Genomic DNA, 57,267 nt, shown 5'->3' on the forward strand with positions numbered 1-57,267 from the left:
CGCCCTCCGGGGGTACGCCACTGGGGTGCCAACAGTGGTGCAAAGGAGCAAGCCTTCGGGGGAAAAGTGGGGGGGTGCGGGGGGGGCCAACGGGTTGGGAGTGCCCCCTTTTCCGGGAGGGGGCCCGCTCCTCCGCCGAGGGGTGTGTTCAGCTCGCGGCGTTCATCAGGTCCACCGCGCTGTGCTGCCGAGCCCCGTCGCTGAACTGGAACGGACCCGCCCACGGCTGGTCGTACGAGTCCGCACTGGACCGGTCCCGCGAGTAGGCCGTGTCAGCCTGCCGCCGCAGGTAAGCGGTGTACGGCCGATCCGACAAGGCCCGGTTCAACGCGGCCAGCCCCCGCACGTAGATCCCCTTGAACGAAGGCACGTCACCGCCACCCCCGTTGTCGAACAGGGTGCCGCCGGGGTTGAGGAACGAGCTGCCGGTCGACGCGGTGGCGAGCGTGCGGGCCTGGGAGAGGTAGCCGGAGTCGCCGGTCGCGCGGGCCAGCTCGGTGAGGGCGGCCAGGGGGACGCCCTGGTTGTAGCTCCACGGGGTCTGGCCGTTGTTGGCGCAGGTGGACGTGGTCAGGCCGTCGTTCACCAGGCCGGAGCTGTTGATCATCTTGCTGTTCGTGAACCAGGTCCAGCCCGTCCTGGCCCGTTGCAGGTAGGTGGTGTCGCCGGGGATCCTGTTGTGCAGGGCGGCGTTGAGCTGGACGTAGAGCGAGTTGGCGATGGCGTTCTTGTAGCCCTTGGCCGAGCTCCACCAGATGCCGCCGCCGCACACCGAGTCCCAGAACCGGTGGATGTGGTCGGCGCCGGCCCTGGCGGTGTTCAGGTACCTGGTCTCGCCGGTCAGGTCGTAGGCGGCGAGCCAGGCGAGGCCCCACCAGGCGACGTCGTCGTTGTAGTCGTTGATGAAGTTGCCCTGCCAGGCGGTGAGGTTGAGGTCGTAGGTGCGGGCGATGGCGTAGCGGTAGCTGTTCATGCCGGTGACGCGGATGTTGTCGATGATCGCGGTGAGCGCGTTGGCGGAGTTCCACCAGCCCGTCGTGTCGAACAGGCCGGTGCTCAGGTTGTAGCGCTCCATCAACGCCGTAGCCGCCGCCGTGCGGCGTTCGCCGGCGTTCCACGTCGTGCGGTACCAGCTGGTGCACGCGATCGAGGACGAGCCGGCCGGGCGGCCGCAGGCCCTCAGCAGGCCCACGCCCAGGGTGGCCCAGTCGTCCACGTTGTACATCATCGTGCGCCACTCGCCGAAGCCCGCCGGGGCCGCCGTGTTGCCGAGCCGGGAGCCGGAGCCCCAGCTGACGCCCGCGTCGAACGAGCGGTCCAGCCACACCTCGTCGCCCTGCTGCGCGGCGGAGATCACCGCCCAGCCCATCGCGTCGGTGTCGTCGAAGCGCAGGGAGACCTGCCTTCCGCCGACGGTGACGGTCTGGGTGAGGCGCTGGGCCGGTGCCAGGGCGGGATCGCGGGCGTCGCAGTACTTGTTGCAGATGACCGCCGCCGCGGCGGGCGGGGCGGTGCCCGTCGACGGCGGGCTGCTGGTCGTGCGCGGCGCGCCGGGGCGGTGGCTGGAACGCCGCGCGCTCAGCGGCAGGGTGGGGTCGCGGTCGTCGCAGTAGTAGTCGCAGTCCGCGGCGGGCCGGACCTCGGCCGCCGAGGTCGCCGGCGCGGCCGACGCGACCGGCAGGGCCACGACGGGGGTGGACATCATCAGGGACGCGAGAAAGACGGCTCTCAGCACGAGACCTCCCGATGCAGGGTGGGTGGCCGAACGAGTGAGAGCGCTCCCACATTCAGGCTAGGGTTCGGGAGTTTTCGACGTCAACGTTCCCGACCGGTCAGGTTTTTGTCAGCGGGTGCTCAGGCGACGGTGAGCACGATCTTGCCGCGGAGATGTCCTCGTGCGGCCCGCTCGTGCGCGGCCTGGGCGTCCTTGAGCGCGAAGGTGCTGTCGATCGCGACGCGGAGCGTGCCGTCCTGGAGCAGGCGGCCGATCTCGGCGAGCTGTGCCCCGCTCGACCGGACCTGCGTGGCCGTCACCGTGACGCCCAGCCGCGCGTTCTCCTCGTCGTCGAACTCGCCGAAGTAGACCGGGTAGAGCGAGCCGCCGCGCTTGACCGCCCGCAGGAACCGGCTGCTGTGCGGGCCGCCGACGCAGTCCAGCACCAGGTCGACGTCGTGGGCGACCTCCTCGGGACGTTCCTTCGTGTAGTCGATGATCTCGTCGGCGCCGAGACCGCGCAGGAACTCCTCGTGGCCACCGGAGGCGACGGCGATGACGCGGGCGCCCTTCCACCTGGCGAGCTGCAGGGCGAGGTGCCCGACGCCGCCGGCCGCGCCGTTGACCAGGACCGTGCTCCCGGGACCGAGCGCCATCGGGCGGTGCCGGACCGCCTGGAACGGCGACGGGAAGTCGTGCCCGACCTCGACCAGGAACTGCCACGCCGTGAGTCCGGACATGGCCACGGCGGCGGCGTGGGCGTGGTCGACGCCCGCCGGCTTGTGCGCGAAGTCCGTCGCCGACGCGGCCACGAACTCGGCGTAGGCCTTGCCCTGCAACGAGAGCGGGAAGTTCACCATGCCGAACACCTCGTCGCCGACCGCGAAGCCCTCGGCTCCGGTGCCGACCTCCGCGACAACGCCCGACACGTCGGTGCCGGGGATCAGCGGCAGCGTCGTCGGCGGCTTGAGCTCCTCCGGCACGTCCGGCATGCCTCCGCGCGCGTACCAGTCGGGCGGGTTGACGCCGACCGCGTGCACCCGGACGAGCAACTGGCCCGGCCCCGGCTCGGGTTTGGGAGCCGTCTCGTAGCGCAGCACCTCCGGGCCGCCGTACTCGTGCACCCGGATCGCGTTCATGGTCTCAGTCGGCACGGTTCTCTCCGTCCACAGCGGGGTAAGCTTCGAAACGAGTCACGGACCCGTTTTTCCGGGTCACTGACCCGAATATATGGGTCAGTGACCCGGTTATGCAAGGAGCGCAGATGAGGGCGGACGCCAAGGCCAACCACGACCGCCTGCTCGCGGTCGCCGGCACCGTCATCGCCGAGCACGGTTCGGAGGCGTCGATGCGCGACATCGCGCGCCGTGCCGGGGTTGGGCTGGCGACGGTGCAGCGGCACTTCCCGACCAGGGAGTCGCTGCTGGAAGCCTTGCTGCGCACCAGCTTCGACGAGCTGACCGGCCGGGCGGCCGAGGTCGAGGGCGCGCACGGGCCCGACGAGGCGCTGGTGCTGTGGCTGCGCGACTTCATCGCGGTCTGCACGAACTACCGCGGCGTCGTGACGGCCATGGTGAAGGCGATCGAGGACCCGGAGTCGGCGCTGCACGGCTCCTGCGCCGCGATGCGCGGGTCCGGCGCACGGCTGCTCACCCGCGCCCAGGAGGCCGGCTCGGCGCGCACCGACCTCGACGGCGCGGATCTGTTCGCCCTGGTGTCGTCGCTCGTGTGGCTGCGTGACCAGCCGGGGCTCCAGGCGCGCGCCGAGCACCTCATCGAGGTCGTGATGAGCGCGATCGTGCCCAAGGCGCGGCTGGCCTAGTCTCAGGGCAGCAGCACCTCGAAGACCTGACGCAACGTCGTTTCGAGGGCCTCCTCGTCAGTCCCGGTCAACGCGCTGCTGCCGATCACCTTGCGCAGCAACCAGAACCCGGCGATCACCGACAGCACCACCGCCGCGCGGTCGGTGCCGCGCGTGTCCGGTGCCACCTCGTGCAGGTGTGCCTCGACGTGCCGTTCGATGTTGTCCCGCAGGATCTCGGCGGCCCGCGGGTTGGCCGCAGACCTCAGCATCAGCAGGAACGGCGACAGCTCGTCCGCGGCGGGGGAGGTGCGGCGGACCAGGGCCGCCGCGATGTCGCGCGCCAGGGTCGCCGGGTCGCCGCCGAGCACCGTGCGGTCGGTCATCGACACTTCCGCGACCTCGGCGAACAGGCCCTCCTTCGAACCGAAGTAGCGGTTCACCAGCATGGCGCTGACCCCGGCCGCCTGGGCGATCTCGCGGACCCCGACCCCGTCGAAGCCGTGGCGGGTGAACGCCTCGACGCCGGCGCGGAGGATCGCGGCACGGGTGGCGGCGGCGTCTCTGCGGTGCGCTGAACTCATGTATACGAGTGTAGACTTCGAGTGAAGTATACGACTGTAGACTTGTGGAGAACGTCGTGGAACTGCACTTGACGGGCAAGCGGGCCCTGGTCACGGGTTCGAGCTCGGGACTGGGCGAGGCGATCGCGCGGCTGCTGGCGGCGGAAGGGGCGGACGTCGTCGTGCACGGCCGCGACGAGACCCGCGCCCGCGCCGTGGCGGCGGACATCGGTGCCGCGGTGGCCATCGGCGACCTCGCCACCGACGAGGGTGCGGACGCGGTCGCCGCCGTCGCCGGTGAGGTCGACGTGCTGGTCAACAACGCCGGCGGCTACGCCCACACCGGCTGGGTCGACGCGACGCCGGGGGAGTGGCGCGACATCCACGAGGCCAACGTGATCTCCGCGGTCAGGATGGTCCAGCGCCTCGTGCCCGGCATGCGCGCCCGCGGCTGGGGCCGGGTGATCCAGATCGGCGGTGGCCTCGGCACGCAGCCGATCGCCGTCCAGCCGCACTACAGCGCGACCCTGGCCGCCCGGCACACCCTCGCCGTCTCCCTGGCGCGCGAGCTGAAGGACACCGGCGTGACCTCGAACGTCGTGTCGCCGGGCGCGATCATGGTCGACTCGGTCCGGGCGTGGCTCACGAAGCAGGCGCCGGCCAACGGGTGGGGCGAGAGCTGGGAGGAGATCGAACGCAACGCCGTCGCGGAGCTCGTGCCCAACGACGTCGGCCGGTTCGGCCGTCCCGAGGAGATCGCTGGTGCGGTCGCCTACCTGGCGAGCCCGTACGCGGACTACGTCAGCCGCGCGACGATCAGGGTCGACGGCGGCACGGTCCGGTCCGTCGCCTGAGCTGCGCACGTCGTCTCGATCAAACACAGACCGACAAGATTTCTGTTTGCTGTTTCGATTCAGCGCGCATGTTTCTGGTGTGTTTTGGCGCACACTTTTGAGTTACGATGGCGCGGACGGTCCGCCTGCCCGGCTCCGTCACACCCCTTCTTCCTGCGGACTTCGCCGGTGAGAGCGCTCTACCGGGCGCCTCGCCGGCGATGCTCCGCACGAGGAAACCAACGCGAAACATGTGCGTTCCTGTCGGGGCGCCGTGCCGAGCTTCCCCGCCCACTGGAGCTGCCGACGATGACCGCTCTCCCGCTCGAGCTCGCCACCACGCCCCTCCCGGCCCCGCTGCCGCTCCCGCCGGCCGTTCCGGCGCGCTGACCGCCGGTTTCACCACCTCGTTCCGGACGTCCGAGCGGACGGTCCGGTCCCGAGCCGTACCCACCCTGCCCCCTGAAGGAGTTCGATGCGTCCCCTCGTCGCCTGGGCGGCGGCCGTTCTGGTGCTCGCCGGTGGCCTCGTCGCCACCGTGGTCAGCACAGCGTCCGCGGCCGTCGTGCCCAAGACACCGCCGTTGACCACCCCGTGGACCAACCAGGTGTCGACCACCAACCCGTTGCCGGAGTACCCGCGCCCGCAGATGCTCCGGCCGGACTGGCAGTCCCTCAACGGCGAGTGGGAGTTCCTCAACCCCGCCACCGACTCGTCCGGGAACGTCAACCGCAACGCCTCGCCGCCGGTCGGGCAGACGCTGCCGGAGCGCGTGCTGGTGCCGTACCCGATCGAGTCGGCGTTGTCCGGCATCATGCGCAACGACAACCGCGACCTGATGTTCTACCGGCGCACGTTCACCGTGCCGTCCGGGTGGAACGGGCGGCGGGTGCAGCTGCACTTCGGCGCGGTCGACTACGAGGCGACGGTGTGGGTCAACGGCACCCAGGTCACCACGCACAAGGGCGGCTACGACCGGTTCGAGGTCGACATCACCCCGCAGCTCAACGGCGGCACCAACGAGATCATCGTGCGCGTGTACGACCCGACCGACGGCCGCGGTGAGAAGCAGCCGATAGGCAAGCAGGTCAACGACACCAGCCAGATCTTCTACACGCCGACGTCGGGCATCTGGCAGACGGTGTGGCTCGAACCCACGGCGGCGACGTCGATCTACTCCGTGGACATCTACCCGAACCTCTCGAACAACACCGCGAGAGTCCGGGTGTTCACGCGCGGCACCAACTCCGGGCACACCGTGCTGGCCGAGTCGATGACGGGCACGACCGTCGTGGGCAGCGCCACCGGCGGCTTCACCGAGTTCTCCGTCCCCGTGCCGAACGCGCGCCGCTGGTCGCCCGACGACCCGTTCCTGTACAACCTGCGGGTCTCGCTGCGGAACTCCTCCGGCCAGACCGTCGACCAGGTGACGAACTACTTCGGCATGCGCGAGATCGGCACGAAGCTCGTGGACGGCGTGCTGCGGCCGACCCTCAACGGCGAGTTCGTGTTCCAGATCGGCACGCTGGACCAGGGTTTCTGGCCCGACGGCCTCTACACGGCGCCGACCGACGCCGCGCTCGCGTCGGACCTGCAGAAGCACAAGGACCTCGGCTTCAACATGGTGCGCAAGCACATCAAGGTCGAACCGGCCCGCTGGTACTACCACGCGGACCGGCTCGGGCTGCTGGTGTGGCAGGACGTCCCGTCCACGCAGGCGTTCGACGCCAACCGCACCTCGGCGCAGATCGCCCAGTTCGAGACCGAGGCGCGCGAGATCATCGACGAGCACCGGTTCTCGCCCGCGGTGATCACCTACGTGCCGTTCAACGAGGGCTGGGGCGAGTGGAACCTCGCGGAGACCCAGCGGGTCACCACGTCGTTGAAGAACTACGACCCGACCCGGCTCGTCAACGCGCACAGCGGCTACAACTGCTGCGCCTCCAAGGGTGATCCCGGCACCGGCGACATCGTCGACTGGCACGTCTACACCGGACCGGACGCGCCACGCCCGTCCTCCACGCGGGTGTCCGTGCTCGGGGAGTTCGGCGGCATCGGGCTGCGCACGCCCGGCCACGAGTACAGCCCGAAGAACGCCTTCTTCGCCTACGAGCAGGTGTTCAGCGCGGCCCAGCTCAACGACCGCTACACCGGCATGGTCCGCGACGTGAAGCAGCTGATGACCACCAAGGGCGTCTCCGCCTACGTCTACACGGAGATCACCGACGTCGAGGGCGAGTACAACGGCCTGTTCAGCTACGACCGGCAGGTGCAGAAGGTCGACACGAACACGCTCAGGGCCGCGCACGGCGACCTGATCGCCGCCTCGCGCAACCTGAACTCGCCGGTCGACTTCACGCTCGGGCACGTCCGGTCGTTGCGGGTCACCACGCCGGGCTTCACGGACCGCTACCTGCGGCACGCGAACTCGGTGGGACGCACGGACGTCCTCAGCTCCGCGAGCTCCGACGGCGACCGCCAGGACGCGTCGTTCCGCACGGTGGCGGGCCTGGCCGACGCGCGGTGCTACTCGTTCGAGTCGGTGAACTTCCCCGGCCGCTTCCTGCGGCACGCCAACAGCGTCGCGCGCGTCGAGGCGTCCACCGGCGGGTCGTTCAACGCCGACGCCACCTGGTGCGCCCGCACCGGACTCGCTTCGGGCGGCACGTCGTTCGAGTCGCTGAACTTCCCGGGCTCCTACCTGCGCCACTACGCGGACAACGTGTACCTGGCCCGCAGCGGCGGCACCAACGCCTGGGACACCGCGACCGGGTTCGCCGCCGACGCCACGTGGGGCACCTCGGACCCGGCGCTGTGGCGCAGCTCGGTGCGGCTCACCACGGACGTGCGGCAGTCGTTGCGCGTCACCACGTGGGGTCTCACCGACCGCTACGTCCGGCACTCCGACAGCCTCGGGTACACGGAGATCGTGAACAGCGGCAGCAGCGCCACGCTGAAGGCCGATGCCACGTTCACCGTCCGCCGAGGGCTCGCCGACTCGTCCTGCTACTCGCTGGAGTCGGTGAACTTCCCCGGCCAGTTTCTGCGCCACGCCAACAGCAGGGTGCGGATCTCGCCGAACGACGGCACGGCGTTGTTCCGCGAGGACGCCACGTTCTGCGCCCGGCCGGGTGTGGGCGGCACGGGCGTGACGCTCGAGTCGCTCAACAAGCCGGGCTCGTACGTGCGGCACTTCGAGTCGCAGGTGTACGTCGCCGGCGGCAACGCGGAGACCGGCTTCGACCGGCCGCAGACGCTGACCGCCGACAGCAGCTGGACCATCGCGGCACCCTGGGCGCCGTAGGCACGACCCCGTTCCACGGGCCGGGGTGGTTCCACCGCCACCCCGGCCCCTTCCCTGCACTGTCTACTTCAGACGATCGGGAGATCGGCATGGTGCGACGACGCACGGCGATCCTCATGACAGTCCTCCTCACCGGCCTGGGAGTCCTCGCGCCCTCGACCGCGGCCACCGCCGCGGAGAGCAACGGCGGCACGCGGATCCTGGTGCTCGGCGACTCGATCACCGACGGGTTCAACGTTCCCGGCGGCTATCGAATCAACCTGTGGCGCTCGCTGGCATCCGCGGGCCACCTCGTCGACTTCGTCGGCACCGGGTCGAACGGGCCCGCGGACCTGCCGGACCACGACCACGAGGGCCACAACGGCTGGCGCGTCGACCAGATCGACGCCATCGCCGCCGGCGTGCTCCGCGACACCTCGCCGAGGAGCATCCTGCTGCACATCGGCACCAACGACGTGGTGCAGAACTACGACATGGCGAACGCACCGGCGCGGCTGAGCGCCCTCGTGGACCACATCCGCGCCGCGGCACCGAACGCGGACCTGTTCGTCTCGTCGATCATCCCGTTGTCCGACCCGGCCAGGGAGTCCAGGGCAGCCGCGTACAACGCCACGATCCCGGCCATGGTGGCGAGCAAGGGTTCCCAGGTCCACTACGTCGACATGCACTCCGCGCTCACCACCGCGGACCTGGCCGACGGCGTGCACCCGACCCGTGGCGGCTACGACAAGATGGCCGCCCGCTGGGCTTCCGCGCTCGCCTCCGTGCCCGGATCGGCGGGCACCGACGGCGCGGGCGTCACCATCCCGACGGGCCTGCGTTCGGTGCGCGTCACGACCCCCGGTTACACCGACCGGTACGCGCGGCACCAGAACTCGGTGGGGTTCACCGAACACGTCGACTCGGGCAGCTCCGCGCTGCTCAAGGCCGACGCCACCTGGCGGGTCGTCCCGGGTCTCGCGGGCGGCTGCTACAGCCTGGAGTCGCGCAACTTCCCCGGCTACTACCTGCGGCACCAGAACGGCCGCGTCCGGATCAGCACCGACGACGGGTCGGCACTCACGCGCAGCGACGCCACGTGGTGCGCCCGGTCCGCGCCGGCCGGGGTGCGGCTGAGCGCGTGGAGCTACCCCGGCTCGTACCTGCGGCACGTCAACAGTGAGCTGTGGCTCGCCACACCGGGTGGCTCCGGGCCGCAGGACACCGCCGCGAGCCTCGTGGCCGACCTCGGCTGGTCGGTCGACGCGCCGTGGGCGCCCTGACGGGGGCCTGAGGACGAAAGCCGGTGGTCAGCCCTGGTGCGGGCGGCCACCGGCCTCGTCGAGACCGCTGAAGCGACTCTGAAGATCCGTCCACAGCCTGGTCACAGGAAACTCGGGGCGCCAACACTGTCCGCCATGGTGCAACTGGACGAACGCGCCGCCGTGCGGAGGCTGCACGACCGGCTCGGTGTCGGGCCGCGACCGGGCGATCTCGACCGCCCGTACGACGTCGCGCTCGACGCCCTGCTGGCCGACGGTTCCGCCGGTGCCCCCGCGCCGCGGCCCGCCAGCCCGCCCCGCCCGGCCAAGGGCGACAACCAGGCGAAGAAGGACGCGACCCGGCAGCGCAACGACGACGAGAACGCCCTCGCGGTGTGGTGGCTCGACCGGATGGCCACGACGGACGGGCCGGCCCTCGAACGCATGACGTGGTTCTGGCACGGGCACTTCGCGACGAGCGAGCAGAAGGTGCGCTCGCCCGCGTTGATGCTGACCCAGAACGAGACGTTCCGGCGGCTCGGGCTCGGGCCGTTCGCGGACCTCGCGCAGGCGCTGGTCGTCGACCCGGCGATGCTGATCTGGCTCGACGGCAACGACAACCGCGTCGGGGCGGCCAACGAGAACCTGGCCCGCGAGCTGATGGAGCTGTTCACCCTGGGGATCGGCCACTACGACGAGATCGACGTCCGGGAGGCCGCCCGGTCGCTGACGGGGTGGACCGTGCGGGCCGACTCGGGCAAGGCGGAGCTGGTGGCGAAACGCCACGACGACGGCGCGAAGCGGGTCTTCGGCAAGCCCGACAAGTACACCGCCCGGTCGTTGCTGAAGCTCATCCTCGACAAGCCGGAGAGCCCGGAGTTCGTCGTGGGCAGGGTGTGGTTCCGGCTCGTGTCCGCGCAGCCGCCCGCCGCCGACGTGCTCGCCCGCCTGGTCACGGCGTTCCGGCGCGACACCCGGTCGTTCCTGCGCGCCCTCGCCGGTGAGCCCGCGTTCCGCGACTCGGCGAACGTCCTGGTCAAACAACCCGTCGAGTGGGCGGTCGGCCTGATGCGCGCGCTCGGCGTCAAGCCGCGCGACCTGAACGAGAAGCAGGCCGCCACGCTGCTGCGCTCGTTGCGGGGACTCGGGCAGGTGCCGTTCCGGCCGCCGAGCGTCGGAGGCTGGCCGGCGGGCGGGGCGTGGCTGACGACGGCCGCGTGGCCGTCCCGGCTCGACCTGGCCAAGCTCGTCGCCGACCGCGCCGACCTCAAGACCGCGCTCGGCGGCGCGGACAAGATCGAGGGAGTGCGGCGCCTGCTCGGCGTCGACTCGTGGTCGGACCGCACGAAGTCCGCGCTGGAGAAGGTGGCCGGCACCCCGGTGCAGCTCGTCGTCGTGGCGGCGAGCGCCCCCGAGTACGTGGTGAGCAGGTGATCTCGTGAACACGCTGACCCGACGCCGTTTCCTCACGTTGTCCGGTGTCACGGCGGCCGGTGCCCTCGCGTTCGGCGCCACGCAGGTGAACTGGGACGACCTCATGAGCGCTGCCGCCGAGAACCCGCTCGACCCGAGCCAGGGCGTGCTCGTCGTCGTGACGCTCTACGGGGGCAACGACGGCCTCAACACCGTCGTGCCCGCCGAGGACCGCGCCTACCAGGACGCCCGGCCCGACCTGGCCTACGAACCGGGCGAGGTGCTCGGCCTCGGCGAGGGACTGGGCCTGAACCCCGGCATGAAGGGCCTCAAGCAGCTCTGGGACGAGAAGGGCCTCGCCATCGTCCGCGGGGTCGGCTACGCCCAGCCCGACCACAGCCACTTCCGCTCGATGGCCATCTGGCAGACCGCCTCACCGCGCACCTCGGTGCCGTCCGGCTGGCTGGGCCGCTGGCTCGACGAGACGGCGGCCGACGACCCGCTGCGGGCGTTGTCGGTGGAACCGCTGCTGCCGCCGTTGCTCGCCGGTGAACGCACCGCGGCGGCGTCGTTCCCGCTCAACGGCCTGAAGCTGCCGTCGGGGCCGCTCGGCGACGCGTTCTCGTTGCTGGGACAGGCCTCCGCCGGCGAGGAGCACTGGCAGGCACGCGTCGCGCGGTCGATCTCGGACGTGCGCCGCACCGCCACGACCCTCACCGGATCGCCCAACGGCGGCCAGATCCCGGCCGACGACCCGGACGAGCAGAGGGACAAGGGGTCCTCGGCCGGTGGCGGCGGCGCACTGGGCGCCCAGCTCGACGTGGTCGCCCGGCTGATCGAGGCAGGGGCGCCCTGCCGGGTCTACTCGGCGTCGCTGGGCGGGTTCGACACGCACTCCGACGAGCGCGCGACCCAGCAGCGCCTGCTGACCGAGCTGGACGCCGCGCTGACCCCGTTCGTCCGCAGGGTCGGGAAGCGTGCCACCGTGCTGGTCTACTCCGAGTTCGGCCGGCGGGTGCGGGCCAACGCGAGCGACGGCACCGACCACGGCACGGCCGGTCCGGTGTTCCTGCTCGGGGCGAACGTGCGGGGCGGCTTCCACGGCGCGCAGCCGAGCCTGACCGACCTCGACGACGGCGACCTGAGGCAGACCACGGACTTCCGCGACGTGTACGCGAGCCTGCTCGACCGCGTGCTCGGCACGGAGCCCGGCCGGGTGATCAAGGACCACGACGGCCGGGTGGAGGGCCTGTTCGCCTGACGGTCCTCAGGCCCTGGGCAGCGTGAACGTCACGGTGGTGCCGCCTCCCGGGGTGGCGTGCAGCCGCACCTCGCCGCCGTGCCGTTCGACGATGCGGTGCACGATCGCGAGCCCGGCGCCGTGACCGCCGCCGTGCTCGTCGCGCTTGTGCAGCCGGCGGAACAGCCGCAGGACCTCGGTGCGGTGCTCGGGCGGGACACCGATGCCGTTGTCCCGCACGTGCACCGCGTCGCCGTCGAGCGCCACCTCCACCGTGCGCGGGTGGTCTTCGCGGGCGTACTTCGCGGCGTTGACCAGCAGGTTCACCAGCACCTCGGCCAGCCGCTCGGGGTCGGCCAGCACGGTCGGGCCCGGTGCGGGCAGCACGACGTCGACCTCCCGTTCCGCCAGCCGGGGACCCGCCACCTCCAACGCGGCCAGCACCGCGTCGCGCAGGCCGACCTCCTGCCGCCGCAGCGAGCCGTTGCCCAGCTGGGCGAAGTGCAGCAGCGAGTTGATCAGCTCGTCCATCCGCTGGGCGAGGCGCTGCACGGTGTCGAGCCTGCGGACCGTCGTGTCGTCGAGGTCCTCGGCGTCCTCGCGGATGAAAGCCGTCGAGTTGAAGATGCCGCGCAACGGTTCCTTCAGCTCGTGCGCGGCCACGTGCGCGTACGTGTCGAGGTCGCGGTTCGCCCGCTGGAGCTCGTCGTTCAACGTCGTCAGGCGGGCGTTGTGCCGCAGCACCATCGTGGTGATCGCCCGCCCGAACTCGCTGGCGACGGCCTCGTCCGACGGCGTCCACGGCACGCAGTGGCCCCGCGTCACGGCCTGGTAGACGGCCGACGACCCGCGCGGCGTCAGGCGTTCGCCACGCTCACCGAGCTGCACCGGCGTGTCCGGGTTCGTCGCCCACGTCCTGCTGGCGCGGCGTTCCGGGCGCACCCACGCGATCAGGTCGCCGGTCCCGCCGGACAGGGCGAGCACCAGCGCCCCGCTGACCCGCTCGGCGTGCGCGACCATGGTGGAGTCGTGCGCGGTGAGGTTGTCGGAGCTCCACACCTCACCGGCGTTCAGCTCCGGCACGACCGCCCACAACGCGTCGAGACCGCCGCGCAGCGCGTCCTGGTCGCCGCCGCTCACGACCGTCGTCACGCCGTCGAGCCGCAACACCACGGCCTCGGCGTCGATCAGCTCGTGCAGCAGGTCGACGCTGGTCGAGACGGACTGGGTGATGTCCGTGTTCAGCTCGGTGACCAGGCGGGACAGCGCGGTGCGGGTGTGGTGGCGGGCCTGGGAGGTCTGCGCCTCCTCCAGCGCGGCGAGCTGCAGCGACAGCGTGACGCCGAAGAACTCGCAGGCCGAGCGCACCTCGGGGTCGAGCCGCCGGGGCGTGACGCCGTGGCACGCGATCAGGCCCCACAGCGAGCCGGAGTGCAGCAACGACACCGACATCGAGGACGCGACGCCGATGTTGCGCAGGTACTCCAGGTGGAACGACGACACCGTCCGCAGCGCCGAGTCGGACAGGTCGAGCGGCGCGGACGTCCCCGGCAGCACCGCGGGCAGCAGCGAGGCCGTCGCGTCGTCCACGTCGTTGATCACGCGGATCCAGTTGCGCTCGTAGAGCCGGCGCGCCTGCGGCGGGATGTCGGTGGCCGGGAACCACAGGCCCAGCCACGGTTCCAGCCCGTCCGCGACGGACTCGGCGATCACCTCACCGGGACCGGCCTGGCCCTCGAACCGGTAGGCCACCACCCGGTCGTACCCGGTCAGCGTCCGGATCTCGGCCACCGCGGAGGCGCACACGTCGACGACGTTCCGTTCGTGCTGCAGCTTGGTCAGCGAGGTGCGCAGGCGCGGGTAGAACTGCGAGAAGCGGAACGAGTCCTGCGCCGGCCGTGGCTCGAACTCCAGCACCGTCCTGCCGTCCGCGCGGTACACGGTGACGTCGAAGCTCTCCCCGGACGCGGGCAGCACCAGCCCGCACAGCCCGCGGTCGCCGGTCGGGGCTTCGAGCGTGGCGCGCACGGTCGCGACGCCGTCCGCGCCGATCAGGGCCTCCACCGGTGACCCGATCAGGGTGTCCGGGGAGCTGCCCAGCAGGGCCGTGGTGTTCTCGCTCGCGACCTCGACCACACCGGCGTCGTCCACGGCCAGCAGCGCGCCGTAGGACTGGATCCCGCCCAGCAGGTGGATCGGCTCGGTCAGGCACACCGTCAGGTCGAACGACGTCGTCCCGGCCTCCGCCTCGGCCCGCGCGGCGCGCGCCCACGCCTCGCCGAGCCCGCCCTCTTCGGTACCGGCAAGTTCCTGATCGTCGTGCATACTCTTTCCTGCTTCCGGTGGGCGTGCGGTTCGTCGAGGAGACTTCCACACGGGCAGCGTGAACACGGGGAGGTGCCGGGCCTGATGACGACGACGGGGAACGGACCCGCCTGGCCGGAGCTGTTGCACGCGCTGTGGCGCACCGCGTTCTCGGCGGGCAGCACCAAGGTCTTCGCGAAGGAGCTCTACCTCGGGCTGCTGGAGCTGCCGGACGTCCGCAGCGTGCTCGGCGCGCGGATCGGCCCCGACGGCAGCGTGCTGGTCGTGCGCTGGGCCGACCGCGACCACGGCGTGCTGAGCGGACCGGCGGGACTCGCCGCGGACGTCGCGCCGTGGGTCGCGCACTCCGCCGAACTGCCCGTGAGGGCCGCCGGCCAGGCGAGGATCGCCGACCTCGGCGTGGCCGAGCTGTCCGCGTTCGCCCCGGCCCTGGCCGAGCGGCTGCGCGAAGCCGGAGGAACCTCGGTGGTGGCGTCCTCGTTCCGCGCCGCCGCGGGCGACAACGCGGTGCTGCTCGTCGGCCTGGCGCGCAAGCCCGCGGACGAGACGGTCGCCCGCGCGCTGGAGCAGATCGCCGACGTGGTGATCGCGGCCGACGACCGGATCGCGGACCAGGCGCTGCTCGACAACAGGCTCGCGGCGGACGCCGTGCTGGCGGAGGTGTCGCTGCGGCTCGCCCGGTCGCTGGACGTCGAGGAGACCCTGCGGGCTGTCGTGCGGATGGCGGTGCCCGGCCTCGCCGACGGCGCCGCCGTGCACATCCGGCGCGACCACGCCCTGGAGCAGATCGCCGCGGCCCACGTCGACGTGCGGCGCGAGCGCCTGCTCAACGACCACCTGCGCGACGGCCGCTGGGCCGGGGTGCCCACGAGCGACGACGACGAGATCGACCCGACGCCGTCGCTGCTGCCCGCGGACGTCGGCCTGGAGCTGATGACCAGCGCGGTCCTGCAGGCGCGGGGCCGGGTGCTGGGCGTGCTGACGTTCTTCCACCGGGCCGGCGCGCACCGGGTGCCGACGCGCGAGTTCGTGCGGGACATCGCCGCGCGGGCGGCGCTCGCCATCGACAACGCGACCCTGTACAGCACGCGCCGCGCCGAGGTCGAGGAGCTGCAGCGGCACCTGCTGCCCTCGGTGCTGCCCGAGCTGCCCGGCGTCGAGGTGGCGACCGGGTACAACGTGGCCGGCCACCTGCTGGACGTCGGCGGTGACTTCTACGGCGTCGTGCGGCAGCCGGGGGACCGGTTCACCGCGCTCATCGGCGACGTGTGCGGCCGTGGTGCCGCGGCCGCCGCGCTCACGGGCCTCGCCCGGCACACGGTCGAGACCATCCTGGAGGAGGGCGGGCAGCCCGCGGACGCCGTGCGGCTGCTCAACGCCAAGATGCTGCGCGACCGGGTCGGCAAGTTCCTCACGCTGGCCACCGTCACGTTCGGCACGGCGGGTCCGGACGGCCTGCCGATGCGGTCGCTCACCGCGGGGCACCCGCCGCCGGTGATCATCCGGCGGGACGGCCGCGTCGAGGAGACCCGCTGCACCGGCCAGCTCGTCGGCGTGCTCGACGACCCGGTGTTCAGCCCGGTCGACGACGTGCTCCTGGCCGGTGACTCCGTGGTGCTGTTCACCGACGGGCTCGTCGAGGCGCGTGACGCGTCCGGGGCGTTCTTCGGCGACACGGACCTGGAGACGACGCTCGCGGCGCTGCACGACCTGCCGTTGCCCGAGATGGCCGCGACGCTGGTCGCGGGGGACGGGCGCTACGCCGTGGACGACGACGCGGCGGTGCTGGTGATCCGCTACCGCGGCCGTCGCGCGCTCGACGCGGTGCTGCCGGCCGGTCAGGTGGCGGAGGCCGCGCTCGCCGCGGTCCGGTCGCTGGGCAGGCCGGACCCGCCGGGCGGGCTCGCCGTCCCGTTCGAGGCAGGAGAGCTCACCGTGACGGTGGACGGCGACGCCGAATGGGCGCGCATCGAGGTCAGCGGGGGCGCGCGGACGTGGTGGGAGGTCCTGTGACCGCGGGCGGGGAACAGGTCGTGCTGGTCGTCGAGGACAGCGAGGAGGACCGCGAGGCGATCCTGCGCGCGTTGTCCCGCTCGCACCCGGAGCTGGTGCTGGAGTTCCTGCCGGACGGCCGCCACGTCGCGGAACGGCTGCGGGACGCGAGCCTGCCGCACCCCGTGCTGGTGCTGCTCGACCTGAACATGCCGGGTGCCGACGGCTACCGGGTGCTCGCGGACCTGCGCGCCGACACCGACCCGCGGCTCAACGACGCGATCGTCGTCGTGTTCACCTCCTCGACGACGTCGTCGGACATCGACCGCTGCTACGAGGCGGGGGCGGACAGCTACGTCTACAAGCCGGTGAACTTCACGTTGTTCCGCACGGTTCTGCAGGGCGCGGTCGCGTACTGGCACGCCAACGGCTTCACCCGCTCGGCACCGGGTGCCGCCACGCCGTGAGCGTCCTGGCACGCCTGCGCACCGGAACCCGCGCTGCCCACCGCGCACTGGAGGACGCCGTCGGCTTCGCGCCAGGGCACATCCCGCTCGCCCGCTACGAGGAGGTGCTCGCGGCGTTCCTCGGCGTCCACGAGCCCTTGGAGAAGGCGTTGGAGGCGTCGATCACGGCGCACGGGCTGCCGTGGGAGCTGTCGCCGGGTGCCGACCGGCTGGCCGCCGACCTGCGCGGACTCGGCTGGAGTCCGGCGCGGATCGCGTCACTGCCGAGGTCCGCGCCGCCGGACGTCGAGGCGGTGCCCGCGCTCGTCGGGTGCCTCTACGTCGTCGAGGGCGCGAAGCTCGGCGGCCGGCTGATCGCGCGCTGGGCGGGGGACGCGCCGGTGTCGTTCTTCGCCGCGGACGGCGACGCCCGGCGGCGGTTCGGCGAGTTCGGCGCGCTGGCGGAGGCCGTGGTGCCCGCCGGGGAGGAGGCCGCCGCGGTCGACGCGGCGACCCTGCTGTTCGAGTCGTTCCTCGGGACGGTCAGTGCACTGCCCGGTCGCCGCCCGCCCAGTGCCGGGCGCGCAGCTCGCGCTTGAGCACCTTGCCGGTGCCCGAGATCGGCAGCGCGTCCACGAACTCCGCGCTGCGCGGCGCCTTGTACCCGGCGATGAGCGTCTTCGCGTGCTCGCGCAGCTCGTCCACCGTGACCGCGTCGCCGTCCCGCAGCACGACGACGGCATGCACCCGCTCGCCCCACTCGTCGTCGGGCACGCCGATCACCGCGCACTGGGCGACCGCGGGGTGCCGGCTCAGCACGCTCTCGACCTCGGCCGAGTACACGTTCTCGCCACCGGTGACGATCATGTCCTTGATCCGGTCCACCACGAACAGGTAGCCCTCGTCGTCGAGGTAGCCGCCGTCGCCGGTGTGCATCCAGCCGTCCCGGACCGCGGCCGCGGTCTCCTCCGGCTTCTCCCAGTAGCCCAGCATCACGTGGCCGCCGCGGACCACGATCTCGCCGACGCTGCCGCGCGGCAGCTCCTCGTCGTCCGGGCCGACCACGCGCACCTCGGAGTGCGGCGCCGCGCGGCCGGCGGAACGCAGCAGGCCGCGGTCGTGGTCGTCGGGGGTGAGCAGGGTGGCGATGGGGGAGAGCTCGGTCATCCCGTAGGCCTGGGTGAACCGCGCGGTGGGCAGGGCCTTCATGGCGCGTTCCAGGACGGCCTGCGGGATGGGGGAGGCGCCGTAGAGCACCGACTTCAGGCTGGTCAGGTCGTGGTCGGGGGCGCTCGGGTGGTCGACCAGCAGCTGGATCATGGTCGGGACGAGCAGGACGTCGGTGGGGCGTTCGGACTGCACGGCGGCCAGGGTCGCCACCGGGTCGAACGACGGCAGGATGACGTGGCCGCCGCCGATCAGCAGCGTCGCGCCCCACATGGCGAGGTCGGCGAGGTGGAACATCGGCGCCACGTGCAGCGTGCGGCCACCGGGGGCGATGAGGTGCCCGGACGCCGCCGCGCCCAGCCACGACGTGCCGAGGTTGTCGTGGGAGAGCATCACGCCCTTCGGAAACCCCGTCGTGCCACCGGTGTAGAACAACCCGGCGAGCTCCCTGCCACCGCGGCGGACGTCCGGAACGGGCCGGGCAGCGGCGATCAGGTCCTCGTAGGACAGCGCGCCGTCGGGCGTGGCGCCGTCGCCGGCGTGGATGACCGTGGCCAGGTCCGGCGCCAGCTCCCGCAGCGCCGGGAGCATGGCGGCGAACGCGTCGTCGACCAGCAGCACCCGTGAGTCGGAGTCGCGCAACGAGTACGCGATCTCCGCGGGGCTCCAGCGGATGTTGACGGGGTTGAGGACGGCGTCCGCCCACGGCACGGCCAGCAGGTACTCGTTGTAGCGATCGGAGTTGAGCGCCAGCATCGCCACCCGGTCGCCCTCGGCCACGCCCAGGTCCCGCAACGCGCCGGCGAACCGCGCCACCCGGTCCGCGACCTCGGCGAACGTCCGCCGCCGGTCGCCGCAGATGGTCATGACCTCGTCCGGTTGCTGCTGGACGGCGCGGTGCAGGCCTTGGGTCAGGTACATCGAGCCCTCCACTTGTGAACGCCGGGAAGCGTGGTGCGCACCACAGTTAATCCTGAAACTTCCCTTGTCAAGCCTTGTGGGTGTAGTAAGTGAATGGCCGATAGCTTCGAAGGAGGCGCCATGACGAACCGGGTGGCGGTCGCGGGGGTCGGGATGGTCCCGTTCGCGACACCCAGCAGGAGCGCGACGTACGACGTGCTCGCAGGAGGTGCCGTCCGCGCGGCGCTCGACGACGCCGGAATCGGGCTGGCCGATGTCGAGCAGGCGTACGCCGGTTATGTGTACGGCGACTCGACGAGCGGGCAGCGCGCGTTGTACGACGTCGGGCAGACCGGGTTGCCGGTGGTCAACGTCAACAACAACTGCTCGACGGGGTCGTCGGCGCTGTACCTGGCCCGCCAGGCGGTGGCCTCCGGTGCGGCGGACTGCGTGCTGGCGTTCGGGTTCGAGCAGATGCGCCGGGGCGCGCTCGAGATGCAGTGGGCCGACCGGCCGAGCCCGTTCGACCGGTTCCTGGAGGTCTCCGACCGGGTCCGCGGCGCCGCACCGGACGTGCCGCTCGCACCGCGGCTGTTCGGTGACGCGGGGACGGCGTACTGCGAGGAGTACGGCATGGACCCGGCCGTGTTCGCACGGATCTCCGTGAAGTCGCGCCGGCACGCGGCGAACAACCCGTACGCGGTGTTCACCGCACCGGTGACGGAGGAGGAAGTCCTTGCCTCGCCCCGAGTTCACGGCCCGCTGACGCGGTTGCAGTGCTGCCCGCCCACGTGTGGAGCCGCCGCGGCCGTGGTGGTGAGTGAGGACTTCGCCCGCGCTCGAGGACTGCGCTCCGACGTCGTGATCGCGGCGCAGGCGATGACGACCGACACGCCGTCGTCGTTCGACGGGGATCCGCGCAAGCTCATCGGCTACGACATGACGGCGGCCGCCGCGTGCAAGGTGTACGAAGCCGCCGGTGTCGACCCCCGTGATGTGCGCGTGGCGGAACTGCACGACTGCTTCACCACCAACGAGCTGCTCAGCTACGAGGCGCTCGGGCTGACCGAACCGGGCACGGCCGAGAAGTTCGTCGTCGAGGGCGACAACACCTACGGCGGACGTGTCGTCACGAACCCGTCCGGCGGCCTGCTGTCCAAGGGCCATCCGCTCGGTGCCAGCGGCCTCGCCCAGTGCGCGGAGCTGGTCTGGCAGCTGCGCGGGGAGGCAGGCACCCGTCAGGTGGACGACGTGACCGTCGCGCTGCAGCACAACATCGGCCTCGGCGGTGCCGCCGTCGTCACCCTGTACGAGAAGGTGAGCTGACCATGCCCGTCGACGCCGACGCCGCGAAGGCGTACGCGTTCGCCCCGATCGAGGTGACGGTGGAGCGCGGCAAGCTCGTGTTCTTCGCCGCCGCCACCGGCCAGGACGACCCGGTGTACCGCGACCCCGCCGCCGCCCGTGCCGCCGGGCACCCGGACGTGCCCGTGCCGCCCAGCTACTACTTCAGCCTGGAGCTCAGCGGCCCCCAGCCGTTCGACTACCTGGTCGAGCTCGGCGTCGACCTGCGGCACGTGCTGCACGGCGAGCAGTCGTTCACCTACCACCGGCTCGCGCACGCGGGCGACACGCTCGTGCTGCGGCCGCGCATCACCGAGGTGGCGAGCAAGAAGGGCGGTGCGCTGGAGCTGCTCACGAAGACCACCGAGATCACCAGGGACGGCTCGCTGGTCGCGGAGGCCACCGCGGTGATCGTCGTGCGTCATCCCGTTGGGGCGCGGTCATGATCGGCGTCGGCACCGAGCTGCCGCCGCTCGTGCTCGAACCGATCTCGCGCACCACCCTGGCGCTGTTCGCGGGAGCGTCGGAAGACCACAACCCGATCCACATCGACCTCGACGTCGCGCGGTCGGCCGGCATGGACGACGTGTTCGCGCACGGCATGCTCTCCATGGCGTACCTGGGCCGGTTGCTCACCTCCTGGCTGCCGCAGTCGCGGCTGCGTTCGTGGCGGGTGCGGTTCGCCGCCATCACCCCCGTGCACGGCAAGCCCACCTGCACCGGCCGTGTCGTGTCCATTGCGGACGGACAGGCGACCGTCGAGCTGGCCGTGACGCTCGCGGACGGCACCACCACCCTCACCGGCGACGCCGTCGTCGACCTGGATGAAAGGGCCTAGCGCCATGGGAAAGCTGGACGGCAGGGTCGCGCTGGTGACCGGGTCCGGGCGCGGCATCGGCGCGGAGATCGCGCTGCAGCTCGCCGCCGAGGGCGCCGCGGTCGTCGTCAACGACCTCGACGAGGGACCGGCCAAGGAGACCGTCGCGGCCGTCGAGGCGCGCGGTGGCCGGGCGGTCGTGTGCGCGGGCAGCGTCACCGAGGACGGGTTCGCCGACCGGTTCGTCGGCACCGCCGTGGACGCGTTCGGCGGCCTGGACATCATCGTCAACAACGCCGGGTACACGTGGGACTCGGTGGTGCAGAAGATGACCGACGAGCAGTGGGACGCCATCCTCGACGTGCACCTGAAGGCGCCGTTCCGCATCCTGCGCGCGGCCCAGCCGGTGATCTCCGGCCTGGTGAAGGACGCGAAGCAGGCGGGACGACCCGTGCACTGCCGCAAGGTCGTCAACATCTCGTCGATCGCGGGACTCGGCGGCAACGCGGGCCAGGCGAACTACGCCGCGGCCAAGGCGGGCGTGACCGGGCTGACCAAGGCGCTGGCGAAGGAGTGGGGCCGCTACAACGTCACCGTGAACACCGTCGCGTTCGGACTGATCAAGACCCGGCTCACCGAGCCGGTGGACGGCGACGCGACGATCGACGTGCAGGGCCAGGAGATCAAGGTCGGCGTGAACCCGGACCTGCTCGCCGCGATGGAGCGGATGGTCCCGCTGGGGCGCGCGGGCACGCCCGCCGAGGCCGCGGGTGCCGTGGTGCTGTTCTGCCTGCCGGAGTCGGACTACGTCAGCGCGCAGACCGTCGTCTGCGGCGGCGGGTTCATGATCTGATGCTGCGCACCTCGGAAGCCGACGGAGTGGTGACGCTGGTCCTGGACCGGCCGGCTCGGCTCAACGCGTTGACCAGGGAGCTGGTGGACGCGCTGACCGCGGCGGTCGGCGAGGCCGGGCGCGACGCCCGCGCGGTCGTGATCACCGGCGCGGGCCGGGCGTTCTCCGCCGGGGCGGACCTGGAGCTGCTGGCCTCGCTCGCGCGGGCAGGGCAGGTCGGGGAGTTCATGGCGGAGAGCGTGACGCCGCTGGTCGCCGCCATCACGTCGTGCCCGGTGCCGGTGGTGTCGGCCGTCAACGGGCCGTGCGTGGGCGGCGCGGTGGGTCTCGCGCTGCTCGCGGACGTGACGCTCGCCGACCGGTCGGCGTACTTCCTGCTGCCGCAGGTGCCCGAGCTCGGGCTCGTGCCGGACGTGGGAGCGACCTGGGCGCTGGCGCGGTCGGCCGGCAGGGCCCGTGCGCTGGGGATGGCGTTGACGGGGGAGCGGGTGAGCGCGGAGCAGGCCGAGCGCTGGGGCCTGATCTGGGCGTGCGTGGACGACGTGGTCCCGCGCGCCCACGCTCTCGCGTTGCGTCTCGCCACGAACCCCGCAGCCGCCCTCGCCACCAGGAAGCTGGTCGACGCGGCGTTGCTGGACGCCGTCGCGGGCCAGGTCGAGCGCGAGAACGCGGACCAGGCCCGCCTGGCCGCGCGCTGAGACCCGTCGGGGAAGATCGCCGTGCACGCGTTCCCGAGCGGGAGGTCCGAGCACATGACCGAGGCCCCACCGGCGCGCCGCACGCGACCGCGCAACCGGCGGGACCTGATCCTCGCTGCGGCGGGCGAGCTGTTCGCCGACCGCGGCTACGACCAGGTGGCCATGAGCGACGTCGCGGAGGCCGTGGGCATCGGCGCGTCCGCGCTCTACCGGCACGTGTCGAGCAAGCAGGACCTCCTGGCCGCGGTGGTCGACGCGAGCCTCACCCCGGTCGAGGACCTGGTGACGAGCCAGGGCGTCGTGCTCACCGCCCTGGCCGGCGGCTCGCTCGACGACCGGCGCTTCGGCCTGCTCTGGCACCGCGAGGTGCGCCACCTCGCTCCGGAGGACCACGCCCGGCTGCGAGCCCGCATGCGTGCCATCGGCGAGTGCGTCACCGCGGACGTCCGTGCCGCGCGCCCCGATCTCGGCGAACCGGCCGCCGACCTGCTGGCGTGGTCGATGCTCGCGGTCGTGGCGAGCCCGTCCTACCACCGCGCCGACCTGCCCAGGCCGGCGTTCGACCAGCTGATCGCCGACCTGGCCGCCACCGTGCGCTCCTCGGAGGTGCCCGACGTCCGGCGCTCCCGGCCGGCCGGGCAGGAGCCCCGCGTCCCGGCGACCCGCCGTGAGCAGCTCCTGACCGCCGCCGTGCGCCTGTTCACCGAACACGGCTACGCCCGGGTCGGCATCGAGGACGTGGGCAAGGCCGTGGGCATCGCCGGGCCGAGCGTCTACAACCACTGGCCCACGAAGCTCGACCTGCTGCTGACCCCGGTGCGCCGGGCGGCGGCGGTGCTGGCCGTGGACGCCACCACCGCCTACGCCGAAGCCTCAGACCCGGCCGACGCCCTGCGCCGCCTGGTGCGTTCCTACGTGGGCCTGACCCACGCCCACCACGAGGTGTTCGGCCTGCTGGTGACCGACCTGGACCACCTCCCGGCCGACACCAGGCACGAGCTGCGGCAGACCCAGCGCCACTACGTCGACGAGTGGATCCACCTGCTGCGCCTGCACCACCCCGACCTCGACCAGGCCACCGCCCGGATCCGGGTGCACGCGGCGTTGTCGGTGGTCAACGACACGGCCCGCACCCCGCACCTGCGCAACGCCACCGGTGTCCGCGGCGCGGTGGAGGTCCTCTGCGCGAGGCTGCTCGGACTTCCGTGACACGGATTATGGTCTCTGCCATACTCCTGATCGAGGGGGTGTGATGGGCGACCGGGTGAAGCGGACCACCAAGCAGCGCATGCTCGACAGCGCCGTCCTCCTCCTGCGCGAACGCGGCGCGGCGGGCGTCACCGTCGACGCGGTGCTGGCCCACAGCGGTGCGCCGCGCGGGTCCGTCTACCACCACTTCCCCGGCGGCCGGAACGAGATGGTCCTCGGCGCCGTCCGCCAGGCCGGTGACTACATCGCCGCCATGGTCAGCGAGTCGGCCGCCGAGGGGGACGTCCGGCAGATGGTCGAGCGGCTGGTCGCGTTCTGGAAGCGCGCGCTGACCAGGACCGACTACCGCGCGGGCTGCCCGGTCGCGGCGATGGCCATGGACAGCCGCGACATCGTTCCCGACGCCGGTGAGGTGGTCCGGGAGATCTTCGCGCGATGGCAGGCCAGCCTGTCCGAAGCCCTGCGCGACAACGGCTTCGACCCAGCACGTGCGCAGCGGCTCGCCACGCTGGTCGTGTCCGTGATCGAGGGCGCGATCATCCTCTGCCGCGCGCACCGCGACCTCGGGCCGCTCGACGACGTGCTCGTCGAGGTCGCGCCCCTGCTGCAGCGACGAGACTAGGAGCCCGGCCCCATGTGGAAACCCAGCGCCTGCATCCTCTGCGAGTGCAACTGCGGCATCGAGATCCTCGTCGGCGAGGACGGCCGGTCGTTCGACAAGATCCGCGGCGACAAGCTGCACCCCGCCTCCGCCGGCTACACGTGCAACAAGGCGCTGCGGCTCGACCTGCACCAGAACGGCGACACCGGCCGGATCACGCACCCGTTGCGGCGCAAGGACGACGGCACGTTCGAGGAGATCGGCTGGGACACGGCGATCAGTGAGATCGCGGCGCGTCTCGGCGAGGTCCGCGACGCGTTCGGCGGGGAGACGATCTTCTACTACGGCGGCGGAGGGCAGGGCAACCACCTCGGCGGCGCGTACTCGCCCGCCACGCTGGCCGCGTTCGGCGCCCGCTACCGCTCGTCCGCGCTCGCGCAGGAGAAGACCGGCGAGTTCTGGGTCAGCGCCCGCATGATCGGCACCATGACCCGCGCGGACTTCGAGCACTGCGAGGTCGCGTTGTTCGTCGGCAAGAACCCCTACCAGTCGCACGGGTTCCCGCGTGCCCGCTCGGTGCTCAAGGAGATCGGCAAGGACCCGGCCCGGTCGATGATCGTGATCGACCCGGTGCGCACCGAGACCGCGGAGCTGGCCGACTTCCACCTCCAGGTGCGGCCCGGTACGGACGTCTACCTGCTGACCGCGCTCGCCGCGGTGCTGGTGCAGGACGACCTGATCGCCGCCGACTGGCTCGCCGAGCACGCCAACGGGCTCGACGCCGTCACCGAGGTCCTGCGGGAGGTGCCGGTCGCCGACTACTGCGCCGTCGCCGACGTCGAGGAGACGCAGGTGCGCGCGGTGGCCGCACGGATCGCCGCCGCGGAGTCCGTCGCCGTGGTCGAGGACCTCGGTGTCCAGATGAACCGCGACTCCACGCTCGTGAGCTACGTCGAGAAGCTCGTCTGGCTGCTCACCGGCAACTTCGGCAAGCGCGGCACCCAGTACGTGCCGTCGAGCCTCGTGCCGATCGGCCGGGACCGCGGGTACGCCGGCGACCAGGGCCCGCGCAGCCCGGTCGCGGGCGCGCGGATCATCACCGGTCTGGTGCCGTGCAACGTGATCGCGGAGGAGATCCTCACCGACCACCCGAAGCGCTATCGGGCGATGCTGGTCGAGAGCGCGAACCCCGCGCACTCGCTGGCCGACTCGGCCAGGATGCGGGAGGCGCTCGCCGCGCTGGAGCTCGTGGTCGTCATCGACATCGCGATGACCGAGACCGCGCGCCTGGCCGACTACGTGCTGCCCGCGCCGACCCAGTTCGAGAAGTTCGAGGCGACGTTCTTCAACTTCGACTTCCCGCGCAACGTCTTCCACCTGCGCCACCCCGTCGTGCCCGCACCGGAGGGCGTGCTGCCCGAACCGGAGATCCACGCCCGGCTCGTCGAGGCGTCGGGTGCGCTCACCGAGGCCGATTACGCACCTTTGCGCGCCGCCGCGGCCGCCGGACGTGCCGAGTTCGCGCAGGCGTTCCTCGCGGCCGTCGCGGACCCGGTGAAGCGGCGGCTCGCGCCCGTCCTGCTGTACCGCACGCTCGGGCCGACCCTGCCGCACGACGCGTCCGCCGCCGCGGTGCTGTGGATGGCCGCGCACGAGTGCGCCCGCAAGAACCCGGCCGGGGTCGAGAAAGCCGGGTACGGCACCGGGCTCGCGGCGGGGGAGCGGCTCTTCGAGGCGATCGTCACCGGCGCGCACGGCGTGCACATCACCGACGACGAGTACGACGTCGCCTGGGAGCGGATGTCCGGCGAGCGGGTCAACCTCGACGTGCCGGACCTGCTCGCCGCCGTGAAGGCGTTGCGGGACAGGCCTGTGCCGGGCCAGGACGCCGACTGGCCGTTCGTGCTGTCGGCGGGCGAACGGCGTGCGTTCACGGCGAACACGATCATGCGCGACCCGAGCTGGCGGCGCCGCGACCAGGACGGCCGGCTGCGGATGAGCGTCACCGACGCGACGCGGCTGGGCGTCGCGACGGGCGACCGCGTCCGGCTCACCACCCGGCGCGGCAGCGCGGAGGTGTCCGTGGACGCCACCGACACCATGCGGTCCGGCCACATCTCGCTGCCCAACGGTCTCGGGCTGACGGTGCAGGAGCGCACCGGCGTCGCGCCGAACGAGCTGACCGCCGCCGAGGACCGCGACGAGTGGGCCGGCACGCCGTGGCACAAGCACGTGCCGGCGCGGCTCGAACCGCTGACCTGACGGGTGAGGGCGGTCAGCTCCCGAACGCGGAGTCGACCGCCTTCGTCAGTTCGCCGACGGTCTCCACCAGCGGGGCGACCGGCTTCACCATGTTCGTGAGCCGTTCCAGGGTCCGTGCGATCACCCCGCGGTCCGGTTCCGGCGACTCCAGCTCGTCCTGCAGCTCCTCTGCGGTGTCGTCGACCTCGTCGGGGAGCTCGGCGCGGTGGCTGTCGAGCAACGTCATCAGCCTGGCCAGCAGCTCGTCGGTCGCAGGCGCGACGGTGAAGTGCATGCCGTGGCTGGTCGCGCGGGCGTGCTGGCCGACGGCCTGGTTGCCGACGTTGCTGGTGCCGCCGGACTGCTGGATGCCGTAGTTCGGGGTGCCTTCCGGCATGGGTTTCCCTTCTGTCACGCCGGTTTCCCGGTGGCGGGCTCCGGCGTGGCGAACTGCGCCGTCGCGGTGGCCTCGCTGCCGACCGCCTGGTTGCCCACGTTGCTGATGCCGCCGGTCTGGATGATGCCCTGGTTGAGGATCGTCATCTGGCGGTGGCGGAACTCGGTCGTGTCCACGCCGCGCGCGTCGAGGAAGTCGAGCAGGGCGGCCAGCACGTGCCGTTCTATCAGCTTGAGGTGCTTGGCGGCGTCGGTCTTCTGGAAGTAGTTGTGGTAGTTGGTGTCCGTGGCCTCCTCGCGGACGCTGAACCGGGCGCCGTAGCTGTACCCGAGGTCCTGCTGCGCGATCGCCCGCTCGACGGCGCGGTGCCGGTCCCAGCGCCAGTGGAAGCTCAGGTCGCGCACGACCCGGAACGGCGCGCGCGGCACCGCGCCCGCCAGCCCGCTCGCCGCCCTGACCAGCATGCGGCCGACCGCGCCGGCGGTGAGCACCGGGCTGATCCTGTCGACGTCGTGGTACTGCTGCCACAACGGGCCCAGCACCGTCCGGTCGCACTGCAGGTAGAGCAGCCGTCCGTCGGTGGAGAAGTGCAGGAACGTGCTCGCCACCACCTCGCCGCCCCAGGACGGCACCTGCGCGCAGAGGTAGTGCCGCGCCGAACCGTGCGGACGCGCGGCGAGCAGGGCCAGGTCGTCGGCGGGCAGGTGCTGCCGCGGTGCCTGGTCCCGCTCCGGCAGCAGGGCCGGGTGCATGACGAGGGCGTTGCCGCTGACGAACGCCCGCTCGGTGAGGAACAGCCCCGGCAGCTCGTCGGGCTCGGCACCGACGCCCGCGAGCCGCTCCCGCACGTGGGTGACCAGCTCGGCGGAGTCCAGGGGCACCACGGTCTCGGTGTCGGAGTCGCGGTGCAGTGACGGCAGCGCGAACGACCACGTGGACACCAGCGGCCCGTGCCCGATGAACGGCGTGAAGCCGTCGTAGACCGTCACGTTCCCGCGCTCGGCCTCGTCGACCGCCGCCAGCCGTTCGCCCAGCCACGCCTGGCTCGCCGGCAACGGCGGCGCCGCGTCAGGGCTGAACGACGCACGGGTGAGCTCGCTCAGCAACGTCTGCCGGATCCGCCACTCGTGCCACACCACCAGCCCGTACATGACCAGCCCTGTCAGCAACGCGAGCCAGGGCAGACCGACCAGCCACTCGTCGACCGGCGGCTCCGGTCGAGGCCGGCCGCGCGTCGGTTCCGGCGCGACACCGAGCGCGGACACCAGCCACACGGTCACCACCAGCAGAACCGCCAACGCCGACAACGCGATCCCGACATCACGCAACCGCCGCGACTCGGCCGCGCGCTTCGCGAGACCCCCGGTGACCGGCAGCACCACCAGCAACGCCACGATCGTCCACAGTGGAGACAGCACGAGCGCCAACGCCGTTGCCACGAGCAGACACCAGTCCCGCACCCGCCGCTGCCGCACACCGGCCAACGCGTGCAACAACACGGCCCGCAACGAGAACCCGACCGACGGCGCCGCCGCGTGCAGGTCGTCGTACAACAACGCCCGGCTCATCCGCTCGGCGAACCCCTCGTCGGTCCTGGCCGCGACGCACAGGTACCGCGTCGTGTCCTCGGGGGAGAATGCGGTCGGCTGGCTCATCGATCCCCTTCACCACAACGACTTCGGCGGGCTGACCCGACGTTCACGACTGGCCGGCCTCGATCGCGGCATCGCCACGACACCACCGATGATCGCCCCGAACACCACCCCGAACGCGGCCGACGACCCGAGCTGGCTCACGAAGAACTCGTCCGACTCACCGGGAACGAGGTAGGGCAACGACCCGCCGTCGTCGAGCAGCGTGGTCGCCACCAGCCCCGACACCAGCCCGGCCGCCACCGCGCTGAGCGCGATCATGCCCACGGTGGTGACGAACAGCCCGCCCTTGTCCCCGGCCCACCGCCGCACCCGCGCCAACCCGAGGACGGCCAGCACCACGAACAGCACCGTCCGCAGGTTCCAGAACCAGAACAGGAACGAGCCGGCCCGGTCGAGGTCCACCTGCCAGGTCGGGTAGGAGATCAGCACGGTGGCGACGCGCAGGCTCGAGTCGGAGTCGGTCAGCGCGATCGTGAGGTCGAGGTTCAGCCACGGGTTGCCGACCAGGACGACGAAGCCGACGAGGACGGCGACGCCGGGGTCGAGCAAGCGCGGTAAGTGAGGTTCCCCCTGGCCTGTCACCCCGCAAACCTAGATGTAGTAAGGGATTGGGGGCGACGGCCGATTGGCGTATGGGTGGGGGAGGGAGGGGGCCGAACAGGGGGCAGGTGGGGGGAGTGGAGGGGGTCGGGGCGAGGTGGGTGGGGCGTGGAGGGCGAGCGGGCTGGGTGGGCGAGGGGTAAGCGGGCTGGGTGGGCGGGCTGGGTGGGCGGGTCGGGACGAGGTGGGCGGGGGCGGAGAACGCGAGGGGGCTGGGCGGGCGAGAGGCAAGCGTTCTGGGTGGGAGGAGAGGGGCAAACGGACTGGGTGGCTGATCGGCCAGTGGGCGAGGGTGGGACCGCAGGGGTGAGGCGTACACGACCAGACGCGCACGGCACGGCCTGTATGCCGCCGCTACGCGCGCACGCCGCCGCTACGCGCGCACGGCACTGCTACGCGCGCACGGCACTGCTACGCACGCACGGCACTGCTACGCACGCACGGCACTGCTGCTCGCGCGTAGCGAGGTGCACATGGCACCGCTGGAGCGTGGCATCGCTACGCGCGCACGGCTTGGCTACGCGCGCACGGCACCACTACGCGCGCACGGCACCACTACGCGTGCATGGCGTGCCCGCGCGTGCACGGCTTGGCAACGCGCGCACAGGTTGGTGACGTGTAGGTGGTATGGCGACGCGCGCACGGCCTGGCGGCCCGTGTGTGGGTTCGCGATGCGTGGGTTGGCTGCGCGCGCCGAGCCCATATCCGCACTCCGGTACGCCCCCACCCGGCCACCCCGTCCCGCTCACCCCACCGAGCTCACCCCACCCGGACATCCATCTCTCGCGTCCCGGCCACTCTGCCGTGCTCACTCAACCCCGCATCCCAGCCACCCCGCCGCGCTCACCCGACCCCACCCACCCGAGACGAACTGGCCCGAACCGCCAACTCGAACCCCACCAAGTGCAACCGCCCCGCCTCCTCCACCCCGCCGATCCGCTCGATCAACCGGCTCACCGCCAGCGAAGCGATCCGCGCCTTGTCCGGCGACACCGAAGTCAACGGCACCAACCCGTAAGCGCTGTCGTCGATGTCGTCGAACCCCACCACGGCGATGTCGGACGGCACCCGGAACCCGGCCTCGTTCAACGCGTGCATCGCCCCGAGCGCGACAGGATCGTTGGCGCACAACAAACCGTCGATCTCGGACGACTCGAGCAGCAACGACCGCACCGCTGCGAAGCCGTGCGCCCGGTGGTAGCCGTCCACCTCCACCACCTGCCGGAACGGCAACCCGGCGGCGGCGAGCTCCTGCGTGTACCCGTCGATGCGCTGTTCGGCCATGTCGGACCGGAAGTCGCGGGCCCGGCCGATGAAGGCGATGCGCCGGCAGCCCTGGTCGACCAGGTGGCGGGTGGCGGCGCGGGCGGCGGCCACGTTGTCGATGGCTATGCGGTCGATGCCGGGGATGTCGTGTTCGCCCAGCAGGACGAGGGGGCCGGTGTCGCTGTTCTCGATGTCGGCCGGTTCGCAGGCGGAGGCGCTGAAGAGCAGGCCGTCGACCAGTTGGCGGTCGATGCGGTGCAGCAGGGCGGTTTCGCGGCCTCGTTCGCCGAGGGTCTGCATGACGAGCACGGTGTAGCCGCGGCGTTCGGCCTCGTGCACGACCAGGCGGGCCAGTTCGGCGAAGTAGCCCACGTCGAACTCCGGGAAGGCCAGGGCGATCAGGCCGCTGCGGCCGGTGCGCAGGCTGCGGGCCGCGCGGTTCGGGCGGTAGCCGACCTCGTCGATGGCGGCCAGGACGCGGCGGCGGACGTCCTCGCTGATGTGCTCGTAGTCGTTGACGACGTTCGAGACCGTCCGCGTCGAGACGCCCGCCCGTAGTGCGACGTCGCGCTGAGTAGCCGCCACCGTGTGAATCCTTCCGGAACGGAACTTCTTGTCCTGCCATTTTGCCACGTGGTAAACATGTGCCACGTGGCAAACGGGAGCGTGTCGCCCGGACGCCACCACCTGAAGTCCTCAACGCGGAGGCGCTCGATGGTGAGACTCAACCGGAGGCAGGCGCTGCGGGTGATGGCGCTGGGCGGGACCGCCCTCGCCACCGCCGCGTGCGGCAGCCCGCTCGCGAGCGGGCTCGCGGGTACGCCGCTCCAGCCGGAGCAGGTCAAGTTCTGGAACCTGTGGTCCGGCGGTGACGGCGCCCGCGCCCAGACGATCTTCGAGCGCTACCGGGCCGCGCACGGGGCCGGGTCGCTCGAGGCGACCACGCTGGCGTGGGGGAGCCCGTACTACACGAAGCTCTCCCTCTCGATCGTCGGCGACCGCCCGCCGGACGTGGCGGTCTGCCACCTGTCGCGGCTGTCCAACTTCGCCCGCGCGGGCCTGCTCACCGAGCTCACGCCGCAGATGCTGGCGGGAGCGGGCATCGACGGCACGCAGTTCGACGCCTCGGTGTGGCGGTCGGGCCTGGTCGGGGGCAAGGCCTACGGTCTGCCGGTCGACATCGGCGGGCTCGTCCTCTACTACAACACCGAGATCTGCGGCCGGGCCGGACTGCTCGACAACGGCCGCCTCAGGCCGATCACCGGCGAGGCCGCGTTCCGCGCGGCGCTGAAGGCCGCGACCGGAGCGGGTGCCAAGTGGGGGCTGGTGTCCCCGGTCATCGCCGACCCGTCGTCGAACTGGCGGATCTTCGACACCGTCTACACGCAGATGGGCGGCCCGCCGCTGCTGGGCGACGACGGCACGCGCATCACCATGGACGACCGGACGGCCGCGGAGAGCCTGCGGTGGCTGCGCGAGCTGACCGCGGCCGGACTGAGCCCCGACACGGCCACCGACGTCACCTCGGTGTCGCTCTTCGCCTCCGGGCAGAGCGCCTTCCTGATCCACGGCGCCTGGCAGGTCCCGACGGTCACCGACGCGGAGGTGCCCTTCTCGCTCGCGCCGATCCCGCAGCTCTTCGGCCGCCCGGCCGCGTTCGCCGACAGCCACACCCTGGTCTTCCCGCGCACCGACCAGGACCTGCGGCGCGCGCTCGGGTTCGCGAAGTTCTTCCTGGAGAACACCGACGTCTGGGCGCAGGGCGGCGCTCTCCCGGTCTACCGGCCGGTGCTCGAAGGGGACTGGTTCCGCGGCTACGAGCCGGTGGCCAGCACGGCCCCCACCAAGGACATCGCCGTCTACGACCCACCCGCCTGGTACGCGGGCGCGGGGTCGGCCATGCAGACGCTGGCCGGCTCGCAGGTCGCCCTCGCCAGACAGGGACTCGCCGGCCCGGACGAGGCGGTCCGCGCCATCCGGGACCAGCTCGCCGGGTACGCCGCCACCCCCAGCCCGCTCTGACCGGGAGGACCGCCATGACCAGCGCCACGGTGGCGCCCCCGCGCGCCACACCGTCCACAACGGACACCGCAAGCACTGCGAAACCCCCACGTGCCAACGGGGCACCGTGGTTGTTCCTCGCCCCGTTCGGCCTGCTGTACCTGCTGTTCGTGCTCGGACCGGCGGCCTACGGGTTCGTCCTGTCCTTCTTCGACACGAGCCTGGTCAAACCCGGCCTGGGCGACGCCGTCGGCTTCGGCAACTTCGCCGAGCTCCTCACCGGCGCCGACTTCTGGGCAGCGCTGTGGAACACCGTGCTGTTCACGCTGTACACGACACCGCCGCTGGTGGTGCTGAGCCTGGTGCTCGCCGTCCTGGTGAACCGGGTCGGGCGCGGCAACCGGCTGTTCCGGTTCGCCTTCTTCCTGCCCTACATCCTGCCCTCGGCGACCGTCGCGCTGATCTGGATCTTCATCCTCACCCCGGACAGCGGCGGGCTCGCGACCGTGCTGAGCTCGGTCGGCGTCGACCCGCCGTCGTGGCTCGGCGACCCGGACTGGGCCATGGCGTCGGTCGCGGGCGTCACGCTCTGGTGGACGCTGGGCTTCAACTTCGTGCTGTACCTGGCCGGGCTGCAGGACATCCCGCGCGAGCTCTACGAGGCCGCGGCGATCGACGGCGCGAGCCCGTGGCAGCAGACCACCCGGATCACCGTGCCGCTGCTCGGCCGCACCACCGCGCTGGTCACCGCGCTGCAGCTGATCGCGTCGCTGAAGGTGTTCGACCAGATCTACCTGATGACGATGGGCGCCGCGGACACCCGGCCGGTGCTGGAGTACGTCTACGACACGGGGTTCACCGACTACCGGGTGGGCGCCGCCTCGGCCGCGTCGATGCTCTACTTCCTGCTCATCCTGCTGGTGTCCGGCCTCTGGCTGCTCGCCACCCGCCGCCGCGAGGTGACCCGATGACCGCGCTCAGCCCGGCGGCGCCCGGCCGCCGCACGCACACCGGATCGGCGACCAGGGCCTTCGACGTGCTGTGCCTCGTCGTGGTCGTGCTGTTCGCGCTGCTGTGGGTGCTCCCGACGGTCTTCGCGGTCCGCACCTCGCTGGTGGAGAACACGACCGCGGCCAGGGGCGCGGCGGAGATCGCCGGCAGCGGTGACCTGACGCTGCACTCCTACCTCGCGCTGTTCGCGCAGGGCGACGTGCTGAACTGGTACCTGTCCAGCGCGATCACGTCGGTCCTCACCGTCGTGCTGACGCTGGTCACCGCCAGCATGGCCGCGTTCGCGCTGTCCCGGCTGCGCTTTCGCGGCAAGCGGGCGGTGTTCCTGGTCGTGCTCGCCGGCATCGTGATCCCCGGCCAGGTGCTGATCGTGCCGTGGTTCCGCGAGCTCGGCGCGTTCGGGCTGCTCAACACCTACTGGGCGGTGATCCTGCCGCAGGTGCCCTCGGCGATCGCGGTGTTCGTCTTCAAGCAGTTCTTCGACTCGATCCCGCGCGAGATCGAGGAGGCCGCCCTGGTCGAGGGGGCGAGCCCGTGGACGCTCTACCGTCGGATCGTGCTGCCGCTGAGCCGCCCGGCCATCTCCGCCGTCGCGATCTTCACCTTCGTCTGGACGTGGAACAACCTGCTCTGGCCGTTGATCGCGGTGTCGAACCCGGCGCTGATGACCGTCCCGGTCGGACTCGCCACCGTGCAGGGCTCGTTCGGCGAGCGGTACGCCGACGTCATGGCGTCCTCGATCCTCGGCGCGCTGCCGCTGGTCCTGCTGTTCCTGTTCTTCCAGCGCCGCATCGTCGAAGGCGTCACCAGCACCGGGCTCAAGGGCTGACCCGTTTTCCGAAGGAGCACACCGATGACCCACCCCCGTCCCCAGCTGACGCGGGCGACCTGGACCGACCTGTGCGGCGAGTGGCAGTTCGCCTCCGACGACGCCGAGGCGGGCCTCGACGAGCACTGGCACTCGACCGGCGCGGCGTTCGACCGCGTGATCACCGTGCCGTACCCGCCGGAGTCCGCGGCGAGCGGCATCGGCGACACCGGGTACCACCCCGTCGTCTGGTACCGCCGCACGTTCGGCGTCGACCCGTCAGGGCACCGGGTGCTGCTGCACTTCGGCGCGGTCGACCACCGGGCGTCGGTGTGGGTCAACGGACAGCTGGTCGCGACGCACGAGGGCGGCCACACCCCGTTCTCCGCGGACATCACCGCGGCGCTGCGCGACGGCGACGAGCAGGTGCTGGTCGTGCGGGCCGAGGACCGCGACGACCCGTACCAGGCGCGCGGCAAGCAGGACTGGCGGGCCGAGCCGCACGACATCTGGTACCACCGCACCACCGGGATCTGGCAGCCCGTGTGGCTGGAGCTCGTGCCGCCGGTGTGGATCGACTCGGTCCGCTGGACGCCGAAACCGTTCGAGGGCCTGGTGGAGCTGGAGGCCGCGGTCGGCGGCGTGCCGGCCGGGCACCGCCTCGACGTCCGGCTGCGGCTGGACGACGAGGTGCTCGCCGAGCAGTCGGCGGTCGTGCGGGGCGACCGCGCGAGGCTCACGATCCACCTGCCGCTCGCGGGCAACCGCCAGGAGCTGCACCGGTTGCTGTGGTCGCCGGAACGTCCTGTGCTGATCGACGCCGACCTCGAACTCTCCGGCGCGACCGCGACCGACGTCGTGCACAGCTACCTCGGACTGCGCGAGGTCGGCGTGCGGGAAGGCCGGTTCACGCTCAACGACGCCCCGTACTTCCCGCGGATGGTGCTGGCCCAGGGGTACTGGCCGCAGTCGCACCTCGCCGCCTCGGACGACGAGCTGCTCCGCGAGGCCCAGCTGGTCAAGGACCTCGGGTTCACCGGCGTGCGAGTGCACCAGAAGGTCGAGGACCCGAGGTTCCTGCACCACTGCGACCGGATCGGCCTGCTCGTGTGGGGTGAGATGCCGAGCGCCTACGCGTTCTCGCCGGCCTCGGCCGAGCGGATCAGTCGCGAGTGGACGGAGGTGGTCCGCCGCGACGTCAGCCACCCGTGCGTGGTGGCGTGGGTCCCGATCAACGAGAGCTGGGGCGTCGACCACCTCGCCACCGACCCGGCGCAGCGCGCGTTCACGACGGCGCTGTACCACCTGACGAAGGCGCTGGACCCGACCCGGCCGGTGATCTCCAACGACGGCTGGGAGCACACGGTCAGCGACATCTACGGCCTGCACGACTACACCCCGACCGCCGCGGGGTTGTTGTCCCGCTACGGGGACGCGGACCGCGTCGAGTCCACTTTGGCCGGTTCCGGTCCCGCGGGACGGCGGCTGCTGCTGGAGGGACGCGTGCCGGGAGTCCCGGTGATGCTCTCGGAGTACGGCGGCCTGAGCTTCACCCCGCAGGCGGGGGAGGAGTGGCACGGCTACGCGACGCTCGCGGACGCCGACGCGTTGCTCAAGCGCTACGACGAGCTGACGTCCGCACTGCTCGAAAGTCCTGGCGTGGCCGGGTTCTGCTACACGCAGCTCACCGACACGTTGCAGGAGACCAACGGCCTGCTCACCGCCGAACGGCAGCCGAAGCTGCCCGTCGAGGAGGTGCGCCGGATCAACACCCGCCCCGCTGCCGCGATCCCCGTCGAGGAGATCGCGGACGAGTACCGCCGCGCCAAGCGCCGTGCGAGCGGCGAATGACCGATTCCAGGAGGCGACAACGATGCGTCTGCGAGCGTTTCTGGCCATTCTGATCACCGTGGTGTCCCTGGCGGGGGCCGTCACACCGGCCATGGCCGCCGGGACGGAGGTCGGCCCCGGCATGTACCCGCGAGTGGTGCGGTTGCAGCACTCCGGCTCGGCGAACGGGACCTACCTCGCCAGTGCGGTCGCGTTCCCGTCCGGCAGCTCGGGCGTCGGGAGGATCTACTCGAGCACCGACGGCCGCACCTACCGGACCATCGCGACGATCAGCGACCCCACGGCGTCCCGCGGCATCTGCTGCGGCACGCTGTACGAGCTCCCCTCCGCCGTCGGCGGACTCCCCGCGGGCACCCTGCTGTGGGCGGCGTCCTTCGGCGGTGACAACCACAGCGCGAGCCAGCCGATGGTCATCCGCGCCTGGCGCAGCACCGACCAGGGCAGGACGTGGCAGTTCCTCGCCACCATCGCCACGGCGCGCAACGCGGGCGGCATCTGGGAGCCCGAGTTCGCCGTCGCCTCGAACGGGCGGCTGGTCGCGTACTACTCCGACGAGACCGACTCGGCCCACAGCCAGAAGCTCGTCCAGGCGACGTCGGCCAACGGTGTCGACTGGACGGCTCCGAGCGACATCGTCGCGGTGTCCAACCGCGACGACCGTCCCGGCATGCCGGGCGTCCGCAGGCTGCCCAACGGCACGTTCCTGATGGCGTACGAGATCTGCGGCCCGACCTACGGCTGCGCGGCGATGCTGCGCACGTCGTCGGACGGTCTGGGCTGGGGTTCGGTCACGTCGCCCGGCAGCCGCCCGGCGACGTCCAACGGCACCTACTTCGCCCACACCCCGACGATCGCCCTGACCGGGTCGACGGTGGTCTTGATCGGACAGGTGCTGCTGACCGCGAACGGCACGGCCCAGTCCGGCAACGGCGGCGCGGTCCTCGTCGGCACGGTCGGGGGCACGTGGACCCAGCGGACCGCGCCCGTCGCGGTCGCCGGGCCCTCGGTGGGTTCTCCTGGACCGGTGCAGAACTACAGCCCGTCACTCGTGTTCTCCTCGGACGGACGTTCTCTCGCCGAGGTGACCACTGCGGACAAGTCGGGCAGCAGCACCGTTTACGCCGGTATCGCGGCATTCTGACCGCACCGTCCACCGGGAACGGCATTATCACGCCGTTCCCGGTGGACCCTTTCACCACACCGGCACCGTGTCGATCTTGTGAGGCGCATACGCGGTTCCGATGGAACTAACCTTTCGATTCCGTTCTTCGCTTGATCCCGCCTGCGCGGCTTGTTAACGTCCACATCCGCTTATGGCGCGGATCACATGACGACCGCGCTTCCGGCCTGCCTCGAAAACCGTGGCGACCGTCAACAATGATGTTGATCCGCGCGAGGAGCGGGAATGAGATCGTCAAGGTTCGTGGTGCCCGTGGTCGTCCTTTTGGTGACGGCCTGCGGTGCACGTTCCGCCGGGCAACAGGTCAAGGCCGACGAGGGTGAGCTGGTCGGCGTCACCATGCCGACCACGACGTCGCAGCGCTGGCTCAGCGACGGCGAGAACATCAAGAAGGACATGGAGTCGCGGGGTCACCGCGTGGATCTCCAGTACGCGCAGAACGACATCCCCACCCAGGTGCGGCAGATCAAGGACCAGATCGCCAAGGGCGCGAAACTGTTGATCATCGCGTCGGTGGACGGTTCGGCGCTGACCGAGCCGCTGCAGATGGCGGCGGACGCCAGAATTCCCGTGATCGCCTACGACCGGCTGCTGCGCGGCAGCGCCAACGTCGACTACTACGCGACCTTCGAGAACTTCCGGGTCGGCGTGTACCAGGCGGAGTCGTTGCTGACCGGGCTCGGCCTGCGCAACGCGGACGGCAGCCCCAGCGCCGCGCCGGGGCCGTTCAACGTCGAGCTGTTCGCCGGTTCCGCGGACGACAACAACTCGGTGTTCTTCTTCAACGGCGCGATGTCCGTGCTCAAGCCGTACCTCGAGGACGGGAAGCTGAAGGTCCTCAGCGGCCAGACGCAGTTCGAGGCCGTCACGACGCTGCGCTGGGACGGCGAGACCGCCCGCAAGCGGCTCGAGGAGATCATCGGCACCTCGTACCGCACCAAGAAGATCAACGGCGTGCTCTCGCCCTACGACGGCATCTCGCTCGGCATCCTCACCGCGCTGAAGAACGCCGGCTACGGCCCGCAGTTCCCGGTCGTGACCGGCCAGGACGCCGAGCTCCCCTCCGTCAAGTCCATCATCGCCGACGAGCAGTACTCGACGATCTACAAGGACACCCGCGAGCTGGCGACGGCGACCGCGCAGATGGCCGAGGCGGTGCTGAAGGAGCGGACGCCGCCGCAGATCAACAACCTCAACGACTACAACAACGGCGTGAAGGTCGTGCCGGCGTTCCTGCTGAACCCGGTGAGCGTCGACAAGTCCAACTACCACAAGGTCCTGGTGGAGTCCGGGTACTACACCGACGACCAGCTCCGCTAGCGGCCCGGCGACCCGGTGGTGAAGATCGCCACCGGGTCGCCGGTGAACCACGCGTTCTCGATCCGCAGCCGGTGGATCCGCCACCGCGCGCCGTCCCGCGCCAGCTCGACGACGTAGCGGTTCTTCAGCAGGGCGAACACGCCGTGGTCGGCGCTCAGCAGGTGCTGCGCCTCGACGAGCGCGGTCATCCCGGCGGTGTCGCCCTCGACCGCCACGCGCGGGTTGGTGACCTGGTGCGTGGTGTCGACGCGGCCGGTGAACAGGGCGAGGATCGTCGACACGATGCTGTCGCGGCCGGACATCAGCGGTGGCCGCGCGCCCCACTTCTCCGCCGCGGGCCGGAAGTCCAGTTCGGCCTCCGCCGTGAACGCCGACGCGAACAGCTCGCGGTCCTTCAGGTCCTGGCCCAGTGCGAAGCGGTGCAGCGCGTCCACGATCTCCAGGTGGTCGTGCAGCGCCAGTACTTCCGCCGTCACGTCAGGCATTCGTCGCTCCTCCGAGGGGTGGGTCTCGGGTCCAGCCTCTGCTGTGCGGCGGGCGGGAACAACGTCGATCCGTGCCACAATCGTGAAGCCCTGCTTGACGATCCACAGGGGAGATCCACGTGCTGGAGCGGCACGAGCTGGACGCGTTCCTCACCCTCGCCGAGGAGCTCCACTTCGGCCGCACCGCCGAGCGGCTGCGGGTGTCGACCGCCCGGATCAGCCAGACGATCCGCAAGCTGGAGCGGCGGGTCGGCGTGCCGTTGTTCGTCCGGACCAGCCGCCGGGTGGAGCTGTCTCCGTTGGGGCGCCGGCTGTACGACGACCTGAGGCCGGCGTGGACGGCGATCACCACCGCGGTGGAGGCGGCGGTCGCGGCCGGGCGCGGGTTCACCGAGGACGTGCGGGTCTGCTTCACCGGCGCCGCGGCCGGGCAGCTGCTGGTCGGGGCCGCCGACCTGTTCCGCGACCGCCATCCCGGCTGCGAGGTCGCGATCCGCGAGGCGCAGCTGGCGGAGCTGATGCCGTGGCTGCGCTCCGGGGAGGTGGACCTCGCGCTGGCCGCGTTCCCCGTGCACGAGCCGGGCGTCGAGTCGGGACCCGTGCTGGTGACGGAGGCCCGCTTCCTCGCCCTGCCGGTCGGGCACCGGCTCGCCCGGCGGGACGCGTTGTCCGTCGAGGACCTGGCCTCGGTCACGGTGCTGCGCCTGCCGGACACGCTGCCCGAGTCGTTGCACGCCGACCACGCCCCGGCGGCCACCCCGGCCGGCCGCCCGATCCGCACCGGCCGCTCCGCCCAGACGTTCCAGGAGGCGCTGACGCTCGTCGGCGCGGGCCACGGCGCCTTCCCGGTGAGCGCTCACGCACGCCGCTACTACGCCCGCCCGGACGTCGCCTACGTGCACCTGCACGACGCTCCGCCCGTGGAGTGGGGCCTGATCTGGCGCACTGACAGCGCCACCGCGCGCGTCGAGGAGTTCGCCGCCGCCGCTCATGACCTCGTGGCGGCGCATCTCTAGACCGGGAAGCTCCCGGTGCGCCAGTGCCAGTGCCGGCCCGCCCGGAGGTGGTCGACGATCGCCCGTTGCAGCACCGTGTTCCGAGGCAACCGGTCGAGCGGCGTGGTGAGCGTGCGGAACACGAACCGCAGCACCTCGACGTCCGCCTCGATGCCCTTCGGCTCCTCGTAGGGCTCCAGCTCGAACCGCTGCTGGAACCGGATGATGTTCGAGTCCGCGGGCAGGTACTCCCGCAGCTGCGGGTCGAGCAACCACGACCCGCAGGAGAACGCCGCGTAGTGCTCGCCGGGGAAGTGGCGGGGGAAGAACGCGCGCCCCTCGTCGAGCGACGCCGCGACGGCGTCCGGCGTGAGCGGCCCGGAGTCGGGGATGTGCAACGAGATGGTGGCGCCACCGCGGTGGTGTTGCAGGCGACCGAGCTCGTAGACGCCGCCCCGCGCGTGCAGGGTCAGCCAGCTCTGCATGACCGGCCAGCCCTCGCCGCGCATCCGCCGGTCGACCGCGAGGTTGCGGCCGAGGTCCGCGAGGGTCGCCCACGACACGGTGTCGGGGACGCCGTGGTCGCGGTGGTAGGTCAGGACGACGTCGACCAGCGCGAGGTACGCGTACACGTAGAGGTGCCGCCACGCGAGACCCCGGTCGCGCGGCAGCTCCGGACCCGGCGGGAGCCACTGGTGACCGCCGAGATCGGCGCGGACGAGGGCCGTCGACCGGTCCAGCAGCCAGCGCAGCTCCGGCGTCCACAGCTCAGAGCCGTCGTCCGGCCAGCCCGCCAGGATCTCGGCGGCGTCGTCCGGCGGGACCGCGAGCTTCTCCAGGAGAGCGGGCGCGGAGGCCAAGGCGGGCAGCGGCGCGGACGGCCGGTCGGCGGCGAGCCGGTGCACGCGCTCGACGTCCTCGACGGGAACTCCGAGCTTGGTCGCGGTGTCCTCCAGATCCACGTGGACGACCCTACCGGCGCGCTCCCGACCACCAGAACGGATTTCGCGCGTCCGAATTGAGCAGTTGCCGTGCGACTTTCGTATGTGATCTGCATCACGAGCTAATGTGCAACAAACTTGCTCGAAGTGCGAGGGATCACCGGCGGCTACCGGTGCCGATATCGAACCGGTGGGCCGATCGCACTAGTTGAATGAAAAACATTCGCGTGTCAATTGGCGGGGAACGAGCATTGCCGGACATCCGGAGAAGAGCCCTACAGTGAGCGCGGGACGCGGCACACCGCAATGCTCCCGAAATCACTGTTTTCGAAATCCGTTGCCGATCGCAAGGAGAAAACGCATGCATTCCACGGACACCCGTGAACTGTTCGAGCTGGACGTCCAGGAGTTCGAACTGACCGACTCCGCCGAGACGCAGGACCGGTCCGGCCCGCGCACGATCACCACCTGCGCGATCTGCTGAGCACCGGGCGGGCCCGGATCGCCCGGCGGCCGGACCCGCCCACCACGTCGGTCTCCTGGGGGAGCTCACATGGACACCCGTTTCGTCGCCGCGACCAGGTTCCTCCTCCGCGCCCCGGTGCTGCCGAGGCGGTGCCTGCACCCCGGCGGGGAAGCGCCGGACGGTCCCGGCCTGCTGCGGGAGGCCGTCGCCGTCGCCAGTCCCGCACTGAGCGGGGCGTGGGAGAAGGTCCTCGCGGGGCAGGATCTGCCCGAGCCCGCGGCGCGGCGGCTGCGCACCGCCCTGGCCAGGTACGAGCTGCGGATGGCCGGCCGTCCGACGCCGTTCGGCCTCCTCGCCGGGGTCGCCGTCGGCGAGTTCGCGGATCGGGCCGAGGCCCGCCTCGGAGCCGGTCACCGCCGGCACCTGCACCCCGACCACGCCTGGCTGGAGACGTGGGCGGACGAGCTGGAGGCCGATCGGGAGGTGCTGGCCGGCCTGGAGGTCACGGCCAACAACCTGTGCGCGCGCCACGGCGACCGGTTGACCGTTCCCCGCGGCGCACGGCTGGCGAGCGTGCGACGCACCGCCGCCGTCGTCCGCGTGCTCGACGCGGCCAGGCGGCCGATCGTGCTCGGCGACCTCGTGGACGTGGTCGCCGCGGAGTTCCCCGGCGCGCCCCGGTCGGACTTCCTCACCCTGGCGGCGCAATTGGTGCGGCTGCGCTTCCTGCAGACGGAGCTGCGCCGGTCAGGGAGAAGTTTCGAAACATTGGCAGAATTGCTCCCGGCGGACTCCGCTCATGGGGCGAAAGCCGCGTCGATCACCCGATCAGCCGACTCCTACCGGAGTAGTCGCGTTGGTGCGGGAATTGCCGAATTGGCGGTCTTGAGGCGGGCCGCCGCCGACGACGTCGTGCAGGTCGACCTGGAATTGGACGCGCAGGTGCGGATTCCCCGTGACGTGGCCAGGGAAGCCGAGCGTGCCGCCGACGTCGTCTGGCGGTTGTCCGCACGGGAGAACACGCGCTCCCGCAACCTCGCGGATTTCCACACCAGGTTTCTCGAGAGATATGGAATGGGCGAGCTGGTGCCGGTGCTCGACCTGCTCGACCCGGACGCGGGCATCGGGGGACCGGCGGGGTACGACGGGCCCTGGGCGGGGTCGGCCGAACCCGACGACGTCCGCCGGCCGGTGCTCACCCGTCTGCTCGCCGAGGCGCTGGCCGACGGGGCGACCGAGGTGGTGCTCGACGACGACCTGGTCGCCCGGCTGAGCCCGCCCGGCGGCACACCGCCCGCCACCGCCGAGCTGTTCGTCACGCTCAACGCCGTCTCGGCCGAGGCGCTGGACCGCGGCGACTTCGAGCTCGTCGTGAGCCCGCTGACCGGCACCCAGCAGGCGGGCGCGTCGCTCGGCCGGTTCGGGCACCTGCCGCAGGTGCGCGACCTGCTCGGCGAGCTGATCCCGGTGCGGTCCGACGACCGGCTGCCGGTGCAGCTCGTGCACGTCACGGCGCACCCGCGGGACGCCAACGTGACGCGCACGCCCCTGGTGCTGCCCCACCACCTGGCCGTCGGGGTGCCCGGCGAGGCGGGCGGTCCGGGCGCGCTGGACCTGGCCGACATCGCGGTGGCCGCCGACGAACGCCTGCTGCGGCTGTACTCGGTGTCGCTCGGCCGGGAGATCGCCCCGGTCGTGCTGCACGTGCTGGACCTCAGCGCCGCGGCACCCGCGGTGGTGCGGTTCCTGTGGGACGTGTCGCTGATGGGAGTGCGCACGATCAAGCCCTGGGACTGGGGTGCCCTGCACGACGCTCCGTTCCTGCCCGCCGTCCGCTGCGGCCGCACGGTGCTCGCGCCCGCGCGGTGGCAGGTCAGCGACGCCGAGGTGGGCACGGACGACGCGCTCGCCGCGTGGCGGACGAGGTGGCACGTGCCGGACCGGGTGCGGTTGACGCGGCTGGACCAGCAGTTGTGCCTGGACCTGACGGTGCCGGAGCACGTCGGGCTGCTGCGTGACGACCTGCGCAGGACGGGCACCGCGGTGCTGCACGAGGACCGCGCGCCCGAGCCTGGCCGGGGCTGGCTGCGCGGACCGGACGGCGCCCACGAGGCCGAGCTGGTCGTCCCGCTGGTCGCGGTCGATCCCGGCTCCCGGACGGTGCGGCCGCCCGCCCCGGTCCGCACCCGCGTGGTGGCGCACCCGCCCGGCGGCGACTGGGTGTCCGCGCACATCCGGTGCTCGCCGCACCGGCAGCGCGAGGTGCTGCTCGCGCACCTGCGCCCGTGGCTGGCCGGGCTCGGGTCCGAGGTGGACCGCTGGTTCTTCGTGCGCTACCAGGCCGACGACGAGCCACCGCACCTCCGCCTCCGCCTGCGCGGCGACGTGCTGCCGCAGCTGCGCGACCAGGTCGGCGCCCTGGTGGAGGCCAGGCTGGCCGGCGGTTTCTCGGTGCACACCTACCGGCCGGAGGTGGAGCGGTACGGCGGTGCCCACCTCGTCGACCTGGCGGAACGCTTCTTCGCCGCCGACAGCCGGTTGGCGCTGCGCAGGATGGCCGCCGCGCAGGACACCATCGCGGTCGCCGCGGACGTGGTGGCGCTGGTCAGGTTCTTCCACGGCGCCCGGCGCGCCGGCGAGTGGCCCTCGTGGGTGCTGTCGGAGATCCCCAAGGTCGAGACGACCCACCGCGCCTTCGGCAGGCGGCGCCGCGACGCGCTGGCCGCGATCACCCTCGACCCCGTCGCCCCCGACCGCGAGTGGGCGGAGCTGCTGACCCGGTACGGGACCGAGGCCCGCGCGCTCGCCGGGGGCTGGACGTCGCCGGGCGAGATCCTCCGCGCCCTGCTGCACCTGCACTGCAACCGGCGGCTGGGCGCGGACTTCCGGGCGGAGGCCGAGGTGTGCGCGATGGCACGGGGAGCGGTGCAGGCCCACGCCGACCGCGTGCGGCTCGCCCGATGAGCGTGCGGACGTGGCTGGAGGAGTCCGCCCGCGCGCTCAGCAAGCCGGCCGAGGTGAACCTGGGCGACGGCGACTGGCCGCACCACCCGATGTCCCTCGCCGACGGGTACTGCGGGCTCGCCGTCCTGTTCGCGAGGCTCGGCGACTCGGCACCGCGGTGGCGCGAGACCGCCCACGAGCACCTCGCCGCCGCGGCGAGCACCCGCAGGCCCTCCACCGAGAACCTGTTCGACGGACTGCCGTCGCTCGGGTTCGCCGCGCGCAGCATCGCCAGGGCGGAGGGCGACTACCGGGGCGTGCTCGCCAGGATCGACCCGCACGTGCTGCGGCTGGCCGAGAACGCTCTCGTCAGCGAGGAGACGCGGCTGTCGGCGTCCGCGCCCGGCGCCAGGATGGCCTGCTACGACGCCACGTCCGGCCTCACCGGGGTGGGCAGGTACCTGCTCGCCTGCGGGGAACCGGCCCGGCCGGTGCTGCACCGCGTGCTGGAGTACCTGGTCCGGCTGACGTACCCGGTCCGCGTGCACGGCCACCGCGTGCCGGGGTGGTGGACGCCGGACCCGTCGCTGCTGGCCGACCCGGTCGGGCACCCGAACGGCCACCTCAACCTCGGGATGGCGCACGGCATCGCCGGCCCGCTGGCGCTGCTCGCGGTGTGCCACCGGCAGGGCGTGGTGGTCGAGGGCCAGCCGGCGGCGATGCGCCGGATCGCCACCTGGCTGCTGGCCCGCCGGGGCACCGACGAGCACGGCCCGTACTGGCCCGCGCTGGTGCCGCTGGAACACGAGGTCGCGCGGGCCGTCGACCTGGTGCCGCCGAGCCGGATCGCCTGGTGCTACGGCGCACCGGGAGTCGCCCGCGCCGTGCAGCTGGCCGCGTGCGCGCTGGGCGAACCCGCCTGGGCCGAGGAGGCGAGGACGACGTTGCGCGCCGCGTTCCGGCGACCGCGCGCCCGGTGGGGGATCAAGGACGCCTCCCTGTGCCACGGGTCCGCGGGCGTTCTGCACGCCACCGCGCTCGTGCTCGGCAGGGACGCGGACGTGCTCCCGGAGCTGTGCGACCACCTGCTCTCCCAGCGCGACCGGCACACCGTGGTCACCGTGCCGCCGAACCGGCCCGGTTTCCTCGACGGGGCGGCGGGGACGTTGCTGGCGCTGCACGAGCACCTGGCACCGGAACCGCCGGCGGCGTCGTTGCCGTGGGACGCGGCACTGGTGCTGAGGTGAGCACGCGGGTCGCCCTGCTGACGTCGGCGACCGCGATCTCGGCCGCGGGCAACGGGGTCGGCCGGATCGCGCTGACGTTCGGGGTGCTGGAACTGCCGGGAGCCACCGCGCGAGGGCTGTCTGTCGTGCTGGTGAGCCTGGTGGCGCCGCAGATCCTGTTCGTCGTCTTCGGCGGGGTGCTCGCCGACCGGACGAGCCGGTTCCGGTTGCTGGTGCTCTCGGACGTGGTGTCGGCGGCTGCCTACGCGGGACTGGCCGCCGGACTGTGGTGGCACGCCTCGATCCCGGTCCTGGCCCTGTGTGCGGCCGCGGCGGGGACGGCGTCCTCCGTGGCCGGACCCGCCACCAGCGGGTTGCTGCCCGAGATCGTCGCCGGGGACCGTCTGCAGCGGACGAACAGCCTGCTGATGACCGCGACGAGAGGCGCCGACCTGACGGGCACCGCGCTGGGCGGCGCGGTGGTCACGTGGTGGGGAGCGCCGTCGACGTTGGTGTTCGACGCCGTGACGTTCGCCGCGAGCGCGGTGCTGCTCGCCCTGCTGCGACTGCCTCCACGGATCCGGGTGGAAGCGATCTCACTGGTCGGGGACCTGCGGCTGGGCTGGCGGGCGTTCGCCGGCCGGCAGTGGCTGTGGGCGACGGTCGGCGCGCTGTCGCTCACGTCGGCCGCACTCGCCGCCACGATGGGGATCCTGGGCCCGCTCGTGGCGCTGCACACGTGGGACAGCGTGCGGTCCTGGTCGTTGGTCGCCGCGGCGAGCACGGCCGGAATGCTGTGCGGTGCGGTCGTCTCGGCTCGTCTGCGGCCCGCGCGCCCCGTCGTGACCGGGCTTCTCCTGTTGCTGCTGCTCGTGGTGCCCTTGGCGCTGCTGGCCTCCGGCGCTCCACCGTGGACGGTCGTCGCGGCGATGTTCTGCGCAGGCCTGGCCAACGACGTGTTCGGCGTGTTGTGGGAGACGACGATCCAACGCGAGGTGCCGGGGGAGGTGCTGGCCAGGGTGGCGTCCTACGACTGGCTGGGCACGATGGTGCTGGCACCGGTGGGCGTGCTGGTCGCGGCGCCGCTGAGCACCGCTTTCGGCACCGGGCCCGTGCTGGCCGGGTGCGCCGTCCTGGTGGCGGTGTCGTCGTGCGCCGCGCTCGCCTCCCCTCAGGTGCGCGCCCTGCGAGCTGGGGGGTGAATCAGGGGGAACCCTGATGGCACGGCGGTGCGCCGCGGGCAGTCTGGAGTCGTACAGGGAGATCCGCAGTTCGAGGAGAGTCATGAGCGAATCCAACGCCGAGCCCACCCGCAGTGCCGTCGACTCCGTCTTCGGGGCCGTCCGCGGGCTGGTCGACGAGGGCATCAACCGTCGGGTGGTCGTGCGCGACAGCAAGGACGACGTCGTGCTGGAGGTGCCGGTGGCTCTCGGTCTGGTGGCGGCGCTGGCCGCCCCGGTGGCCACGACGATCGGCGCGGGTGTCGCGCTGGTGGGCAAGTGCGACATCAAGCTGGAGGACCGCCGCAAGCCGGGTAGCCAGCCCGCGACGACGGTCGACGCCGAGCGGGTGTAACCGGCACGGGGGAGTCCACAGGGGACACGAGGGGCTGGTGCCGCGCAGGCACCGGCCCCTCGTCCGTTCACCGGGTCTGCTGCGGCAGCAGGACGGCGGACGGGTGCTCGGCGTCGTGGAATACCTCCACGGCGATCTTCCGCAGCTCCGCCGAGGAGCGCGCGGGGCCGCCGTCGCCGAGGTTCCTGGCGAAGCGCGGGAACGCCCCCGCCGACACCTGCACCCGGATCCGGTGCCCGCGGCGGAAGACGTGCGCGGTGGGGGACAGCGCGACGGCCACCTTCGTGGCGCCGTCCGGCCGCACCTTCACCAGGTCGTCGCAGATGTTCAGGGACTTGCCGCGCTCGTCCACGTCGCACAGCCGCACGAACAGGTCGCACGACGGCCGGTCCGCGCGCAGCCACACCTCCGCCGCGACCTCGCCGATCACCTCCACGTCGGCGTCGAGCACGCCGGAGGTGAAGACCAGGACGTCGTCGCGCACCTCCAGCTTCCGGTTGTCGACGGGACCGGCGCCGCGGTTCTCCAGCCTCGGCCCGCCCAGCGACGGCGTCGGGTCGGCCGGGTCGTAGGTGAACGACGTCGGCGCCGCCTGCGCGGCGGGGGCGGGACGGAGCGCGCCGCCGGGAGCCAGGTGCCAGCGCCGCGGCTCGTAGCCGGCGGGCGGCCACTGGTCGAAGTCGCGCCACTCGTCCACGCCCATCACGAACAGCCGCACCGGCGGTCTGCGCGGCGGCACGGCGCCGCGGGCGTGGGCGGCGGCCCAGCCGGTCGTGTCGCGCACCACGGCGGCCATCCCGCCGATGTGGGTGTGCCACCACGGCCCGATCGTCAGGTGCGCGTCGCGGCCCGCCTCCCGCAGCACCCGGAAGTCGCGCAGCTGGTCCGCGAGGAAGATGTCGTACCAGCCCGCGATCGAGCTGACCGGCACGGTCACGTCGCCGACGGTCGGCGAGTGGTCCTCGTCCTGCCAGAACGGGTCGTCCTGGTCGTGGTGCACGCAGTCCTGGTAGAACGGCCAGCGGTGGCCGAGGGCGGCCTGGTCGGCGTCGGTCAGGGGAAACGTCCGCATCGCCGCGTCGAGGCGCTTGCGGCCGGCGCCGAGCACGGTGCGCCAGAACGCGCCCGGCCGCTCCTGCGTCGCGGTGCTCACCGACCAGCCCAGCAGCGTCTCCATCTCGGTCCGGTCCTGGCGCAGGAAGGCGAGCGCCAGCCGGGACGACGTCACGTGCGGCACCATCGCCTTGACCTGCGCGGGAGCGTCGTGTGCGACGGCCCACTGGGTGTAGCCGAGGTAACTGCTGCCGGTCAGCAGCACGTCACCGGCCCACGGCTGGGCGGCGAGCCAGCGCAGCACGGACCGGCCATCCTCGCGCTCGTGCCGCATCGCGCGGAAGTCGCCGCCCGACCCGAACGTGCCGCGGCAGCTCACGGCGAGGACGTGCAGGCCGCGTTCGGCGAGCGCGCGTCCGTACAGCCAGTTCAGCGGACCTCTGCGGCCGTACGGCGTGCGCACCACGGCCGTGGGCGCACCGCTCGCCGGCGCGGTGCCGGCCGGCGCCCAGTGGTCCGCCAGCAGCGTCAGGCCGTCGTGGGTGGGGATGCGCAGATCCCGTTCCACGGTCACGTCGCGGGTCGTGGCGGGAGGCAGCTTCAGCAGCCGCTGCGCGAGCCGGCTCGCCGCCTTGGCCGGGAGGTCGAAACGAGGTCGTGTGCCCACGCTGATCTTCCTATCAGGACGGGACGAGGTCGGCGAGGCAGGAAGGTCTCATCCGGACGGTGGTGCCGCGAGGGGCAGCAGGGTGAAGAACTCGGCGGCGCGGCCGAGCTCCGCGACGGGGACGCGTTCGTCGGTCTGGTGGGCGAGGTTCGGGTCGCCGGGACCGCACAGCACGGTCGGCAGGCCGGTGCCGGGCTGCAGGACGGAGGCGTCGGAGAAGTAGCTGACCCCGGACAGCGCCGGCGGCCGGCCAAGGACGTCTTCGAGGACCTGCCGGGCGGTCCGCACCAGCGGTTCGCCGGGGTCCGTGCCGACCGCCGCGTAGTCGCCGGTCACCTTCACGTCGGCGTCGAATCCGGGCAGCGCGGCCGTGAGCTCGTCGAGCACCTCCCCGACGCGGGCCAGGACGGCGGCGTGGCCGAGGCCGGGCACGCTGCGGAGGTCGACCTGCGCGGTGCACAGGTCAGGAACGATGTTGACGACCGACCCGCCCCGGATCGTGCCGACGCTCGTCGTCGCGCCACCCAGCAGCGGGTCGGCCGCGTGACCGAGGTCGAGCCGGGTCAGGCGGTCGAGCAGAGCCGTCATGTGCGTGATGGCGTTGACGCCCTGGTCGGGCATGGAACCGTGGGCGGCCTTGCCGCGCGTCACGAGCTCCAGGAACAGGGCGCCCTTGTGGGCGACGACGAGGTCCAGGCCGGTCGGCTCCGCGATCACCAGCCCGCCGACGCCCTCCAGCACACCGGTGTCGCGCGCGGCACGGGCACCGGCGCAGTCGACCTCCTCACCGGCGGTGGCGAGGAAGTGCACGTCACCCGGAGGCCTGGTACCGGTGCGGGCGAGGGTGGCGATCCCGGCGAGCATCGCGGCGAGCCCGCCCTTCATGTCCACGGCGCCGCGTCCCCACAGCACGTCGTCCTCGTCGACCTCGGCCGCGTGCGGCGGGTGCGTCCACGGGGCGGTGCCCAGCGGGACGGTGTCGAGGTGCCCGCAGTACAGGAGCGGCGCCTGCTCGCCCCTGCCCGGCAGGACCAGGCGCAGGTTCGCGCGACCCTCGCCCACCGGCTGCAGGTCACCGGTCAGCCCGTGGGCGCGGGCGTAGGCGAGGGCGAGCTCCGCGGCCTCCCGTTCGTTGCCCGGCGGGTTGACCGTGTCGAGGCGCAGGAGCGCGCGGGTGAGGTCGAGGACCTCGGCGCGGTCGGGGAGGGGAGTGGGGGAGTCGCTCATGGTCTTCTCCTGTGCTCGGCGGACCGTGCAGGCGCATCATGGCCACACTTGGCCTGGTCGTGACACGGCCAAGTCGGAGGTGTTGGCATGGTGGGCCCTGACCGTCTCGCGACCCTGCTGGACCCGTGGCTGGCCGGCGGGGGAGCCACCTACGTCGCCGTGTCGCGGGGAGTCCGCGCCCTCGTGCTGGACGGACGGCTGCCGGACGGCACGCGCCTCCCGTCCGAACGCGCCCTCGCCGCGACGCTCGGGGTGAGCCGGACGACGGTCAGCGCCGCCTACGACCTGCTGCGCGGCGAGGGCTACCTGCGCAGCGCGCACGGCGCGGGCAGCCTGGTCAGCATTCCGGCGGCCCGCGTCCACCGGCCGGACGCCGGTCGGGAGGAGCCCGCCGGCGTGCTGGACCTGACGGTGGCCGCGCTGCCCGCCCCGGCCCGGCTGCTCGGCGCGGTGACGGCGGCCTCGGCGGACCTCCCGGCGCAGCTCGCCGGGCACGGCCTGCACCCGTTCGGGCTGCCCGCCCTGCGCGCCGCCGTGGCCCGCCACCTCACCGGCCGCGGGCTGCCGACCGGTCCCGAGCAGGTCATGGTCACCAGCGGGGCCCTGCAGGGCTGGAACCTCCTGGTCCGCGCCGTCTGCCGGCCGGGACGCCCGGTGCTGGTCGAGCAGCCCACCTACCCCGCCGTGGTGGACGCCCTGCGCGCCCACCACGTCCGCGCGGTGCCGCTCCCGGTCACGGCCGCCGGGTGGGACCGGCCGCCCGCCGGGATGTCCGCCGCCCACCTGACCCCGGACGGGCAGAACCCCACCGGGTTCGTCGCGGACGAGGCCGCCCGCCGCGAGGTCCTCGCCGGTCTGCGGGACGCGGTCGTCGCCGTCGACGAGACGTTCGCCGACCTGGTGCTCGACGGGCCCGTGCCGCCGCCGGCCGCGCTGCTGCGGCCCGACGTCGTCACGCTCGGGTCGATGAACAAGGCGTTCTGGGCCGGTCTCCGCATCGGGTGGGTCCGCGCCGATCCCGGGCTGCTGAACAGGCTCGCGCACGAGCGGGCGTCCGTCGACCTCGGCAGCCCCGTCCTGGACCAGCTGGTCGCGGTGCGGCTCCTCGACGACGCGGCGGCGATCCTGGCCGAACGCCGCGATCTGCTGCGCCGGTCCCGTGCCGCGCTCGAGGAGGCTCTGCGCGCCCGGCTGCCGGACTGGCGCTGGACCTCGCCGCGGGCGGGCATGGCGTTGTGGGTCGAGCTGCCCCGGCCGAGCGCGACCCGGCTGGCGGCCGCGGCGCTCGACCTGGGCCTGCGGATCACCGCCGGACCGCGCTTCGCCGTCGACGGCACGGCCGACCGGTGGCTGCGCGTGCCCTTCACGCTGCCGGCCGGTCGGGCGGACGTCGTCGCGGACCTGCTCCGGCAGGCGTGGGAACGCTCCTTCTCCTGGACGGGGCGGGATTCGCGGGCATCCCGGTGGACCGTCTGAACCGCTTCGGCTGTTCGCCGCCACCGGCGTTGCGCTGGTCGCCGCACCGTGTAGCGGGCCGTGCGTTCCGGACGAGTCAACCTCGGGGGAACCGTCCCCGTGAACCCGATCGCGAGGAGCAGCGCATGTCCTGGACCGTCCCGTCCGTCCGCGTGAAACCCCTGTGGCACAAGGCGGTGACCGCCGCGGCGGCAGCGTTGGTGTTGTCCGGGCCGGCGTTCTCCGGGGAGGTGGCCGGCACGGCGCACGCGGCGCCGCCACCGCAGTCGCACCTCTACACGCCGTCCAACAACGGGCGGGTGGACGTCGGCGAGTCCGTGCTGATCTCGGGCGGCGGATACGAGCAGACGGGTCCCGACGCGCTGACGGACTACCTCGTGTCCGTGGACGGCGGGACCACGTGGAACGCCGGGTACCGCACCGCCACCGTCGGGCTGGGCGGGGAGACCGGGATCATGCAGGCGTTGTGGGCGTACGAGTTCACGCCGCAGGAGCCCGGCGTCTACACGATCGTCAGCCGGGTCGACACCGCCACCGAACAGGGCCAGGTCTCCGCGCCGCGCACGGTGTACGTCGGCGTGCCCGCACCGACGCCGGGCGCCTGCTACCAGTGCACCTTCTACACCTACAGCCCCGTGTACGAGGAGTTCGAGAACCAGCGGGTGGAGCTGGGGCTGCGGTTCCGCGTCGACCGGCCGGGATCGGTGACCAGGATCGTCACCTCCTGGAACACGAACGAGGCGAGCCGGGTGCGGTTGTGGCGCGGTGACGGGACTTTGCTCGCCGACCGGCAGGTCTCCACCCCGTACGCCGAGCCGTTCACCACGCCCGTGCCCGTGGTGCCGGGGGAGGAGTACGTCGCGTCGTTCACGTCGTGGCGCGGCCGCTACCGGATCACCGAGAACCTGTTCACGGCCACGGTGGTGGCGGCGCCGTTCGTCCTGCCCGCGCACGCCGGTGTGTACAGCTACGACGACGGGTTCCCGACGCAGGCGTGGAACGACAGCCACTACTGGGTCACGCCCGAGTTCCAGTCCTGACCAGGCGGGGCCGGTGGACCCCGCCGCCGGCTCCCGCACGTCGTGCCGCTACAGCACGTTCAGCTTCCGGAACGCGTCGGACACCCGCATGCCGTCGCGCACCGCCCGCCGGAACTCCCCTTCGCCGCGGTTCTTCTCGGCGACGAGCGCGAGCACCTCCGCCTCGACCTCCCGCGGGATCACGCACACGCCGTCCGCGTCGCCGACCACCAGGTCGCCGGGGGCGATGACCACACCGTCCACGGTGATCGGCACGCCGTGCTCGACGATCTCGATGCGCCCCTTGCTGTCGTACGGCGTGGCGCCGCGGCTGAACACCGGGAAGCCCGACTCCAGCACCCGGGACACGTCGCGGATCAGGCTGTCGGTCACCGCGCCCGCCACCTCGGACGCCAGGCACGCCGTGGTCAGCAGCTCGCCCCAGACGCCGGAGGCGTTCGACCGGCCGGTGGCCAGCACGAAGACCGAACCGGACGGCAGGTCGTCCAGTGCGCGCAGCAGTCCCTCGTACGGCCGCTCGGGGTGCGTGTCCGTCGTCTCCACGGCGCGGACGGGGAAGGCACGGCCCACCACGGCGTCGGTCAGCGCGGTCGGCCTGATGTCCCAGCCGAGGCACTGCGACCGGTGCCCGACGGTGTCGAGGGCGTCGGCCGCCAAGGCGCTGCGCAGGGTGCGCCACTGCGCGCTCTCCGCCGTCTGAAATGCAGTCATGGTCCCTCTCCTGGTGGTCGTGGCTACTCGGCGGTGAAGGTCAGCCGCATCTCGTTGCGGTAGACCTCGCCCGGCCGCAGGACCGGCGACGGGAAGTGCGGCTGGTTGACGTCGTCGGGGAAGGCGGTCGTCTCGAGCGTCACGCCGGCGAACGGCGCGTAGTGCCCGAGGTCGCCCTTCGCCGTGTAGCCCGCGAGGTAGCCCCCGGCGTACAGGCAGAGGGCCCGCTGGTCGGTGGCGAGCTCGAGCCTGCGTCCGCTGCCGGGGTCGGTCAGGGTGCCGACGACCCGCATCCCGTCGCCGTCGAGCACCCAGCTGTGGTCGTAGCCCGCCGCCCCCGCGGCGACCCGTCCCGCGCCGGTGTTGGCGACGTCGCCGTTGCGCTCGCCGATCGTGCACGGCTTGCGGAAGTCGAACGGCGTGCCGGCCACCGACGCGATCTCGCCGGTGGGCAGCAGCTCGTCGTCGATCACGACGTAGTGCGAGGAGTGGAGCTGCAGCACGTGGTCCAGCACCGTGCCGGAGTCGTGGCCGGCGAGGTTCCAGTAGGAGTGGTGCACCAGGCGGACGATCGTGGCGCGGTCGGTGGTGGCGGTCATGGAGATGCCGAGCACGTTGCCGTCGAGGCGGTAGGTCACGCGGGTGGTGAGCTCGCCGGGGAAGCCCTCCTCGCCGTGCGGCGACACGCGGACGAACGTGACCGCCTCCTCGTCCTCGTGCCGGCGCGCGGACCACACGTGTTGGTCGAACCCGCGGGTGCCGCCGTGCAGGTGGTTGTTCCCCTCGTTGGTCGCGAGCCGGAACTCCTCGCCGTCGAGGGAGAACCGGCCCCTGGCGATGCGCCCGGCGTAACGCCCGGCGGTCGACCCCATGTAGTGCCGGTCGGTGAACGTGTCCTCCAGCGTGGCGCGGCCGAGCACGACGTCCGCCGGGGTGCCGTCGCGGTCCGGCGCGTGGAACTCGAGCAGGCGGGCGCCCAGGTCGGTGAGCAGGGCCGTGCACGTGTCGCTGCGCAGCGCGAACAGCTGGAGGGGATAGCCGTCGAGGGAGACCTCGGCGCTCGGTGGCATGTCGTGGCCTTTCCGGTCGGGGGAGAGGGTCAACGCCGTGCGGTGAGTCGTTCGACCAGCCGGGACAGGAAGCGCTGGCGGGCGGCGACCGTGGCGACCGAGCGCACGGTCCGGTTCCGCATCACGCGCTCGACGAGCGGTGTCCGCGCCGCTCCGCCACGTCGGGCGGCCGCCGCGCCGAACCTGTCCTCCAGCACGGCCGTCGCACCGTTGCGGCCCGGCGTGCCGGTCACGGCCCCACCGGGATGTGTGCCCGAGCCGCAGAGGTAGAGGCCGCGCAACGGTGACCGGTAGCCGCCCGCGCCGGCGACCGGGCGGTCGGCGAACAGCTGGCCCGCCTTCATCGCGCCGTGGTAGATGTTGCCGCCCGCCAGCCCGTACTCCCGCTCGTAGTCCTGCGGGGTGAGCGTGACCGCGGCCGTGATCGTGTCGCGGATGCCGGGGGCGTAGGTCTCGAGCACCGAGATGACCTTGTCCTGGAACAGGTGCCGCTGTTCGTCCCAGGTGGACTCGGCGAGCGTGAACGGGGTCTGCTGGACGCCGGTGGTGATGATGTGCCTGCCCCGCGGGGCGACGGAGTCGTCGTGGACGCTCTGGATCACGAACTCGATCGGGAAGTCGTCGGCGATCCGGCCCTGCTCCTGCGCCTCGCCGGCCCGCACGAACGCGTCCACGTCGGCGCCCAGCATCGTGAGGCCGCGGTGTTCCGGTCCCTCGCCGACGGACCCGGACGTGAACTGCGGAAGCCGGTCCACGGCGAGGAAGACCCGCGACATGGCACCGCGGACGTCGTACTCCTCGAGGCTCGTGACGAGCTCCGGTGGCAGTGCCGCGCTGTCGACGAGCTTGAGGTACGTCGTCCTGGGATCGGCGTTGGACAGCACGACGTCGCAGGAGATCTCTTCGCCGTCCGCGGTGACGACGCCGGTGACGCGCCCGTCCCGGGAGAGGATCCGCGCGACCGCGGTCTCGGTGCTGATCTCCACGCCCTTGGCCTGAGCCCGCCGGGCGAGTGCTCCCGCGATCGCGCCCATACCGCCCCGGGGGAAGGCGAACTGGCCCATGTGGCCGTCGTGCTCACCGGTGGCGTGGTGCGCGTAGACGTACGCCCACCCCGGCGTCCGGGGCCCGCCCCACACGCTGACGGTCCCGGTGAACGCCACCAGCCCCTTCACGATGTCAGCGGTGAAGTACTTGTCGACCAGGGACTGCATGCTCAGCGTGAAGAAGTCCTCGTACAGCCCGCGTTCGCCCTCCTTCTCGAACGTCTCGACGACCTCGGCCATCGACGGGGGATCGGTGGTGAGCAACCACTGGTCGGTGATCCTGGCCAGCCGTTGCAGCTGCAGGCCGAAGTTCATGAAGCGCTCGGACTCGCCGCGCTTGACGCGTTCGAGCTCCCGCAGCGTGGCGCTGACGTCGTTGTAGGTGAACAGGTGCTGCCCGTCGCGCCACAGGTTGCTGGTGCTCGCGTCCGTTTGGTAGAAGCGCAGCCCGAAGTCGCCGAGCCCCATCTCCGCCAGGATCCGCGGGTGGAGGAAACCCGAGACGTACGAACAGGAGGAGACGTGGTAGCCGGGGATGAGCTCCTCGGTGACCGTCGCGCCGCCGATCAGGTCCCGGCGTTCGAGCACCCGGACCGACAGCCCGGCGTCGGCGAGGTAGTTCGCGGCGACCAGGCCGTTGTGGCCGGCACCGATGATCACCGCGTCAGGCCTGGACATGGGGCTCCCTGATTTCGTCCGAAGTGGACACCGCCGCCCGGCGCCTGCGTCCGATCGTCGCGTAGGCGAGCACGCCCAGGACGATGAACCCGAGCAGCCCCACGCCGACCTGTCCGGGGTTCTGGTAGACCATCGTCCCGATGATCACGGCCGACCAGACGATCGCGACCGCGTACCAGAAGTTGCCGTTGCGCAGCACGTACGGGCGTTCGGGCAGGTTGTGCTTCAGCCGCGCGCGCAGGCCGACGACCAGGGCCACCAGGTACGAGAGCGCCCAGGTGACCGCGAGGATCGCGGCGAGCACCGTGACCAGGCTGCTGTAGAGCGTGATGGCGAACGCGAGCACGCCCGAGACGATCACGCCGTTGACCGGGATCTGCTCGCGGTTGAGCTTGCGCAGCCAGGCCGAGCCGGCGAAGGCGCCGTCACGGGCCTGGGCCCACAGCACCCGCGCACCGGCGAGCTGCAGGATCATGCCGTTCACCAGCAGCGACAGCACCGCCGCCACCTCCAGCGCCTCGCCGAGCGGGGTGCCGATCACCGAGGAGAGGATGTACTTCACGGGCGAGGTGCTCTCGACGACGCCGCTGACCGACGGGACGCCGAGCATCAGCAGCAGGATGACGACGCTGCCGATCACCAGGGCGGCGACGTTGGCGCGGACGGCCTGCTTCGGCACCTGGCGCGAGGCGTCGTGGGTCTCCTCGCCGGCGGTGCCGCTGACGTCGAAGCCGGAGACGATGAAGGCCGCGAGCAGCGTCGAGTAGAGCAGCGGCAGGACGATCGAGCCCGTGGACACGCCGCCGTCGGTGACGAGGAAGCCCAGCGACTGGTGCTGCCGGCCGAAGAACAGGTAGGCGACCAGGCAGCCCACCGT

48 protein-coding genes (1 of these 48 running past the window's edge) are annotated in these 57,267 nt (G+C 72.2%); 31 read left to right on the forward strand and 17 right to left on the reverse strand.

What is annotated here, in order from left to right; translation table 11 throughout:
• Positions 1–148: 148 nt before the first annotated feature.
• The gene (locus ACFWV3_RS00480; RefSeq protein ID WP_382406585.1) at positions 149–1,735 is read right to left on the reverse strand and encodes a glycoside hydrolase family 76 protein; all 1,587 of its coding nucleotides are present in this window, start codon (positions 1,733–1,735) and stop codon (positions 149–151) included.
• 119 nt (positions 1,736–1,854) lie between these two features.
• Complete coding sequence (locus tag ACFWV3_RS00485; RefSeq protein ID WP_382406587.1) at positions 1,855–2,868, reverse strand: NADP-dependent oxidoreductase; 1,014 nt, start codon at positions 2,866–2,868, stop codon at positions 1,855–1,857.
• A 110-nt stretch (positions 2,869–2,978) separates the two neighbouring features.
• Here ACFWV3_RS00485 and ACFWV3_RS00490 point away from each other — a divergent pair, with 110 nt between their 5' ends.
• On the forward strand, positions 2,979–3,536 hold the full coding sequence (locus tag ACFWV3_RS00490) for a TetR/AcrR family transcriptional regulator (RefSeq protein WP_382406589.1): 558 nt from the start codon (positions 2,979–2,981) through the stop codon (positions 3,534–3,536).
• 2 nt (positions 3,537–3,538) lie between these two features.
• Here the strand turns inward: ACFWV3_RS00490 and ACFWV3_RS00495 are convergent, their stop codons facing one another.
• Positions 3,539–4,099 (reverse strand): TetR/AcrR family transcriptional regulator, encoded by a 561-nt coding sequence (locus ACFWV3_RS00495; RefSeq protein WP_382406591.1) that lies wholly within the window; start codon positions 4,097–4,099, stop codon positions 3,539–3,541.
• A gap of 56 nt (positions 4,100–4,155) precedes the next feature.
• Between ACFWV3_RS00495 and ACFWV3_RS00500 the strand changes: the two genes are divergently transcribed.
• From ACFWV3_RS00500 to ACFWV3_RS00520, 5 genes are all read left to right on the forward strand, one after another.
• On the forward strand, positions 4,156–4,932 hold the full coding sequence (locus ACFWV3_RS00500) for an SDR family NAD(P)-dependent oxidoreductase (protein ID WP_382406593.1): 777 nt from the start codon (positions 4,156–4,158) through the stop codon (positions 4,930–4,932).
• A 454-nt stretch (positions 4,933–5,386) separates the two neighbouring features.
• Complete coding sequence (locus ACFWV3_RS00505; protein ID WP_382406595.1) at positions 5,387–8,215, forward strand: AbfB domain-containing protein; 2,829 nt, start codon at positions 5,387–5,389, stop codon at positions 8,213–8,215.
• 89 nt (positions 8,216–8,304) lie between these two features.
• A complete protein-coding gene (locus ACFWV3_RS00510) occupies positions 8,305–9,477 on the forward strand; it encodes an AbfB domain-containing protein (RefSeq protein ID WP_382406597.1) in 1,173 nt (390 codons plus the stop codon).
• Between the two features lie 135 nt (positions 9,478–9,612).
• Positions 9,613–10,890, forward strand: coding sequence for a DUF1800 family protein (locus ACFWV3_RS00515; protein WP_382406599.1), 1,278 nt, complete (start codon positions 9,613–9,615; stop codon positions 10,888–10,890).
• Between the two features lie 4 nt (positions 10,891–10,894).
• Complete coding sequence (locus ACFWV3_RS00520; protein ID WP_382406601.1) at positions 10,895–12,130, forward strand: DUF1501 domain-containing protein; 1,236 nt, start codon at positions 10,895–10,897, stop codon at positions 12,128–12,130.
• Positions 12,131–12,136: 6 nt separating this feature from the next.
• Here the strand turns inward: ACFWV3_RS00520 and ACFWV3_RS00525 are convergent, their stop codons facing one another.
• Entirely contained in the window at positions 12,137–14,434 is a 2,298-nt protein-coding gene (locus ACFWV3_RS00525; protein ID WP_382406603.1) for an ATP-binding protein, read from the reverse strand.
• 84 nt (positions 14,435–14,518) lie between these two features.
• On the opposite strand from ACFWV3_RS00525, the gene ACFWV3_RS00530 reads away from it, so the two are divergent.
• Genes ACFWV3_RS00530 through ACFWV3_RS00540 form a run of 3 tightly spaced genes read left to right on the forward strand, consistent with a single transcriptional unit; the run spans position 14,519 to position 17,471 of the window.
• Positions 14,519–16,447: a PP2C family protein-serine/threonine phosphatase gene (locus tag ACFWV3_RS00530; RefSeq protein ID WP_382406605.1), complete on the forward strand. Its 1,929-nt coding sequence runs from the start codon at positions 14,519–14,521 to the stop codon at positions 16,445–16,447.
• On the forward strand, positions 16,444–16,893 hold the full coding sequence (locus ACFWV3_RS00535) for a response regulator (RefSeq protein WP_382406607.1): 450 nt from the start codon (positions 16,444–16,446) through the stop codon (positions 16,891–16,893). The genes ACFWV3_RS00530 and ACFWV3_RS00535 overlap by 4 nt, the downstream gene beginning before the upstream one ends.
• Positions 16,890–17,471, forward strand: coding sequence for a biliverdin-producing heme oxygenase (locus ACFWV3_RS00540; protein WP_382406609.1), 582 nt, complete (start codon positions 16,890–16,892; stop codon positions 17,469–17,471). The genes ACFWV3_RS00535 and ACFWV3_RS00540 overlap by 4 nt, the downstream gene beginning before the upstream one ends.
• Here ACFWV3_RS00540 and ACFWV3_RS00545 read toward each other — a convergent pair.
• Complete coding sequence (locus ACFWV3_RS00545) at positions 17,416–18,960, reverse strand: long-chain fatty acid--CoA ligase (protein WP_382406611.1); 1,545 nt, start codon at positions 18,958–18,960, stop codon at positions 17,416–17,418. The two genes, ACFWV3_RS00540 and ACFWV3_RS00545, sit on opposite strands and share 56 nt — an antisense overlap.
• A 120-nt stretch (positions 18,961–19,080) precedes the next feature.
• Between ACFWV3_RS00545 and ACFWV3_RS00550 the strand changes: the two genes are divergently transcribed.
• Genes ACFWV3_RS00550 through ACFWV3_RS00585 form a run of 8 tightly spaced genes read left to right on the forward strand, consistent with a single transcriptional unit; the run spans position 19,081 to position 26,723 of the window.
• The gene (locus tag ACFWV3_RS00550) at positions 19,081–20,265 is read left to right on the forward strand and encodes a lipid-transfer protein (protein ID WP_382406612.1); all 1,185 of its coding nucleotides are present in this window, start codon (positions 19,081–19,083) and stop codon (positions 20,263–20,265) included.
• Between the two features lie 2 nt (positions 20,266–20,267).
• Complete coding sequence (locus ACFWV3_RS00555; protein ID WP_382406614.1) at positions 20,268–20,729, forward strand: MaoC family dehydratase N-terminal domain-containing protein; 462 nt, start codon at positions 20,268–20,270, stop codon at positions 20,727–20,729.
• Entirely contained in the window at positions 20,726–21,121 is a 396-nt protein-coding gene (locus ACFWV3_RS00560; RefSeq protein ID WP_382406616.1) for a MaoC/PaaZ C-terminal domain-containing protein, read from the forward strand. The genes ACFWV3_RS00555 and ACFWV3_RS00560 overlap by 4 nt, the downstream gene beginning before the upstream one ends.
• Before the next feature lie 4 nt (positions 21,122–21,125).
• Positions 21,126–21,953: an SDR family NAD(P)-dependent oxidoreductase gene (locus tag ACFWV3_RS00565; RefSeq protein ID WP_382406618.1), complete on the forward strand. Its 828-nt coding sequence runs from the start codon at positions 21,126–21,128 to the stop codon at positions 21,951–21,953.
• On the forward strand, positions 21,953–22,651 hold the full coding sequence (locus tag ACFWV3_RS00570) for an enoyl-CoA hydratase/isomerase family protein (RefSeq protein ID WP_382406620.1): 699 nt from the start codon (positions 21,953–21,955) through the stop codon (positions 22,649–22,651). Before ACFWV3_RS00565 ends, ACFWV3_RS00570 begins: the two co-directional genes overlap by 1 nt.
• A gap of 54 nt (positions 22,652–22,705) precedes the next feature.
• Positions 22,706–23,860 (forward strand): TetR/AcrR family transcriptional regulator, encoded by a 1,155-nt coding sequence (locus ACFWV3_RS00575; RefSeq protein ID WP_382406622.1) that lies wholly within the window; start codon positions 22,706–22,708, stop codon positions 23,858–23,860.
• Positions 23,861–23,903: 43 nt separating this feature from the next.
• Positions 23,904–24,482, forward strand: a complete 579-nt coding sequence (locus ACFWV3_RS00580; RefSeq protein WP_382406624.1) for a TetR/AcrR family transcriptional regulator — start codon at positions 23,904–23,906, stop codon at positions 24,480–24,482.
• A gap of 12 nt (positions 24,483–24,494) precedes the next feature.
• Positions 24,495–26,723 carry a molybdopterin-dependent oxidoreductase gene (locus ACFWV3_RS00585; RefSeq protein ID WP_382406626.1) on the forward strand — a complete coding sequence of 743 codons (2,229 nt, stop codon included), beginning with the start codon at positions 24,495–24,497 and terminating at the stop codon, positions 26,721–26,723.
• A gap of 13 nt (positions 26,724–26,736) precedes the next feature.
• Here the strand turns inward: ACFWV3_RS00585 and ACFWV3_RS00590 are convergent, their stop codons facing one another.
• The 4 genes from ACFWV3_RS00590 to ACFWV3_RS00605 all read right to left on the reverse strand — a co-directional run bounded on the left by ACFWV3_RS00590 (position 26,737) and on the right by ACFWV3_RS00605 (position 31,205).
• Positions 26,737–27,099 carry a hypothetical protein gene (locus tag ACFWV3_RS00590; RefSeq protein WP_382406628.1) on the reverse strand — a complete coding sequence of 121 codons (363 nt, stop codon included), beginning with the start codon at positions 27,097–27,099 and terminating at the stop codon, positions 26,737–26,739.
• Positions 27,100–27,113: 14 nt separating this feature from the next.
• Positions 27,114–28,754 carry a hypothetical protein gene (locus tag ACFWV3_RS00595; protein WP_382406630.1) on the reverse strand — a complete coding sequence of 547 codons (1,641 nt, stop codon included), beginning with the start codon at positions 28,752–28,754 and terminating at the stop codon, positions 27,114–27,116.
• A gap of 9 nt (positions 28,755–28,763) precedes the next feature.
• Positions 28,764–29,303, reverse strand: coding sequence for a hypothetical protein (locus ACFWV3_RS00600; protein WP_382406632.1), 540 nt, complete (start codon positions 29,301–29,303; stop codon positions 28,764–28,766).
• An 894-nt stretch (positions 29,304–30,197) separates the two neighbouring features.
• A complete protein-coding gene (locus tag ACFWV3_RS00605; RefSeq protein ID WP_382406634.1) occupies positions 30,198–31,205 on the reverse strand; it encodes a LacI family DNA-binding transcriptional regulator in 1,008 nt (335 codons plus the stop codon).
• Positions 31,206–31,334: 129 nt separating this feature from the next.
• Between ACFWV3_RS00605 and ACFWV3_RS00610 the strand changes: the two genes are divergently transcribed.
• The 6 genes from ACFWV3_RS00610 to chvE all read left to right on the forward strand — a co-directional run bounded on the left by ACFWV3_RS00610 (position 31,335) and on the right by chvE (position 38,791).
• Positions 31,335–32,642, forward strand: a complete 1,308-nt coding sequence (locus ACFWV3_RS00610; protein WP_382406636.1) for an extracellular solute-binding protein — start codon at positions 31,335–31,337, stop codon at positions 32,640–32,642.
• A 14-nt stretch (positions 32,643–32,656) separates the two neighbouring features.
• Positions 32,657–33,592, forward strand: a complete 936-nt coding sequence (locus ACFWV3_RS00615) for a carbohydrate ABC transporter permease (protein WP_382406638.1) — start codon at positions 32,657–32,659, stop codon at positions 33,590–33,592.
• Entirely contained in the window at positions 33,589–34,461 is an 873-nt protein-coding gene (locus ACFWV3_RS00620; RefSeq protein ID WP_382406640.1) for a carbohydrate ABC transporter permease, read from the forward strand. Before ACFWV3_RS00615 ends, ACFWV3_RS00620 begins: the two co-directional genes overlap by 4 nt.
• Before the next feature lie 24 nt (positions 34,462–34,485).
• A complete protein-coding gene (locus tag ACFWV3_RS00625; RefSeq protein WP_382406642.1) occupies positions 34,486–36,291 on the forward strand; it encodes a glycoside hydrolase family 2 protein in 1,806 nt (601 codons plus the stop codon).
• Between the two features lie 22 nt (positions 36,292–36,313).
• A complete protein-coding gene (locus tag ACFWV3_RS00630) occupies positions 36,314–37,432 on the forward strand; it encodes a sialidase family protein (protein WP_382406644.1) in 1,119 nt (372 codons plus the stop codon).
• A 264-nt stretch (positions 37,433–37,696) separates the two neighbouring features.
• Entirely contained in the window at positions 37,697–38,791 is a 1,095-nt protein-coding gene (gene chvE, locus ACFWV3_RS00635) for a multiple monosaccharide ABC transporter substrate-binding protein (RefSeq protein ID WP_382406646.1), read from the forward strand.
• Here chvE and ACFWV3_RS00640 read toward each other — a convergent pair.
• Positions 38,788–39,276, reverse strand: a complete 489-nt coding sequence (locus ACFWV3_RS00640) for a nuclear transport factor 2 family protein (RefSeq protein ID WP_382406648.1) — start codon at positions 39,274–39,276, stop codon at positions 38,788–38,790. The genes chvE and ACFWV3_RS00640 overlap by 4 nt on opposite strands.
• Positions 39,277–39,395: 119 nt before the next feature.
• Here ACFWV3_RS00640 and ACFWV3_RS00645 point away from each other — a divergent pair, with 119 nt between their 5' ends.
• Positions 39,396–40,292 carry a LysR family transcriptional regulator gene (locus ACFWV3_RS00645; RefSeq protein ID WP_382406650.1) on the forward strand — a complete coding sequence of 299 codons (897 nt, stop codon included), beginning with the start codon at positions 39,396–39,398 and terminating at the stop codon, positions 40,290–40,292.
• Here the strand turns inward: ACFWV3_RS00645 and ACFWV3_RS00650 are convergent.
• Complete coding sequence (locus ACFWV3_RS00650; RefSeq protein WP_382406652.1) at positions 40,289–41,233, reverse strand: acyltransferase domain-containing protein; 945 nt, start codon at positions 41,231–41,233, stop codon at positions 40,289–40,291. The two genes, ACFWV3_RS00645 and ACFWV3_RS00650, sit on opposite strands and share 4 nt — an antisense overlap.
• A gap of 340 nt (positions 41,234–41,573) precedes the next feature.
• On the opposite strand from ACFWV3_RS00650, the gene ACFWV3_RS00655 reads away from it, so the two are divergent.
• From ACFWV3_RS00655 to ACFWV3_RS00675, 5 genes are all read left to right on the forward strand, one after another.
• The gene (locus tag ACFWV3_RS00655) at positions 41,574–41,696 is read left to right on the forward strand and encodes a hypothetical protein (protein ID WP_382406654.1); all 123 of its coding nucleotides are present in this window, start codon (positions 41,574–41,576) and stop codon (positions 41,694–41,696) included.
• A 69-nt stretch (positions 41,697–41,765) separates the two neighbouring features.
• Positions 41,766–44,642 (forward strand): lantibiotic dehydratase, encoded by a 2,877-nt coding sequence (locus ACFWV3_RS00660; RefSeq protein ID WP_382406656.1) that lies wholly within the window; start codon positions 41,766–41,768, stop codon positions 44,640–44,642.
• Positions 44,639–45,868: a lanthionine synthetase C family protein gene (locus tag ACFWV3_RS00665; protein ID WP_382406658.1), complete on the forward strand. Its 1,230-nt coding sequence runs from the start codon at positions 44,639–44,641 to the stop codon at positions 45,866–45,868. The genes ACFWV3_RS00660 and ACFWV3_RS00665 overlap by 4 nt, the downstream gene beginning before the upstream one ends.
• Positions 45,865–47,049: an MFS transporter gene (locus ACFWV3_RS00670; RefSeq protein WP_382406660.1), complete on the forward strand. Its 1,185-nt coding sequence runs from the start codon at positions 45,865–45,867 to the stop codon at positions 47,047–47,049. The genes ACFWV3_RS00665 and ACFWV3_RS00670 overlap by 4 nt, the downstream gene beginning before the upstream one ends.
• An 82-nt stretch (positions 47,050–47,131) precedes the next feature.
• Positions 47,132–47,422 (forward strand): DUF4342 domain-containing protein, encoded by a 291-nt coding sequence (locus tag ACFWV3_RS00675; protein ID WP_382406662.1) that lies wholly within the window; start codon positions 47,132–47,134, stop codon positions 47,420–47,422.
• A gap of 67 nt (positions 47,423–47,489) precedes the next feature.
• Here ACFWV3_RS00675 and ACFWV3_RS00680 read toward each other — a convergent pair whose 3' ends face one another.
• The gene (locus tag ACFWV3_RS00680) at positions 47,490–49,142 is read right to left on the reverse strand and encodes a CocE/NonD family hydrolase (RefSeq protein WP_382406664.1); all 1,653 of its coding nucleotides are present in this window, start codon (positions 49,140–49,142) and stop codon (positions 47,490–47,492) included.
• Positions 49,143–49,190: 48 nt separating this feature from the next.
• Positions 49,191–50,369 (reverse strand): M20 family metallopeptidase, encoded by a 1,179-nt coding sequence (locus ACFWV3_RS00685; protein WP_382406666.1) that lies wholly within the window; start codon positions 50,367–50,369, stop codon positions 49,191–49,193.
• A gap of 87 nt (positions 50,370–50,456) precedes the next feature.
• Between ACFWV3_RS00685 and ACFWV3_RS00690 the strand changes: the two genes are divergently transcribed.
• Entirely contained in the window at positions 50,457–51,845 is a 1,389-nt protein-coding gene (locus ACFWV3_RS00690; RefSeq protein ID WP_382406668.1) for a PLP-dependent aminotransferase family protein, read from the forward strand.
• Positions 51,846–51,970: 125 nt separating this feature from the next.
• The gene (locus tag ACFWV3_RS00695; RefSeq protein ID WP_382406670.1) at positions 51,971–52,885 is read left to right on the forward strand and encodes a DUF4082 domain-containing protein; all 915 of its coding nucleotides are present in this window, start codon (positions 51,971–51,973) and stop codon (positions 52,883–52,885) included.
• Positions 52,886–52,933: 48 nt separating this feature from the next.
• On the opposite strand, the gene ACFWV3_RS00700 is transcribed toward ACFWV3_RS00695, so the two are convergent.
• The 4 genes in view from ACFWV3_RS00700 to ACFWV3_RS00715 are tightly spaced (at most 29 nt apart) and all read right to left on the reverse strand, a layout consistent with a single transcriptional unit that may run on beyond the window.
• Positions 52,934–53,596, reverse strand: a complete 663-nt coding sequence (locus tag ACFWV3_RS00700) for an RraA family protein (protein WP_382406672.1) — start codon at positions 53,594–53,596, stop codon at positions 52,934–52,936.
• A gap of 23 nt (positions 53,597–53,619) precedes the next feature.
• Positions 53,620–54,666, reverse strand: coding sequence for an aldose epimerase family protein (locus ACFWV3_RS00705; protein ID WP_382406674.1), 1,047 nt, complete (start codon positions 54,664–54,666; stop codon positions 53,620–53,622).
• Positions 54,667–54,695: 29 nt separating this feature from the next.
• The gene (locus ACFWV3_RS00710) at positions 54,696–56,390 is read right to left on the reverse strand and encodes a phytoene desaturase family protein (RefSeq protein WP_382406676.1); all 1,695 of its coding nucleotides are present in this window, start codon (positions 56,388–56,390) and stop codon (positions 54,696–54,698) included.
• Positions 56,377–57,267, reverse strand: partial view of an APC family permease gene (locus tag ACFWV3_RS00715; RefSeq protein ID WP_382406678.1) — the 3' portion only. Its footprint extends 591 nt past the window's final position; 891 of the gene's 1,482 nt are visible here — the last part of the coding sequence; the start codon falls outside the window, past its right edge; it ends in the stop codon at positions 56,377–56,379. Before ACFWV3_RS00715 ends, ACFWV3_RS00710 begins: the two co-directional genes overlap by 14 nt.

The sequence above is a fragment of the Lentzea sp. NPDC059081 genome (assembly GCF_042738015.1).
Taxonomy (GTDB): Bacteria; Actinomycetota; Actinomycetes; order Mycobacteriales; family Pseudonocardiaceae; genus Lentzea.

Coding starts and splice junctions, on each gene's coding strand:
- ACFWV3_RS00615 (WP_382406638.1), top strand. CDS start 32,657: ATGACCAGCGCCACGGTGGCGCCCCCGCGCGCCACACCGTCCACAACG.
- ACFWV3_RS00665 (WP_382406658.1), top strand. CDS start 44,639: ATGAGCGTGCGGACGTGGCTGGAGGAGTCCGCCCGCGCGCTCAGCAAG.
- ACFWV3_RS00490 (WP_382406589.1), top strand. CDS start 2,979: ATGAGGGCGGACGCCAAGGCCAACCACGACCGCCTGCTCGCGGTCGCC.
- ACFWV3_RS00560 (WP_382406616.1), top strand. CDS start 20,726: ATGATCGGCGTCGGCACCGAGCTGCCGCCGCTCGTGCTCGAACCGATC.
- ACFWV3_RS00610 (WP_382406636.1), top strand. CDS start 31,335: ATGGTGAGACTCAACCGGAGGCAGGCGCTGCGGGTGATGGCGCTGGGC.
- ACFWV3_RS00590 (WP_382406628.1), bottom strand. CDS start 27,099: ATGCCGGAAGGCACCCCGAACTACGGCATCCAGCAGTCCGGCGGCACC.
- ACFWV3_RS00550 (WP_382406612.1), top strand. CDS start 19,081: ATGACGAACCGGGTGGCGGTCGCGGGGGTCGGGATGGTCCCGTTCGCG.
- chvE (WP_382406646.1), top strand. CDS start 37,697: ATGAGATCGTCAAGGTTCGTGGTGCCCGTGGTCGTCCTTTTGGTGACG.
- ACFWV3_RS00580 (WP_382406624.1), top strand. CDS start 23,904: ATGGGCGACCGGGTGAAGCGGACCACCAAGCAGCGCATGCTCGACAGC.
- ACFWV3_RS00530 (WP_382406605.1), top strand. CDS start 14,519: ATGACGACGACGGGGAACGGACCCGCCTGGCCGGAGCTGTTGCACGCG.
- ACFWV3_RS00525 (WP_382406603.1), bottom strand. CDS start 14,434: ATGCACGACGATCAGGAACTTGCCGGTACCGAAGAGGGCGGGCTCGGC.
- ACFWV3_RS00495 (WP_382406591.1), bottom strand. CDS start 4,099: ATGAGTTCAGCGCACCGCAGAGACGCCGCCGCCACCCGTGCCGCGATC.
- ACFWV3_RS00595 (WP_382406630.1), bottom strand. CDS start 28,754: ATGAGCCAGCCGACCGCATTCTCCCCCGAGGACACGACGCGGTACCTG.
- ACFWV3_RS00505 (WP_382406595.1), top strand. CDS start 5,387: ATGCGTCCCCTCGTCGCCTGGGCGGCGGCCGTTCTGGTGCTCGCCGGT.
- ACFWV3_RS00555 (WP_382406614.1), top strand. CDS start 20,268: ATGCCCGTCGACGCCGACGCCGCGAAGGCGTACGCGTTCGCCCCGATC.
- ACFWV3_RS00510 (WP_382406597.1), top strand. CDS start 8,305: ATGGTGCGACGACGCACGGCGATCCTCATGACAGTCCTCCTCACCGGC.
- ACFWV3_RS00565 (WP_382406618.1), top strand. CDS start 21,126: ATGGGAAAGCTGGACGGCAGGGTCGCGCTGGTGACCGGGTCCGGGCGC.
- ACFWV3_RS00675 (WP_382406662.1), top strand. CDS start 47,132: ATGAGCGAATCCAACGCCGAGCCCACCCGCAGTGCCGTCGACTCCGTC.
- ACFWV3_RS00695 (WP_382406670.1), top strand. CDS start 51,971: ATGTCCTGGACCGTCCCGTCCGTCCGCGTGAAACCCCTGTGGCACAAG.
- ACFWV3_RS00640 (WP_382406648.1), bottom strand. CDS start 39,276: ATGCCTGACGTGACGGCGGAAGTACTGGCGCTGCACGACCACCTGGAG.
- ACFWV3_RS00620 (WP_382406640.1), top strand. CDS start 33,589: ATGACCGCGCTCAGCCCGGCGGCGCCCGGCCGCCGCACGCACACCGGA.
- ACFWV3_RS00585 (WP_382406626.1), top strand. CDS start 24,495: ATGTGGAAACCCAGCGCCTGCATCCTCTGCGAGTGCAACTGCGGCATC.
- ACFWV3_RS00655 (WP_382406654.1), top strand. CDS start 41,574: ATGCATTCCACGGACACCCGTGAACTGTTCGAGCTGGACGTCCAGGAG.
- ACFWV3_RS00630 (WP_382406644.1), top strand. CDS start 36,314: ATGCGTCTGCGAGCGTTTCTGGCCATTCTGATCACCGTGGTGTCCCTG.
- ACFWV3_RS00575 (WP_382406622.1), top strand. CDS start 22,706: ATGACCGAGGCCCCACCGGCGCGCCGCACGCGACCGCGCAACCGGCGG.
- ACFWV3_RS00515 (WP_382406599.1), top strand. CDS start 9,613: ATGGTGCAACTGGACGAACGCGCCGCCGTGCGGAGGCTGCACGACCGG.
- ACFWV3_RS00685 (WP_382406666.1), bottom strand. CDS start 50,369: ATGAGCGACTCCCCCACTCCCCTCCCCGACCGCGCCGAGGTCCTCGAC.
- ACFWV3_RS00710 (WP_382406676.1), bottom strand. CDS start 56,390: ATGTCCAGGCCTGACGCGGTGATCATCGGTGCCGGCCACAACGGCCTG.
- ACFWV3_RS00690 (WP_382406668.1), top strand. CDS start 50,457: ATGGTGGGCCCTGACCGTCTCGCGACCCTGCTGGACCCGTGGCTGGCC.
- ACFWV3_RS00570 (WP_382406620.1), top strand. CDS start 21,953: ATGCTGCGCACCTCGGAAGCCGACGGAGTGGTGACGCTGGTCCTGGAC.
- ACFWV3_RS00705 (WP_382406674.1), bottom strand. CDS start 54,666: ATGCCACCGAGCGCCGAGGTCTCCCTCGACGGCTATCCCCTCCAGCTG.
- ACFWV3_RS00660 (WP_382406656.1), top strand. CDS start 41,766: ATGGACACCCGTTTCGTCGCCGCGACCAGGTTCCTCCTCCGCGCCCCG.
- ACFWV3_RS00545 (WP_382406611.1), bottom strand. CDS start 18,960: ATGTACCTGACCCAAGGCCTGCACCGCGCCGTCCAGCAGCAACCGGAC.
- ACFWV3_RS00625 (WP_382406642.1), top strand. CDS start 34,486: ATGACCCACCCCCGTCCCCAGCTGACGCGGGCGACCTGGACCGACCTG.
- ACFWV3_RS00700 (WP_382406672.1), bottom strand. CDS start 53,596: ATGACTGCATTTCAGACGGCGGAGAGCGCGCAGTGGCGCACCCTGCGC.